The sequence below is a fragment of the Delftia sp. GW456-R20 genome, assembly GCF_001622915.1.
In the GTDB taxonomy this organism is placed as follows: Bacteria; Pseudomonadota; Gammaproteobacteria; order Burkholderiales; family Burkholderiaceae_C; genus Comamonas; species Comamonas acidovorans.
Window position 1 is genome coordinate 57165 of record NZ_LWCN01000005.1, and the last position, 56821, is coordinate 113985.

Annotated in this window: 56 protein-coding genes and 1 tRNA gene (2 of these 57 only partly in view); 24 read left to right on the top strand and 33 right to left on the bottom strand. The window is 63.2% G+C overall.

What is annotated here, in order from left to right; all coding sequences use genetic code 11:
* The 8 genes from A4F85_RS24225 to A4F85_RS24260 all read left to right on the top strand — a co-directional run.
* Positions 1-1635: the 3' portion of an FtsX-like permease family protein gene (locus A4F85_RS24225; protein ID WP_063328093.1), read on the top strand. It extends 933 nt beyond the left edge of the window; only the last 1635 of its 2568 coding nucleotides appear in the window; its start codon lies off the left edge, out of view; it ends in the stop codon at positions 1633-1635.
* Between the two features lie 197 nt (positions 1636-1832).
* Positions 1833-2531 carry an IPTL-CTERM sorting domain-containing protein gene (locus tag A4F85_RS24230; RefSeq protein ID WP_063328094.1) on the top strand — a complete coding sequence of 233 codons (699 nt, stop codon included), beginning with the start codon at positions 1833-1835 and terminating at the stop codon, positions 2529-2531.
* A gap of 9 nt (positions 2532-2540) precedes the next feature.
* Positions 2541-3626 (top strand): collagen-like protein, encoded by a 1086-nt coding sequence (locus A4F85_RS31285; RefSeq protein WP_197485527.1) that lies wholly within the window; start codon positions 2541-2543, stop codon positions 3624-3626.
* Positions 3627-3795: 169 nt separating this feature from the next.
* The gene (locus A4F85_RS24240; protein WP_063328095.1) at positions 3796-4905 is read left to right on the top strand and encodes a glycosyltransferase; all 1110 of its coding nucleotides are present in this window, start codon (positions 3796-3798) and stop codon (positions 4903-4905) included.
* 26 nt (positions 4906-4931) lie between these two features.
* Positions 4932-5999: a PLP-dependent cysteine synthase family protein gene (locus A4F85_RS24245; protein WP_063328096.1), complete on the top strand. Its 1068-nt coding sequence runs from the start codon at positions 4932-4934 to the stop codon at positions 5997-5999.
* 3 nt (positions 6000-6002) lie between these two features.
* Positions 6003-7115: a lipocalin-like domain-containing protein gene (locus A4F85_RS24250; protein WP_063328097.1), complete on the top strand. Its 1113-nt coding sequence runs from the start codon at positions 6003-6005 to the stop codon at positions 7113-7115.
* A gap of 70 nt (positions 7116-7185) precedes the next feature.
* Positions 7186-7419 (top strand): type II toxin-antitoxin system ParD family antitoxin, encoded by a 234-nt coding sequence (locus tag A4F85_RS24255; protein ID WP_063328098.1) that lies wholly within the window; start codon positions 7186-7188, stop codon positions 7417-7419.
* Positions 7416-7745: a type II toxin-antitoxin system RelE/ParE family toxin gene (locus A4F85_RS24260; protein ID WP_063328099.1), complete on the top strand. Its 330-nt coding sequence runs from the start codon at positions 7416-7418 to the stop codon at positions 7743-7745. Before A4F85_RS24255 ends, A4F85_RS24260 begins: the two co-directional genes overlap by 4 nt.
* A gap of 72 nt (positions 7746-7817) precedes the next feature.
* Here the strand turns inward: A4F85_RS24260 and A4F85_RS24265 are convergent, their stop codons facing one another.
* From A4F85_RS24265 to rpsO, 27 genes are all read right to left on the bottom strand, one after another.
* Positions 7818-8816 (bottom strand): branched-chain amino acid ABC transporter permease, encoded by a 999-nt coding sequence (locus tag A4F85_RS24265; RefSeq protein WP_012206959.1) that lies wholly within the window; start codon positions 8814-8816, stop codon positions 7818-7820.
* Positions 8817-8843: 27 nt separating this feature from the next.
* Entirely contained in the window at positions 8844-9728 is an 885-nt protein-coding gene (locus A4F85_RS24270; RefSeq protein ID WP_012206960.1) for a branched-chain amino acid ABC transporter permease, read from the bottom strand.
* 57 nt (positions 9729-9785) lie between these two features.
* The gene (locus tag A4F85_RS24275) at positions 9786-10982 is read right to left on the bottom strand and encodes an ABC transporter substrate-binding protein (RefSeq protein WP_012206961.1); all 1197 of its coding nucleotides are present in this window, start codon (positions 10980-10982) and stop codon (positions 9786-9788) included.
* Between the two features lie 99 nt (positions 10983-11081).
* Positions 11082-11792 carry an ABC transporter ATP-binding protein gene (locus A4F85_RS24280; RefSeq protein WP_012206962.1) on the bottom strand — a complete coding sequence of 237 codons (711 nt, stop codon included), beginning with the start codon at positions 11790-11792 and terminating at the stop codon, positions 11082-11084.
* Position 11793: 1 nt separating this feature from the next.
* Complete coding sequence (locus A4F85_RS24285) at positions 11794-12564, bottom strand: ABC transporter ATP-binding protein (protein ID WP_012206963.1); 771 nt, start codon at positions 12562-12564, stop codon at positions 11794-11796.
* A 613-nt stretch (positions 12565-13177) separates the two neighbouring features.
* Positions 13178-13687: a DUF1178 family protein gene (locus tag A4F85_RS24290; protein WP_063328100.1), complete on the bottom strand. Its 510-nt coding sequence runs from the start codon at positions 13685-13687 to the stop codon at positions 13178-13180.
* 38 nt (positions 13688-13725) lie between these two features.
* Positions 13726-14031 (bottom strand): DUF2818 family protein, encoded by a 306-nt coding sequence (locus A4F85_RS24295; protein ID WP_012206965.1) that lies wholly within the window; start codon positions 14029-14031, stop codon positions 13726-13728.
* A 55-nt stretch (positions 14032-14086) separates the two neighbouring features.
* Entirely contained in the window at positions 14087-15580 is a 1494-nt protein-coding gene (gene nuoN, locus A4F85_RS24300; RefSeq protein WP_063328101.1) for an NADH-quinone oxidoreductase subunit NuoN, read from the bottom strand.
* A 24-nt stretch (positions 15581-15604) separates the two neighbouring features.
* Positions 15605-17080 carry an NADH-quinone oxidoreductase subunit M gene (locus tag A4F85_RS24305; protein WP_012206967.1) on the bottom strand — a complete coding sequence of 492 codons (1476 nt, stop codon included), beginning with the start codon at positions 17078-17080 and terminating at the stop codon, positions 15605-15607.
* A gap of 16 nt (positions 17081-17096) precedes the next feature.
* Positions 17097-19136, bottom strand: coding sequence for an NADH-quinone oxidoreductase subunit L (gene nuoL, locus A4F85_RS24310; protein WP_013801065.1), 2040 nt, complete (start codon positions 19134-19136; stop codon positions 17097-17099).
* A 29-nt stretch (positions 19137-19165) separates the two neighbouring features.
* Entirely contained in the window at positions 19166-19474 is a 309-nt protein-coding gene (nuoK, locus tag A4F85_RS24315) for an NADH-quinone oxidoreductase subunit NuoK (RefSeq protein ID WP_012206969.1), read from the bottom strand.
* On the bottom strand, positions 19471-20139 hold the full coding sequence (locus tag A4F85_RS24320) for an NADH-quinone oxidoreductase subunit J (protein WP_012206970.1): 669 nt from the start codon (positions 20137-20139) through the stop codon (positions 19471-19473). The genes nuoK and A4F85_RS24320 overlap by 4 nt, the downstream gene beginning before the upstream one ends.
* 34 nt (positions 20140-20173) lie before the next feature.
* Complete coding sequence (gene nuoI / locus A4F85_RS24325) at positions 20174-20683, bottom strand: NADH-quinone oxidoreductase subunit NuoI (RefSeq protein WP_012206971.1); 510 nt, start codon at positions 20681-20683, stop codon at positions 20174-20176.
* Between the two features lie 11 nt (positions 20684-20694).
* A complete protein-coding gene (gene nuoH, locus A4F85_RS24330; protein ID WP_013801064.1) occupies positions 20695-21771 on the bottom strand; it encodes an NADH-quinone oxidoreductase subunit NuoH in 1077 nt (358 codons plus the stop codon).
* The gene (nuoG, locus tag A4F85_RS24335; protein WP_013801063.1) at positions 21768-23891 is read right to left on the bottom strand and encodes an NADH-quinone oxidoreductase subunit NuoG; all 2124 of its coding nucleotides are present in this window, start codon (positions 23889-23891) and stop codon (positions 21768-21770) included. Before nuoG ends, nuoH begins: the two co-directional genes overlap by 4 nt.
* A 15-nt stretch (positions 23892-23906) precedes the next feature.
* Positions 23907-25265, bottom strand: coding sequence for an NADH-quinone oxidoreductase subunit NuoF (gene nuoF / locus A4F85_RS24340; protein WP_034396578.1), 1359 nt, complete (start codon positions 25263-25265; stop codon positions 23907-23909).
* Entirely contained in the window at positions 25262-25753 is a 492-nt protein-coding gene (gene nuoE / locus A4F85_RS24345; RefSeq protein WP_012206975.1) for an NADH-quinone oxidoreductase subunit NuoE, read from the bottom strand. Before nuoE ends, nuoF begins: the two co-directional genes overlap by 4 nt.
* Positions 25750-27003 carry an NADH-quinone oxidoreductase subunit D gene (locus tag A4F85_RS24350; RefSeq protein WP_013801061.1) on the bottom strand — a complete coding sequence of 418 codons (1254 nt, stop codon included), beginning with the start codon at positions 27001-27003 and terminating at the stop codon, positions 25750-25752. The genes nuoE and A4F85_RS24350 overlap by 4 nt, the downstream gene beginning before the upstream one ends.
* Positions 27004-27035: 32 nt before the next feature.
* A complete protein-coding gene (locus tag A4F85_RS24355) occupies positions 27036-27644 on the bottom strand; it encodes an NADH-quinone oxidoreductase subunit C (RefSeq protein WP_034398879.1) in 609 nt (202 codons plus the stop codon).
* A 10-nt stretch (positions 27645-27654) separates the two neighbouring features.
* The gene (locus A4F85_RS24360) at positions 27655-28134 is read right to left on the bottom strand and encodes a NuoB/complex I 20 kDa subunit family protein (RefSeq protein ID WP_012206978.1); all 480 of its coding nucleotides are present in this window, start codon (positions 28132-28134) and stop codon (positions 27655-27657) included.
* Positions 28135-28157: 23 nt separating this feature from the next.
* Complete coding sequence (locus tag A4F85_RS24365; RefSeq protein WP_012206979.1) at positions 28158-28517, bottom strand: NADH-quinone oxidoreductase subunit A; 360 nt, start codon at positions 28515-28517, stop codon at positions 28158-28160.
* 73 nt (positions 28518-28590) lie between these two features.
* A tRNA-Leu gene (locus tag A4F85_RS24370) sits at positions 28591-28675 on the bottom strand.
* Positions 28676-28792: 117 nt separating this feature from the next.
* Entirely contained in the window at positions 28793-29185 is a 393-nt protein-coding gene (secG, locus tag A4F85_RS24375) for a preprotein translocase subunit SecG (RefSeq protein ID WP_012206980.1), read from the bottom strand.
* Between the two features lie 58 nt (positions 29186-29243).
* Complete coding sequence (gene tpiA / locus A4F85_RS24380; RefSeq protein WP_013801060.1) at positions 29244-29990, bottom strand: triose-phosphate isomerase; 747 nt, start codon at positions 29988-29990, stop codon at positions 29244-29246.
* A gap of 2 nt (positions 29991-29992) precedes the next feature.
* A complete protein-coding gene (locus tag A4F85_RS24385; protein ID WP_063328102.1) occupies positions 29993-30994 on the bottom strand; it encodes an NAD(P)H-quinone oxidoreductase in 1002 nt (333 codons plus the stop codon).
* Positions 30995-31113: 119 nt separating this feature from the next.
* The gene (gene pnp, locus A4F85_RS24390; protein WP_063328103.1) at positions 31114-33381 is read right to left on the bottom strand and encodes a polyribonucleotide nucleotidyltransferase; all 2268 of its coding nucleotides are present in this window, start codon (positions 33379-33381) and stop codon (positions 31114-31116) included.
* A 207-nt stretch (positions 33382-33588) separates the two neighbouring features.
* On the bottom strand, positions 33589-33855 hold the full coding sequence (gene rpsO, locus A4F85_RS24395) for a 30S ribosomal protein S15 (RefSeq protein WP_012206984.1): 267 nt from the start codon (positions 33853-33855) through the stop codon (positions 33589-33591).
* A gap of 239 nt (positions 33856-34094) precedes the next feature.
* On the opposite strand from rpsO, the gene A4F85_RS31315 reads away from it, so the two are divergent.
* The 15 genes from A4F85_RS31315 to A4F85_RS24460 all read left to right on the top strand — a co-directional run bounded on the left by A4F85_RS31315 (position 34095) and on the right by A4F85_RS24460 (position 50661).
* Positions 34095-34409, top strand: coding sequence for a hypothetical protein (locus A4F85_RS31315; protein ID WP_082848287.1), 315 nt, complete (start codon positions 34095-34097; stop codon positions 34407-34409).
* A 247-nt stretch (positions 34410-34656) separates the two neighbouring features.
* The gene (locus tag A4F85_RS24400; RefSeq protein ID WP_082848288.1) at positions 34657-35220 is read left to right on the top strand and encodes a GspH/FimT family pseudopilin; all 564 of its coding nucleotides are present in this window, start codon (positions 34657-34659) and stop codon (positions 35218-35220) included.
* Positions 35211-35831 carry a type IV pilus modification protein PilV gene (gene pilV, locus A4F85_RS24405; RefSeq protein ID WP_063328104.1) on the top strand — a complete coding sequence of 207 codons (621 nt, stop codon included), beginning with the start codon at positions 35211-35213 and terminating at the stop codon, positions 35829-35831. Before A4F85_RS24400 ends, pilV (A4F85_RS24405) begins: the two co-directional genes overlap by 10 nt.
* Positions 35828-36703 (top strand): PilW family protein, encoded by an 876-nt coding sequence (locus A4F85_RS24410; protein ID WP_063328105.1) that lies wholly within the window; start codon positions 35828-35830, stop codon positions 36701-36703. The genes pilV (A4F85_RS24405) and A4F85_RS24410 overlap by 4 nt, the downstream gene beginning before the upstream one ends.
* Complete coding sequence (locus A4F85_RS24415; protein WP_063328106.1) at positions 36700-37464, top strand: pilus assembly PilX family protein; 765 nt, start codon at positions 36700-36702, stop codon at positions 37462-37464. The genes A4F85_RS24410 and A4F85_RS24415 overlap by 4 nt, the downstream gene beginning before the upstream one ends.
* 15 nt (positions 37465-37479) lie before the next feature.
* Positions 37480-39876 carry a pilus assembly protein gene (locus A4F85_RS24420; RefSeq protein WP_063328107.1) on the top strand — a complete coding sequence of 799 codons (2397 nt, stop codon included), beginning with the start codon at positions 37480-37482 and terminating at the stop codon, positions 39874-39876.
* A gap of 8 nt (positions 39877-39884) precedes the next feature.
* Positions 39885-40310, top strand: a complete 426-nt coding sequence (locus A4F85_RS24425; protein WP_063328584.1) for a type IV pilin protein — start codon at positions 39885-39887, stop codon at positions 40308-40310.
* A gap of 247 nt (positions 40311-40557) precedes the next feature.
* A complete protein-coding gene (locus A4F85_RS24430; RefSeq protein WP_013801051.1) occupies positions 40558-41145 on the top strand; it encodes a GspH/FimT family pseudopilin in 588 nt (195 codons plus the stop codon).
* Positions 41139-41900, top strand: a complete 762-nt coding sequence (gene pilV, locus A4F85_RS24435; RefSeq protein ID WP_082848289.1) for a type IV pilus modification protein PilV — start codon at positions 41139-41141, stop codon at positions 41898-41900. Before A4F85_RS24430 ends, pilV (A4F85_RS24435) begins: the two co-directional genes overlap by 7 nt.
* Before the next feature lie 24 nt (positions 41901-41924).
* Positions 41925-42827: a PilW family protein gene (locus tag A4F85_RS24440; RefSeq protein WP_063328109.1), complete on the top strand. Its 903-nt coding sequence runs from the start codon at positions 41925-41927 to the stop codon at positions 42825-42827.
* A complete protein-coding gene (locus tag A4F85_RS24445) occupies positions 42824-43594 on the top strand; it encodes a pilus assembly PilX family protein (protein WP_063328110.1) in 771 nt (256 codons plus the stop codon). Before A4F85_RS24440 ends, A4F85_RS24445 begins: the two co-directional genes overlap by 4 nt.
* Before the next feature lie 16 nt (positions 43595-43610).
* Entirely contained in the window at positions 43611-47150 is a 3540-nt protein-coding gene (locus tag A4F85_RS29890) for a pilus assembly protein (RefSeq protein ID WP_082848290.1), read from the top strand.
* A 24-nt stretch (positions 47151-47174) separates the two neighbouring features.
* The gene (locus A4F85_RS24450; RefSeq protein WP_082848322.1) at positions 47175-47588 is read left to right on the top strand and encodes a type IV pilin protein; all 414 of its coding nucleotides are present in this window, start codon (positions 47175-47177) and stop codon (positions 47586-47588) included.
* Between the two features lie 86 nt (positions 47589-47674).
* Positions 47675-48763: a bifunctional diaminohydroxyphosphoribosylaminopyrimidine deaminase/5-amino-6-(5-phosphoribosylamino)uracil reductase RibD gene (gene ribD / locus A4F85_RS24455; protein ID WP_442856621.1), complete on the top strand. Its 1089-nt coding sequence runs from the start codon at positions 47675-47677 to the stop codon at positions 48761-48763.
* Positions 48764-48846: 83 nt separating this feature from the next.
* Positions 48847-50661 carry a phospholipase D family protein gene (locus tag A4F85_RS24460; protein WP_063328113.1) on the top strand — a complete coding sequence of 605 codons (1815 nt, stop codon included), beginning with the start codon at positions 48847-48849 and terminating at the stop codon, positions 50659-50661.
* 13 nt (positions 50662-50674) lie between these two features.
* On the opposite strand, the gene A4F85_RS24465 is transcribed toward A4F85_RS24460, so the two are convergent.
* Entirely contained in the window at positions 50675-51664 is a 990-nt protein-coding gene (locus A4F85_RS24465; protein ID WP_063328114.1) for a tRNA dihydrouridine synthase, read from the bottom strand.
* A 225-nt stretch (positions 51665-51889) separates the two neighbouring features.
* Here A4F85_RS24465 and A4F85_RS24470 point away from each other — a divergent pair, with 225 nt between their 5' ends.
* Positions 51890-52432, top strand: coding sequence for a hypothetical protein (locus tag A4F85_RS24470; RefSeq protein ID WP_063328115.1), 543 nt, complete (start codon positions 51890-51892; stop codon positions 52430-52432).
* Between the two features lie 28 nt (positions 52433-52460).
* On the opposite strand, the gene A4F85_RS24475 is transcribed toward A4F85_RS24470, so the two are convergent.
* From A4F85_RS24475 to clpB, 5 genes are all read right to left on the bottom strand, one after another.
* Positions 52461-53672, bottom strand: a complete 1212-nt coding sequence (locus tag A4F85_RS24475) for a N5-glutamine methyltransferase family protein (protein WP_063328116.1) — start codon at positions 53670-53672, stop codon at positions 52461-52463.
* Between the two features lie 45 nt (positions 53673-53717).
* On the bottom strand, positions 53718-54239 hold the full coding sequence (locus A4F85_RS24480; RefSeq protein ID WP_012207003.1) for a GNAT family N-acetyltransferase: 522 nt from the start codon (positions 54237-54239) through the stop codon (positions 53718-53720).
* A gap of 257 nt (positions 54240-54496) precedes the next feature.
* Positions 54497-55993 carry a coniferyl aldehyde dehydrogenase gene (locus A4F85_RS24485; protein ID WP_080736955.1) on the bottom strand — a complete coding sequence of 499 codons (1497 nt, stop codon included), beginning with the start codon at positions 55991-55993 and terminating at the stop codon, positions 54497-54499.
* A 130-nt stretch (positions 55994-56123) separates the two neighbouring features.
* A complete protein-coding gene (locus tag A4F85_RS24490; RefSeq protein WP_063328117.1) occupies positions 56124-56477 on the bottom strand; it encodes a hypothetical protein in 354 nt (117 codons plus the stop codon).
* A 30-nt stretch (positions 56478-56507) separates the two neighbouring features.
* A protein-coding gene (clpB, locus tag A4F85_RS24495; protein WP_012207006.1) for an ATP-dependent chaperone ClpB crosses the window boundary here: on the bottom strand, positions 56508-56821 show its 3' portion. 2299 nt of this gene lie beyond the right edge of the window; only the last 314 of its 2613 coding nucleotides appear in the window; its start codon lies beyond the right edge, outside the window; its stop codon occupies positions 56508-56510.

Here is a 56821-nt window from a genome sequence, read left to right on the forward strand (position 1 = left end):
CTGGGCATGGTGGGCAGCGCGGCCGGCATTGCGCTGGGCGCGGGCCTGGCCTGGCTGGCCCTGCACCTGCTGGGCGGTGACCTGGGCGGCGGCTACTTTGCCGGCGTGCAGCCCGCGCTGCAGTGGAGCGCCGGCGCCGCGCTGACCTTTGGCCTGCTGGGCGTGGCCGCCACCGTGGCTGGCGGCTGGTGGCCGGCGCGCCAGGCCATGGAGTTGCCGCCCGCCGCCACGCTCAAGGGCCAGGGCGCCGGCTCTGAGCGCGCAGCGCGTGGCCTGCCGGCCCTGCTGCTGATGGCAGCCAGCGTGGCGCTGGCCTTTGTGCCGCCCGTGGCCGGCATTCCCCTCGCAGCCTATGCCGCCGTGGCCCTGCTGCTGCTGGGCGGCATGGCCGCTCTGCCCTGGTTGCTGGGCCAGCTGTTGCGCCTGGTGCCGCAATCGATGCTGCGCCAGCCGCTGGCCCTGCTGCCCGTGGAGCGCGCACGGCGCATGCGCCGCAGCACCACCGTGGCCGTGGGCGGCGTGGTGGCCAGCCTGAGCCTGGCCGTGGCGCTGACCGTGATGGTGGCCAGCTTCAGGGACAGCATGATCGCCTGGCTGGACGCCGTGCTGCCCGCCCCGCTGTACCTGCGCACCGCCGGCAGCGCAGGCCGTGCCGATGCCGCACCCCTGCCCGCCGATCTGGCCGCGCGCATTGCCGCCCTGCCTGGCGTGCAGCGCGCCCAGCCCATGCGCAGCACCAGCCTGTGGCTCAGCCCGGATCGCCCTGCCGTCAGCCTGCTGCTGCGTCCGCTGCATGGCCCCCAGGGCCAGCAGTTGCCGTGGATACAAGGCCCCGTGCAAGCGCCCGCTGGCAGCACGCCCGTCTATGTCAGTGAAGCCGTGGCCCAACTCTATGGCGTGCGGCCGGGCCAGGAGTGGCCGCTGCTGGCCCAGGCCCTGCCGTCGGAAGATTCCCGCGTGTTTGTGGCCGGCATCTGGCGCGACTATGTGCGCCAGTTCGGCGCCATCGCCATGGACTGGGACGACTACCAACGGCTTGCCGACGGCAGCGCCACCACGGCAGGCCCCACTGAAATCGCCATCTGGCCGGACGGCGACGACACAGCCACGGCGCAGCAGCTTCAGGCGCGCATCCAGTCCCTGCTGACCGGGCCGGGCGCCGCGCAGGCACTGGAGTTCGCCAGCAGCGGCGCGCTGCGCGAGCGCTCCATGCGCATCTTCGACCGCAGCTTTGCCGTGACCTACTGGCTACAGGCCGTGGCCATCGGCATCGGCCTGTTCGGCATCGCGGCCAGCTTCAGCGCCCAGGTGCTGGCACGGCGCAAGGAATTCGGCCTGCTCGCCCACCTGGGGCTGACGCGGCGCGACATCCTGGCCGTGGTGGCTGGCGAGGGCATGGCCTGGACCACGGCGGGCGCCATCGCCGGCAGCCTGCTGGGCCTGGGCGTGGCCGTGATCCTGGTGCACGTGGTGAATCCGCAAAGCTTTCACTGGACCATGGAGCTGTCCCTGCCGTGGTCCCGCCTTTTGGCGCTGGCTGCCAGCGTGATCGCAGCAGGCACGCTGACGGCCTGGCTGGCCGGGCGTGCGGCTGCAGGGCGCGAGGCAGTGCTGGCGGTCAAGGAGGATTGGTAAACCCCATCCCTCCGCACAAACCGATAGCTTGCTAAAAATGAAAACGCATAATCAATTGTTAATTTTTCTTACAAGAGAATCATTTTCTATCTGATCATTTGCCCGACTTCGGCAGTGCTGCGCCCTATCCACGGGGGTGCCTGCCTCTACAAAAATCAGACAGGCGCATTGCCGTCTGTACGCGGGAGATCGGACTCATGGCAGGTTTCGGAAAACGTTGGGCTGCGTCGCTGGCCCTGGGCGCGGCAATGTGCGGCTCGGCCTGGGGGCAGATTGTTTTTCCTCCAGGCTCCGGCATCGATCTGGCTGGCGGTTCGTTCAATTCGTTTTGCGTCCCCGTTTCGATGGGCGGGGAACTGGCCCTGGGCACGGGCACCTTCGATTCGGGGTCCTTTGCCTTTGACGCGGGCTCCACGGTGACCGGCACGGGCGGCCAGCTCAACATCGGCGGCGACCTGACGAGCGCGGCGGCACTGAATCTCGGCACCAGCAGCGTTGTGCTTTCAGACACCTGTGCACCCGGAACGACCCTGACACTCAGCGGCAATATCGTCGTGAAGGATCTGACACTGATCAGCACCGGCCCGACACCCCCGACCATCGTTCTTCCCGCAGGTACCAACCTCACCGTGCTGGGCACGCTCACGCTGGGCTCTCCCGGCAAGCCGGTGGTGCTGGCCTCGTCCGGTCCCGGCACTGCCGTGGTCACGCTGGGCCCCTTGGCCACAGTGTCCAACCCCAGCGGAAGCGGGATCCCTGGCAACGTGCAGATTGGCGCACCGGTGGTGGTGGCTCCAGCTAGCATCCCCACGCTCAGCACCTACGGGCTGATGCTGATGAGCCTGCTGCTCGGCGGCATGGCCCTGCACCGCCAGCGCCGCAACACACGGATCTGAGGAGCGGACATGCACCAGAACCGTCGCCCTGTCCCGGCCCTGCTGCTTGCGATGTTTGCGGGCGCAGGCCTGCACACCTCCGCAGCACTCGCGGCCGATGTCTCCATCACCCTGCCAGCCAATGGCGATTTCGTGATCAAGAACTCCGTGGGTGCCGAGCGCCTGCGCGTGCAGCGTACCGGCGAGGTACTGGTGCCGGCCTTGCCGGCCGATACGGCCACCAGCAACCAGTTGCTGTGTTTTGATGGCGTCTCGGGCCAGCTCACGCATTGCGCGGCGGGCGTGGGTGGAGGTGCCACGGGAGCGACAGGCGCCACGGGGGCCACAGGTTCGACAGGTGCCATCGGCCCTGCAGGCGCCACGGGCGCAGCCGGCCCGACCGGACCCACAGGTGCCACCGGTGTCACCGGAGCAACAGGACCCACGGGCGCGGGCATCACGGGAGCGGCCGGCCCCACGGGTCCGCAGGGCATTCAGGGCACGATGGGACCGACCGGCGCCACGGGGACCGGGGAGATCGGGCCCATGGGCCCACAAGGCATCCAGGGCATACAGGGTGTCACGGGCGCCACGGGCGATGCAGGGCCCACTGGACCCACCGGCCCCGCAGGCGGGGGGGGCGTCACCCTCAGGGACAACAGCGGCGCCATATTGGGAACGTTGATCGACATGAACACGGCCAACTACAGCACCGTCGGCGTGCTTACCTCGACCCGTCATTTCTTAAGAATGCGCTTCGACGGCCGTATCCAGAACGACAACAACCTGTTCTTTCTCACGCCCGACTGCACGGGCACGCCCTACATGGCGTCAGGAGGGTCGGTGGAGGGCATCCCTCGCTTTGCCAAGACGCTGGTCTATGCCAAGGTCAACAACAAGACCTATAGCTTGAGCGGTGCCAATGCCAACGGCGTGGTGCTGTCGCAAAGCCAGACCAGCCTGGGCATTGACGTGACATCCACCGAGGACATTCTTTCGGGCGACTGCACAGTAAGTACTTCCAACCAGGCAGTATTCCCTCTCGTCGAGACGCTTCTCAGCAACGCGGGTCTGCCGGCAAGCATCACTGCGCCGCTGCAGTTTTCGGCGCCCTGAATCGGTATGCATCCAAGCATCACAGGAACCCTGGATCGTCGCACCTGCTGCATCCACTCCCGTCGCATCCGGACCCTGTGCCCCAGTGCAGGCATGTTCAGCACAGCAGCGCAGGCCGCCGACGTGGGCACTGCCGTGACGTGCCAATAGGCTCGCGCAAAGCCACACCATGCCTGGTTCCACGCCGCGCAAACGCCCAGGCTCTGCTGCCCGCATCTGCCTGAACATGATCGTCAAGAACGAGGCCCCGGTGATCGCGCGTTGCCTGGCCTCGGTCAAGCCGTGGGTGGACCATTGGGTGATCGTGGACACGGGCTCCAGCGATGGCACGCAGGCCCTGGTGCGTGATTGCATGGCCGGCGTGCCCGGCATCCTGCATGAGCGGCCCTGGGTGGACTTCGCCCACAACCGCAACGAGGCGCTGGAGCTGGCGCGGCCGCACGGCGACTACCTGCTGTTCATCGATGCCGACGAGCAGCTGCGCGTGCCCGAAGGCTTTGCATGGCCGGCGCTGGAGGCGGACGGCTGCATGCTGTCCTGCCACATGGCGGGCACCGAATACCAGCGCAATGCGCTGATCGCCACGCGCGTGGACTGGCGCTGGGAGGGCGTGCTGCACGAGTACCTGACCGCGCCTGCGCACCAGCCCTGGCAGATGCTGGCCGGGCCGTTCATCGATGTCTCGCACGATGGTGCGCGGGCCCGGGACCCGCAGACCTACCTGCGCGACATCGCCGTGCTCGAGAAGGCCGTGCGCGAGCAGCCCGACAACACGCGCAACGTGTTCTATCTGGCGCAAAGCCACCGCGATGCGGGCCAGATCGAGTCCAGCCTGCATTGGTACCGGCAGCGCGCCGCCATGGGCGGCTGGGCCGAGGAGCAGTGGTTTGCGCTGTTGCAGATCGGCGTGCTGCTGGAGCGCTCGGGGGCCGAGCCGGCCGCCGTGCGCGAGGCCTATCTCACCGCCTATGCCGCGCGACCGCAGCGGGCCGAGCCCCTGTGCGAGCTGGCGCGCTACCACCGCGAGCGGTCCGAGTTCGCCCTGGCCTGCCTCTATGCGCGCCAGGCCGCCGCGCTGCCGCGCCCGGCCGAGGACATCCTGTTCATCGATGCCCAGGTCTATGCCTGGCGCGCACTGGACGAGCTGGCCGTCAGCGCCTTCTACACCCCGCTGCGCGACCTGGGCCGCGCCGCGCTGCAGCAGTTGCTGGCCGAACGCCGCTACCCCGCCAGCGAGCAGACACGCATCGAGGCCAACCGCCCGTTCTACGGCCTGTAGCCGCGTGGGCGGGGCAGCCTGCGACAATGGCCGCCATGCCGCACACCACCTCTTCCTGGCTGCATGAGGCCATCAACCGCATCGAGGCCGATTACCAGCGCAGTGCCGACACGCACCTGATCCCGCTGCCCCTGCCCGGCTTTGCCGGCCTGGGGATCGATCTCTACCTCAAGGACGAATCCACCCACCCCACGGGCAGCCTCAAGCACCGGCTGGCGCGCTCGCTGTTTCTCTATGCGCTGTGCAATGGCTGGGTGCATGAGGGCTCGACCATCGTCGAGGCATCGAGCGGCTCCACGGCCGTGAGCGAGGCGTATTTCGCGCGCCTGCTGGGCCTGCCCTTCGTGGCCGTGATGCCGCGCAGCACCTCGGCCGAGAAGATTGCGCTGATCGAGTTCTACGGCGGCCGCTGCCATCTGGTGGACAGCGCAGGCCAGGTCTACGACGAGGCACGCGCCGTGGCCGCGCAGACCGGCGGCCACTACATGGACCAGTTCACCTATGCCGAGCGCGCCACCGACTGGCGTGGCAACAACAATATTGCGGAGAGCATGTTCACCCAGATGCGGCGCGAGCGCCATGCCGTGCCGCGCTGGATCGTGGTGGGCGCGGGCACGGGCGGCACCAGTGCCACCATTGGCCGCTACGTGCGTTTCCAGCGCCATGCCACGGGCATCTGCGTGGCCGACCCAGAGGGCTCGGTGTTCGCCGCCTACCACCGCACGGGCGATGCCACCCTCACCGCGCCGGGCTCGCGCATCGAGGGCATAGGCCGCCCGCGCGTGGAGCCCAGCTTTGTGCGCACCCTGGTGGACCGCATGGAGGAGGTGGCGGACTCCGATTCCCTGGCCGCCATGCGCAGCCTGTCCGCACTGCTGGGCCGGCGCGTGGGGCCGTCCACGGGCACCAACTACGTGGCCATGCTCAGGCTGGCCAGCGAGATGCGCCAGCGCGGCGAGCAGGGCTCCATCCTCTCGCTGCTGTGCGATGCGGGCGAGCGCTACCTGCCCACCTACCATGATGCGGACTGGGTGATGCAGCGCATCGGCGACTGCGGGCCGGCCCAGGCGCGCATCGCGCAGTTGCAAAGCTGACCGATGATGCCCCTGCCCCGCCGCCATCTGCTGGGCCTGGCTGCAGGCCTGGGCCTGGGGGCGGCAGGACTGCCCGCCCAGGCACTGCCGCCACGCACGCTGGTCTTCCCGCGCGACCACGGCAGCCACCCCGGGCTGCGCACCGAGTGGTGGTACATCACCGGCCAGGCACGCGCGGCGGGCCGGCCCTGGGGTTTCCAGATCACCTTCTTCCGGTCACGCGTGCAGGCCACGCAGGAGCTGCGCTCCGCATTTGCGGCGCGCCAGCTGCTGTTTGCCCATGCGGCGCTGTGCGATGTGCAGGGCGCCCGCCTGCACCACGACCAGCGCATCGCGCGCGCAGGCTTTGGCATTGCCCAGGCCAGCGAGACCGATGCCGACGTGCGGCTGCAGGACTGGTCGCTGCAGCGCACCGATGAAGGCCCTGCCGAACGCTACACCACCCGCATACGCAGCACCGCATTCGCACTGGACCTGCGCTTCGAGACCCGCGAGCACCCGCTGCTGCAGGGCCGCGCCGGCCTGTCGCGCAAGGGTCCCGAACCCGATCAGGCCAGCTACTACTACAGCCGCCCGCAGCTGCAGGTGAGCGGCACGCTGGAGCTGGCAGGCCAGCGCATGGCGATAGAAGCCGCACGCGAACCCGGTGACAACCGCGCCTGGCTGGACCATGAATGGAGCCAGGCCCTGATGCACCCCGAGGCCGTGGGCTGGGACTGGATAGGCATGAACCTGTTCGACGGCGGTGCGCTCACGGCCTTCCGAGTGCGCCGCAGCGATGGCAGCGCGCTGTGGGCCGGAGGCTCGCTGCGCGGCGCCGATGGCAAGGTACAGATCTTCGCCCACGATGCCGTGCAGTTCACACCGCTGCGCCACTGGAGCAGCCCCGCCAGCGGCGCGCGCTACCCCGTGCAATGGCAGGTGGACACGCCCGCTGGCCGCTTCACCGTGAACGCCCTGGTCGATGACCAGGAGCTGGACAGCAGCGCCTCCACCGGCGCCATCTACTGGGAGGGCCTGTGCAGCCTCCAAAAGCCCACCGGCCCGGGCCAGGAGGCGCGAGCCGGTCAGGGATACCTGGAGATGACGGGCTACGCGCGGCCGCTGCAGCTATGAAAACCTCTTCAAGCTCCAGTGGCTGAATGGGAATCTTGCCAATTTTTGCCAAGCGACCCACACTGACGCCATGAGCACCATGAACATTTCCCTGCCTGACGCCCTCAAGTCCTTTGTGGATGAGCAGGTCAGCCAGCGCGGCTACGGCACAAGCAGCGAGTATGTCCGCGAGCTGATCCGCAAGGATCAGGAGCGCCTGCAACTGCGCAACCTGCTGTTGGCTGGAGCGGGTTCGGCGCCGGCTGCTGCGGTGGATGCGGGCTATTTCGATGGACTGCGTGAGCGGGCGAAGGCCAGGAGGTGAAGGCCAAGGCCATCGTCCCCCGCGAGCAGGCCAACCGGGACGTCGAAGAGATACTTGCCTGGTACCTGGACGAGGAGGCAGCAAACGCAGCCCTGGGCTTCATCGACGCGCTGGAGAAGGCCTACGCACACATAGGCCGCCACCCCGCCACAGGCTCGCTGCGCTATGCCCATGAACTCCATCTGCCCGGTCTGCGCGCCTGGCCGCTGACGCGCTACCCGTACATGGTGTTCTATGTGGAGCACGCCCATCACGTCGATGTATGGCGTGTGCTGCACGCCCAGCGGGACCTGCCGGCATGGATGCAGGAACCCGACAACGGATAAGGGCAGGCCGCCAGGATCAGATGCGGTCCTGGTGGCCTGCCCTTCCCGCCGCTCGGTGCGGTCTTCAGGATCTCAAGGAGTACGCTTTTTCTGCAGCCAGGCGATCAGCTCGCCCATGATGCCCTTGCGGAACAGCAGCACGCAGACCACGAAGATCAGGCCGGTGACGATGGTCACCGACTCGCCCAGCGTGGAGAACCACTCCACGCCCGTGAGGCGCTGCAGGAAGCTGCCGAACTCGCCGATCTTGTTCTCCAGCATGACCACCACGGCCGAGCCCAGGATGGGGCCGGACAGCGTGCCCAGGCCGCCCATCAGCGTCATCAGGATCACGTGGCCGGAGGTGGTCCAGTGCACATCCGACAGCGTGGCAAAGCCCAGCACCACGGTCTTGAGCGAACCGGCCAGGCCCGTGAGCGCGGCCGAGATCACGAAGGCCAGCAGCTTGAAGCGCGCCACGTCATAGCCCAGCGAGGTCGCGCGCGGCTCGTTCTCCTTGATGGCCTTGAGCACCTGGCCGAAGGGTGAGTGGATGGTGCGCACGATCAGCAGGAAGGCCAGGACCACGATGACCAGCGTGACGTAGTACATGGTCAGGTCGCTGGTCAGGTCGATGAGGCCGAACAGCTTGCCGCGCGGTACGCCCTGCAGTCCGTCCTCGCCGCCCGTGAAGGGCGCCTGCAGGCACACGAAGAACAGCATCTGGGCCAGCGCCAGCGTGATCATCGAGAAATAAATGCCCTGGCGGCGGATGGCCAGCCAGCCGAAGATCAGCCCCAGCAGCGCGCCCCCGGCCGTGCCGGCCAGCATGGCCAGCTCGGGCGTGAAGCCCCAGCCCTTGATGGCGTAGCCCGTCACATAGGCCGCACCACCCAGGAAGGCCGCGTGGCCGAAGGACAGCAGGCCCGTGTAGCCCAGCAGCAGGTTGAAGGCCGAGGCGAACAGTGCGAAGCACATGAGCTTCATCACGAACACCGGGTAGGCACCCAGCATGGGCGCCGCCAGCAGGCCCAGCAGCAGCAGGCCATAGCCCCAGGGGGCGATGCGTTGAACGAGAGTCTTGGATTTCATGTGGTCGGCCCCTTGTCCTCGTTCTTGTTATTTCTCTTTGCCGAACAGGCCGGCGGGGCGGATGAGCAAAACGATGACCATGATGAAGAACACCACGGTGGACGAAGCCTCGGGCCAGAAGACCTTGGTCAGGCCCTCGATCACGCCCAGGCCCAGGCCGGTGAGGATGGAGCCCATGATGGAGCCCATGCCGCCGATCACCACCACGGCGAAGACCACGATGATGAGGTTCTGCCCCATCAGCGGCGTGACCTGGTAGACGGGCGCCGCCAGCACGCCGGCAAACGCCGCCAGCGCCGCGCCGAAGGCATAGGTCAGCGTGATCATCACGGGCACGTTGACGCCGAAGGCCTCGACCAGGCGCGGGTTCTCGGTGCCGGCCCGCAGGTAGGCACCGATGCGCGTCTTCTCGATCATGAACCAGGTGGCCACGCAGACCACGATGGAGGCCAGCACCACCCAGGCGCGGTAGTTGGGCAGGATCATGAAGCCCAGGTTGGTCGCGCCTTCCAGCAGCTCGGGCGTGTCGTAGCCCAGGCCCGAGACGCCGTAGACCGAGCGGAACAGGCCCTCGATCAGCAGCGACAGGCCCAGGGTCAGCAACAGGCCGTAGAGATGGTCGAGCTTGTAGATCCAGCGCAATAAAAAGCGCTCGATCAGCACGCCCAGCAGGCCCACCAGCAACGGCGACAGCACCAGCATCACCCAGTAGTTGATGTTGAAGTAGCTCATGGCCATCCAGGTGACCATGGCGCCCAGCATGAACAACGCGCCGTGTGCGAAGTTGATCACGTTGAGCAGGCCGAAGATCACCGCCAGCCCCAGGCTGAGGATGGCGTAGAACGAGCCGTTGACCAGCCCCAGAAGGAGCTGGCTCATCAGGCCTGGCAGGGAAACACCAAAGATTTCCATGGGATGCAGCTGTCGTGGTTGGCCGGGTGGCGGTTGGGGGTCAGTGGCGGCGCAGCGTTACTTCCACAGCGCGCACTTGGTCTCGGCCTTGGTGGTCCAGACCTGGTCGGCGGGCAGCGTGGCCACGACCTTCAGGTAGTCCCAGGGCTTCTTGGACTCGGCGGGCTTCTTGACCTCGACCAGGTACATGTCGTGGGCGAAGGTGCCATCGGGACGGATCGAGCCCTTGCCGTAGAAGTCGTCGATGGGCGTGCTCTTGAGGTAGGCCATGACCTTGTCGGCATCCGTGGACTTCACGGCCTGCACGGCCTTGAGGTAGCTGGTCACGGCCGAGTAGTCGGCAGCCTGGATGGAGGTGGGCATGCGCTTGGTCTTGGCGAAGAAGCGCTCGCCGAACTTGCGCGTGGCATCGTTCTGGTCCCAGTACCAGCTGGTGGTGAACTGCATGCCTTCGGTGTTCTTCAGGCCCAGGCTGTGGATGTCGGTCAGGAACACCAGCAGGCCCACGGTCTTCATGCTCTTGTTGATGCCGAATTCCTTGGCGGCCTTGATGGCGTTGATGGTGTCGCCACCGGCGTTGGCCAGGCCCAGGATCTGGGCCTTGGAGGCCTGCGCCTGCAGCAGGAAGGACGAGAAGTCCGAGGCATTGAGCGGGTGCTTGACGCCGCCCACCACCTTGCCGCCCTTGGCCTTGATCACGGCCGTGGTGTCGTTCTCCAGCGCGTGGCCGAAGGCGTAGTCGGCCGTCAGGAAGAACCAGTCCTTGCCGCCGCGCTCGACCACGGCCGTGCCCGTGCCCTTGGCCAGGGCCACGGTGTCATAGGCGTAGTGAACGGTGTAGGCGTTGCACTGCTCGTTGGTCAGTGCCGAGGAACCCGCACCGCTGTTGAAGTGCACGCGCTTTTTCTCATTGGCCACCTGCGACACCGCCAGGGCCGTGCCGGAGTTGGTGCCGCTGAACACCAGCGAGATACCTTGCGTGTCCACCCACTCGCGCACCTTGGAGGCGGCGATGTCGGCCTTGTTCTGGTGGTCGGCGCTCAGCAGCTCGATGGGCTGGCCCAGCACCTTGCCGCCGAAGTCATCGATGGCCATCTGCATGGCGGTGACGGCGTTCTTGCCTTCCACGTCCGCATACAGGCTGGACATGTCGGTCACGAAGCCGATCTTCACCTTCTCCTGTGCCATGGCAAGCGGGCTGGCCAGGCCGGCCGCAGCCAGCATGCACGACAGTGCGGTCAGTTTTGCTTTCATTGGTGTCTCCTTCGCGTTGATGTCTTGGGTTTTTGTCACAGGGCCATGGCAGGAATGCAGCCGGCGAGCCCCAGGCGCCGGCCACGATGGATATCCAGGTCAAACGCCCAGCAGCTCGTTGAGCACGGGCATCTTGGCCTGCAGCTCGGACGCGCCGAAACGCTCGACCACATGGCCGTGCTCGACCACGTAGAAGCGGTCGGCCAGCGGCGCCGCGAAGTGGAAGTTCTGCTCCACCATGACCACGGTGTAGCCCTTGGTGCGCAGCATGGTGATCATCCGGGCCAGCGCCTGCACGATGACGGGTGCCAGGCCTTCCGAGATTTCGTCGAGCAGCAGCAGCCGCGCGCCCGTGCGCAGGATGCGCGCCACCGCCAGCATCTGCTGCTCGCCGCCCGACAGGCGCGTGCCCTGGCTGTGGCGGCGCTCGGCCAGGTTGGGGAACATGGCGTAGATCTCATCCACGCTCATGCCCGGCTGGCCGGTCTTGAGCGGCGGCGGCAGCATCAGGTTCTCTTCGCACGAGAGGCTGGAGAAGATGCCGCGCTCTTCAGGGCAGTAGCCCACGCCCAGATGGGCAATGCGGTGCGTGGGCAGGTGGATGGCTTCCACGCCGTTGATCCGGATGGAGCCCTTGCGCGCGCCCGTCAGACCCATGATGGCGCGCAGCGTGGACGTGCGGCCCGCGCCGTTGCGCCCCAGCAGCGTGACCACCTCGCCGGGCTGGACCACCAGGTCCATGCCGTGCAGCACATGGGATTCGCCGTACCAGGCCTGCAGGCCCTTGATTTCCAATGCCGGTGCAGTCATCTCAATGCGCTCCCTGCAACTGGCCGTCGGTGGTGCCCATATACGCTTCCATCACTTGCGGGTTGCGCGAAACTTCCTCGTACGGCCCCTCGGCCAGCACGGCGCCGCGCTGCAGCACCGTGATGCGGTCGGCAATGGTGGAGATCACCTTCATGTTGTGCTCCACCATGAGAATCGTGCGGCCGGCCGAGACCTTCTTGATCAGCTGGGTCACGCGGTCCACGTCTTCGTGGCCCATGCCCTGCGTGGGTTCGTCCAGCAGCATCAGCTCGGGCTCCATGGCCAGCGTGGTGGCAATCTCCAGCGCGCGCTTGCGGCCATAGGGCAGGTTGACCGTGACCTCGTCGGCCAGATCCTGCAGGCCCACTTCGGCCAGCAACTGCATGGCGCGGTCATCGAGCTGCGACAGGCTCTTCTCGCTGCGCCAGAAATGGAATTCCGTGCCCAGCTTGCGCTGCAGGCCGATGCGCACGTTCTCCAGCAGCGTGCAATGCGGGAACACGGCCGAGATCTGGAAGGACCGGATCACGCCACGGCGCGCAATCTGCGCCGGTGCTTCCCGCGTGATGTCCTCGCCATTGAAACGGATGGTGCCGGAGGTGGGCTCCAGGAACTTGGTCAGCAGATTGAAGCAGGTGGTCTTGCCTGCGCCATTGGGGCCGATCAAGGCATGGATGGAGCCACGGCGCACCGAAAGGTCCACCTTGCTCACCGCCGTAAATCCCTTGAACTCTTTGGTCAGGTTCCGGGTTTCGAGAATAACGTCGCTCATGTGCGCTTCGCCTGCTCCGTTGATGCTGCCAGCCCCCAACGCGTCGCCAGAGGCTCTGGCGGGCGTTGTGCAGGGTCGGACGCATCGTAGGCTTGCCGACGTTGTGCACCGCAGCGGGAAAACGCCTACGTAGGTGCTCCTAAGCACAGGCCCTGCCCCGCACTGCAGCATGGCGCATCAAGCCTGGCCTTCACAAAGGATAGAAGCAACTACTCACACTTGAAATAATCAAGCACACACGGGGCTGTAAGGTGCCGCGGTGGCAGGCAGGGCCTAGGGTTCTCCACCATCTAGGCCCGGCGCGGCCCACACGGAAGGCCAGAGCGCTTCCAAAGCGATAGCAAACTACCCTTTTTGCGACTTACAGGGCATCGGCCAATGTCCGCTGCCTTACGGGAAACACCCAGGTCGGCAATCTCCCTGTGGCCTGCTCAGTCACTATGCGAAAAGCCGCGGATATGCTTGAGTTTGTCGCCTCTTCAATTAAATGGCGACAAAGTCAGCTGGGACGCTACTCAATCAATAGCAACAAGCAAAGGCCTGGCCTGGAAATTGCCGATCCATTGCAATGGGCGCAATTGTCGTCGCCAAGACAGCATGTGCCAGTCGCCACTTACTGCAGCGTTTCCTTGCTGCCTTCGGGCAAGGCCAATGGAAGGACGGCAATGCCTTCATCCAGCAATTGCATGGCCTGCTCGGGACTGGCCTTGCCGCGGATGGCGCGCTCGTCCGTCTCGCCGTAGTGCATGCGGCGGGCTTCATCGACAAAGCGCTCGCCCACATCCTCGGTCTGCTGCGCCACCTGGCGCGACCATTTCAGCCACGCGGCCTGCATGGCCTGCAGCTGCTCGCGCGCCTGGGGCGGCATGGACGGTGAGGGAACGGCTGCCGCACTGGCAGCCGAGGCGGCTGTAGCAGGCTCAGCCGCCGCAGCCGGGGGCGTGGCTGCGGGCTTGGCGCCAAGATTGATGCGGGGGGCGCTCAGTCGCTTGGTGATGTCGCTGTGGCCGCAGACGGGGCACAGCACCAGCTGGCGCTGCAACTGGCCCTGGAAATCATCTTCCGAGGCGAACCAGCCCTCGAACAGATGGCCGTGCGGGCAATGCAGGTCGAGCACTTTCATCACGCACCCCCACCCATGAGACAACCGGCACCGCAGCTTCAGCCGCGGCGGTGAATCAGGAAACGATAGACGAAACCGGGGAAGGCCAGCGTCAGGAACAACGCTCCCGTGACGGCATAGAACTCCCAGCCCTGGGGCGCGATCTGCCCCACACGGCGCTCCAGCAGCAGCGCCACGCCGCCGACGATGAAGTACAGCAGCACCATCTCCAGCAGGCACATGGCCAGCGGCTTGCGCTGGGCGCGCAGCGGCCCCAGCTGAAGCCAGCGGGCGTTGAAGAAAGGCAAATTGGCTGCCACAAGGGCAGCCAATATCACGAGCCAGATCGAAGCGGTTTGCGACAAGCCGATGTCCTCACCGCGGAGCCCTGCGTGCAGGGCCCCGCATCGGGAAAGTGGATCAGGAAGCCAGGGCGCGCACGACGGCGTCGGCGCACAGGGCCATCAGGCCACCCGGCAGAAGGCCCAGCCCCAGCACCAGGGCGCCGTTGAGGGTCAGCACCACGCGCACGTCCAGCGAAGCGGAAACGCTGGTGGCGGTGATGGGTTCGTCAAAGTACATGACCTTGACGACGCGCAGGTAGTAGAAGGCGCCGATCAGCGACATGACCACGGCAAACACGGCCAGCGCGATGTACAGGCTGTGGCCCGATGCCACGAGTGCCTGCAGCACCGACAGCTTGGCGTAGAAGCCCACCAGGGGAGGGATACCGGCCATGGAGAACAGGCAGATAGCCATCACTCCGGCATACAGCGGGCTGCGCTGGTTGAGGCCGGCAAAGTCGGCGACCTCTTCGCTCTCGAAGCCTTCGCGGGCCAGCAGCTGGATCACGCCGAAGGCGGCCAGCGTGGTCAGCACGTAGGTCACCACGTAGAACATGGCCGAGCTGTAGGCGTTCTCGATGGTGGCCGGATCGACCTTGCCATCCAACACACCCGACATCAGGCCCAGCAGCACGAAGCCCATCTGCGAGATGGTCGAGTAGGCCAGCATGCGCTTGAGGTTGGTCTGCTGCAGGCCGGCCAGGTTGCCGACCAGCAGCGAGGCAATGGCAAGCACCGCCAGCATCTGCTGCCAGTCGATGGCCAGCGGCAGCAGGCCGTCCACCAGCAGGCGGATGACGATGGCGAAGGCGGCCAGCTTGGGCGCGCCACCGATCATGGTGGTGATGGCCGTGGGAGCGCCCTGGTAGACGTCGGGAACCCACATGTGGAAGGGAACCACGCCCAGCTTGAAGGCCAGGCCGGAGACCACGAAGACCAGACCGAACACCAGCACCTGGTGCTTGATCTCGCCCGAGTTGATGGCCTTGAAGACCTGGCCGATGTCCAGCGAGCCGGTCGCACCGTAGAGCATGGACATGCCGTACAGCAGGAAGCCGCTGGCCATGGCGCCGAGCACGAAGTACTTCATCGCGGCCTCGACCGACGCCGTGTGGTCGCGGCGCAGGGCCACCAGGGCGTAGCTGGACAGCGTCAGCAGCTCCAGGCCCAGGTAGATGACCAGGAAGTTGTTGCCCGAGATCATGATGAACATGCCCAGCAGCGCGAGCATGGCCAGCGTGAACAGCTCGCCGCCGCGCAGCATGTCGCGGTCGGCGGCGTAGGGGCGGCCGTAGACCAGGGTGACCATCATGGCCACGGTGGCGAAGCACTTGAGCCAGTTGCCCATGGCGTCGGAGACCACCATGTTGCCCCAGCCATAGAAGGTGTTGCCACTGGAGGCGTACATGCCTTGCAGCACGGCCACCACGCCCAGGGTCAGCAGCGTCAGAACATAGGTGCCCGTGCGGCGCGGGCTTTTGACGCCCAGGTCCACCAGGGCGATCACGCAGGCCATGACCAGGAGAAGGATCTCCGGATAGATGGCCAGCCAGCTGATGTTGTCAATCATCTCGATTCTCTCGTTTCAGTCTGGTCACTGCAGCTTGCTCATGGCCACATGCTTGAGCAGCTCGGCCACGGACACATCCATCACGTCAGTGAAGGGCTTGGGATACAGGCCCATGTACAGCACGGCGATGGCCAGCAGACCCAGCACCAGGAACTCGCGGTTGCCGATGTCGGTCAGGCCGCGCACATTGTCGTTGGTGACCGGACCCAGGTAGACGCGCTTGTACATCCACAGGGTGTAGGCGGCGCCGAAGATCAGCGCCGTGGCAGCGCCCAGGCCGATCCAGAAGTTGTACTGGACGGCACCCAGGATCACCATCCACTCGCCCACGAAGCCGGCCGTTGCGGGCAGGCCGCAGTTGGCCATGGCGAACAGCAGTGCGAAGGCCGCGAACTTGGGCATGGTGTTGACCACGCCGCCGTAGGAGGCGATTTCACGCGAGTGCACGCGGTCGTAGAGCACGCCGATGCACAGGAACATGGCGCCCGACACGAAGCCGTGGGCAATCATCTGGACGATGCCGCCGGCAACGCCCAGCGGGTTGAAGATGAAGAAGCCCAGGGTCACGAAGCCCATGTGGGCCACGGACGAGTAGGCCACCAGCTTCTTCATGTCCTTTTGCACCAGGGCGACCACGCCCACGTAGATCACGGCGACCAGCGACAGCGCGATGACCAGCCAGGCCCACTTGTGCGATGCATCAGGGGCGATGGGCATGGAAAAGCGCAGGAAACCGTAGGCACCGAGCTTCAGCATGATGGCCGCCAGCACGGCGGAGCCGCCGGTGGGCGCTTCCACGTGCACGTCGGGCAGCCAGGTGTGCACCGGCCACATCGGCACCTTCACGGCGAAGGCCGCGAAGAAGGCGAAGAAGATCAGCGTCTGGGCCGTCATGGACAGCGGCAGCTTGTGCCAGTCGAGGATCTCGAAGCTGCCACCGGACTGGGTGTACAGATAGATGATCGCGATCAGGGTCAGCAGCGAACCCATCAGCGTGTACAGGAAGAACTTGAAGGCCGCGTAGATGCGGTTGGGTCCGCCCCAGATACCGATGATCAGGTACATCGGGATCAGCGTGGCTTCGAAGAACACGTAGAACAGCAGGCCGTCCAGTGCGCTGAACACGCCGACCATCAGGCCGGACAGGATCAGGAACGCGCCCATGTACTGGTTCACGCGCTCGGTGATGTTTTCCCACGACGCGATCACGACGATCACGGTGATGAAGGCCGTCAGCGGCACGAACCAGAACGAGATGCCATCCACGCCCAGGTGGTAGTAGATGTTGAAGCGCTCGATCCACAGCGCCTTCTCCACGAACTGCATCGCAGCCGTGCTGTTGTCGAACTGCTGGATCAGCGGCAGCGTGACCGCCAGGCCGGCCAGGGCGCCGACCAGGGCCAGCCAGCGCACTGCCTTGACCTGGTCCTCGCGGCCCAGGGCCAGCAGGAGGGCGCCGAATGCGATCGGCACCCAGATTGAAAGACTCAACCAATGCATTTTTGTTCTTCCTCTACTACTTGTTGAGCCACACGAAATACGTCATGAGAGCGAACACGCCCAGCAGCATGACCAACGCGTAGTGATAGAGATAGCCCGACTGCAGCTTGCGCACCCACTGGCCGATGCGGCCGATGAGCTTCCACGAACCGTTGACGATGGCGCCATCGATGATGGCCTGGTCGCCGACCTTCCAGAAGAAGCTGCCGAAGGCGCGAGCACCACGGGCGAAGATGTTTTCGTAGACCCAGTCCACGCCGTACTTGCCTTCCAGTGCCTGGTAGACACCGATCTTCTGCATGGCCGACTTGATGGCCGCAGGGACTTCGGGCTTGACCATGTAGAACAGGTAGGAGACGACGACGCCTGCCAGTGCCAGCCAGAACGGCGCGGCCGTGAAGCCGTGCAGTGCCATGGGCACCCAGCCGTGGATCTTCTCGGCCAGTTCGGCCATGGCGCCGTGCTTTGCGCCATCGACGTGGATCACGCCCTTGAAGAAGTCACCGAACAGCATGGGCATCAGCGCGATGGCACCGATCACCACCGAGGGGATGGCCAGCAGCATCAGCGGACCGGTCACGACCAGGGGCGACTCGTGCGGCTTGGCATCGTGGCCATGGCCGTGGTGGTCGTCATGGGCATGATGGTCATCGTGGTGCGCGTCCGGGTTCTGGTCGTAGCGCTCCTTGCCGTGGAAGACGATGAAGTACAGGCGGAAGGAGTAGAAGGCCGTGATGAACACGCCGGCCAGCACCGCGAAGTTCGCGAAGCCTGCGCCCGGCAGGTTCGTGGCGTGCACGGCTTCGATGATGGCGTCCTTCGAGTAGAAGCCCGAGAAGAACGGCGTACCGATCAGAGCCAGGTTGCCCAGCAGGAAGGTGATCCAGGTGATGGGCATGTACTTGCGCACACCGCCCATCCAGCGGATGTCCTGGTTGTGGTGCATGCCCATGATCACCGAGCCGGCGCCAAGGAACAGCAGGGCCTTGAAGAAGGCGTGGGTCATCAGGTGGAACACGGCCACCGAGTAGGCCGAGGCGCCCAGGGCCACGGTCATGTAGCCCAGCTGCGACAGCGTGGAGTACGCGATCACGCGCTTGATGTCGTTCTGGATGATGCCCAGCACGCCCATGAACAGCGCCGTGATGGAGCCGATCACCAGGATGAAGCTCAGTGCGGTGTCGGACAGCTCGTACAGCGGCGACATGCGCGAGACCATGAAGATGCCGGCCGTCACCATGGTGGCGGCGTGGATCAGTGCCGAGATGGGGGTCGGGCCTTCCATCGAATCGGGCAGCCAGGCGTGCAGCGGGAACTGTGCCGACTTGCCCATGGCGCCGATGAACAGGCAGATGGCCGTCACCGTCACCAGCAGCCAGCCGGTGCCCGGCAGCAGGGTGTTCTGGATCTCGGGCAGCTTGGCGAAGATTTCGCCGTAGTTCATGGTGCCGGTGTAGGCAGCGATCAGGCCGATGCCCAGGATGAAGCCGAAGTCACCCACACGGTTGACCAGGAAGGCCTTCATGTTGGCGAAGATGGCCGTGGGCTTGTTGTAGTAGAAGCCGATCAGCAGGTAGGACACCAGGCCCACGGCTTCCCAGCCGAAGAACAGCTGCAGCAGGTTGTTGCTCATGACGAGCATCAACATGGAGAAGGTGAACAGCGAGATGTAGGAGAAGAAACGGTTGTAGCCGTCATCTTCCTGCATGTAGCCGATGGTGTAGATGTGCACCATCAGCGACACGAAGGTCACCACGCACATCATCATGGCCGTGATGCTGTCGATCAGGAAACCGACCTCCATCTTCAGGCCGCCGATTTCCATCCAGGTGTAGATGGACTGGTCGAAACGCGCGCCGTCGAAGATCACGCTGTTGAACGTGATGGCCGACAGGATGAAGGCGATCAGCACGCCCGCGATGGTGAGGGTATGGCTGCCGCCGCGACCGATCTTGTTGCCGCCGAAGGCCGTGCCCCAGATGCCCGCGAGCACGGAGCCCGCCAGCGGTGCCAGCGGCACCGCCAGGAGCATGGATGCAGAGAGTGTTTGACTCATTCTTAAGAACCTTGCAAGTTACGGCGGACTCAACCCTTGAGGGAGTTGAGATCTTCCGCATTGATGCTGGTCTTGTTGCGGAACAGAAGCACCAGGATCGCCAGACCGATGGCCGACTCGGCGGCTGCCACTGTCAGGATGAAGAACACGAACACCTGGCCGTGCATGTCACCCAGATAGCTGGAGAACGCCACGAAGTTGGTGTTGACGGCCAGGAGCATCAGCTCGATGGCCATCAGCAGCACGATCAGGTTCTTGCGGTTCAGAAAAATGCCAACGACGGAGAGCGCGAACAGCATGGCGCCCAGCGTCAAATAATGGCCCAAAGTCAACGTCATGCTTTTGTCTCCACGGCGGGGGTTGCCTCGGCGGCCGGTGCCTGCGGCGCCTGGGTGACCGGCACCTTGACCAGCTCGAGGCGATCCTTTGCGCGCACGCGGATCTGCTGGGCCGGGTTCACTGCCTTGCTGTCCTTGCGCTTGCGCAGGGTCAGGGCGATGGCGGCAATCATGGCCACCAGCAGGATCACGGCAGCGATCTCGACGGGGTACAGGTATTCGGTGTACAGCAGCTTGCCCAGGGCCTGGGTGTTGGAGTACTGCACGGTCTGGCCGGCAGCGTTGACCGTGGCCGCAATGGCCTTGGGCTCCTCGACGCCGCTGAAGCCGCCCATCAGCACCATGCCCATTTCAAAGGCAATCAGTGCACCGATCAGGGCAGCGAAGGGGAAATGCTTCCAGAACCCCTGGCGCACGGCGTCGATGCGGATGTCCAGCATCATCACCACGAACAGGAACAGCACCATCACGGCGCCCAGGTAGACCAGCACCAGGGTCACGCCCAGGAACTCGGCCTTGAGCAGAAGCCAGATGCCGGCAGCCTGCGAGAAGGCCAGGATCAGGTTGAGCACGGCATGCACGGGGTTGCGTGCCGTGACGACCCGGAAGGCTGCAAACAGCAGCACGACCGAGAACAGATAGAAGAAACCAGTTTTGGCGTCCATGGATCGAATCTTTTCAAGTGATCAAGGAGCCGCTTCAGCGGTACTTGGCGTCCGCAGCCTTGGCGGCGGCAATCTCGGGTTCGTAGCGATCGCCAACGGCCAGCAGCATGTCCTTGGTGAAGTACAGGTCGCCGCGCTTTTCTCCGTGATATTCGAAGATATGCGTCTCGACGATCGAGTCCACCGGGCAGCTTTCCTCGCAGAAGCCGCAGAAGATGCACTTGGTCAGGTCGATGTCGTAGCGCGTGGTGCGGCGCGAGCCGTCGTCACGCACATCGGACTCGATGGTGATGGCCATGGCCGGGCACACCGCCTCGCACAGCTTGCAGGCAATGCAGCGCTCTTCGCCGTTGTCATAACGGCGCAGGGCGTGCAGACCGCGAAAACGCGGCGACAGGGGTGTCTTTTCCTCGGGGAACTGCACCGTGACCTTGCGGCGGAAGGTGTAGCGGCCAGTCAGGGCCATGCCCTTGGCCAGTTCCCAGAGCATGAAGCTCTTGAGGAAATCTTTGATCGAAAATGGGGTAGCAGCAACCGCAGACATTCTTGCTCCGCTCAGTTCCAGATGTTCCAAGGCGAGTGCATCCAGCCACCCACGACGACCAGCCACACCAGGGTGACGGGAATGAAGATCTTCCAGCCCAGACGCATGATCTGGTCATAGCGAAAGCGCGGGAAGGTGGCACGGATCCAGATGAACATGGACACGACCAGGAAAGTCTTCGCCGCCAGCCAGATCCATCCGGGGATGAACGACAGGAAGTCGAACGGAGGCAGCCAGCCGCCCAGGAACATCACCACGGCCAGGATGGACACCAGCCACATGCTGGCGTATTCGGCCAGGAAGAAGATGGCAAAGCCCATGCCCGAGTACTCGACCATGTGGCCGGCCACGATTTCGGCTTCGCCTTCGACCACGTCGAAGGGGTGGCGGTTGGTCTCGGCCACGGCCGAGATCAGGTAGACCACGAAGATCGGCAGCAGCGGCAGCCAGTTCCACGACAGGACGCTGACACCCATGCTGGCGAATTGGCCCTGGCCCTGGCTCAGCACGATCTGCGTCAGGTTCATGCTGCCCGTGACCATGATCACCACCAGGAAGCAGAAGCCCAGCGCGATTTCATAGCTGACCATCTGTGCCGAGGCACGCAGCGCGCCCAGGAAGGCGTACTTGGAGTTGGAGGCCCAGCCCGCAATGATCACGCCATAGACTTCGATGGACGTGATGGCCATGATCAGCAGCAGGCCGGCATTGACGTTGGCCAGGGCCACGTCGGGACCGAAGGGGATAGCCACCCATGCCGCCAGGGCGGGCATGATGGCCATCACCGGGCCCACGTAGAACAGGCCCTTGGCAGCAGCCGTGGGCTGGATCAGTTCCTTGGTCAACAGCTTCAGGCCGTCGGCCAGGGGCTGCAGCAGACCGAAAGGACCCACGCGGTTGGGACCCATGCGAACCTGCATGAAGCCCAGCAGCTTGCGCTCCCACAGCGTCAGGTAGGCCACGGCGCCCATCAGCGGGGCGACGATGGCAACGATGCCCAGCAGGATCCAGAGCACGGGCCAGGCCACGTCGGTCCACCAGGGTGCGGCGATCAGGCCGGCACCGGCCGTCTTGAGTGCGTCAATCATGCGGCGCCTCCCTCACGAGCCTGACGTGCATCTGCCGTCAGTTGCAGCGATGTCGCGCGGCGCACGATGCTGTCGAGCTGATAAATGCTGGCCACCACGGGCGCGGCATGGCCGGCACCGTTGGCGATGGAATTCACGGCAGGAGCACCGTTGCCCAGCAGGTTGGCAGGCACGCTGGTGGCAGCGGCCGTGGCGGCTGCGAGCACGTCCTGTGACGTCTCGTAGTCCACGCCCTGCACGCCCAGCAGGTTGGCCAGCACGCGCAGCACCTTCCAGCCCGGACGGGCTTCGGCCAGCGGCTTGACCACGGCGTGGAAGCTCTGCAGGCGGCCTTCGGCGTTGACGAAGCTGCCCGAGGTTTCCGTGAACGGGGCGATGGGCAGCAGCACGTCGCTGAATTCCATGTTGGCCTTGAAGGGGCTCAGGGTCACGACCATCTCGGCCTTGCCCAGTGCCTCTGCGGCGCGGGCGCCGGCAGCGGAGTCGAACACGGGTTCGTTGTTCAGCAGCAGCACGGCCTTGAGGCCGCCGGCCAGCATCTGGCCTGCGTTCAGGCCCGAGGCGGCAGGCTGTGCGCCCACCCACTGTGCGCCCACCGTGTTGGCGGCTTCGGTCAGGTAGCCGACCGAGGCGCCGGTCTGCTCGGCAATCCAGTTGGCCAGCGACAGCAGGGTCGATGCCTGTGCGTGGTGCGCAGCGGCATTGCCCAGCAAGATGGCCTTGCGCTCGCCGCGCAGCAGCGCGGCAGCGATGGCCTGGGCCTCGGCATGCACGTCGGCGGCGGCCACGGGAGCGGCAACGCCCTTTTCCTGCGCCACGGCGGCGGCCACATCGGCCAGCGCCTGGGCCCAGTCCGGGGCAGCCACGATGGACGCCGTCACCGGCATGGCCCAGTCGTAGACACGCTCATTGATGGCGAGCACGGCGCAGCCCTGCTTGGCCGCCTGGCGGATGCGCTGCGCGAACAGCGGATGGTCCTTGCGCAGGTTGGAGCCCAGCACCAGGACGCCTTGCAGCTTGGACAGCGACGCGATGGGCGTGCCCAGCCACTGCACGCCCTGGGCGGCGGTGAACTCGGCATTGCGCAGGCGGTAGTCGATGTTCTCGCTGCCCAGGCCACGCACCAGCTTGCCTGCCAGGTACAGCTCTTCCAGCGTGCTGTGCGGGCTGACCAGCGAACCGATGGCGGAGGCGCCATGGTCGTTCTTGATCTGGCGCAGGCCGTTGGCCACGTATTCGAGGGCGGTCTGCCAATCGACTTCCTTCCACTCGCCGCCTTGCTTGAGCATGGGGCGGGTCAGGCGTTCGTCGCTGTTCAGGGCTTCGTAGGAGAAGCGATCGCGGTCGGCGATCCAGCACTCGTTGACCTCTTCGTTCTCGAAGGGCACGACGCGCAGAACCTTGTGGTTCTTGACCTGGACGATGAGGTTGGCACCCGTGGAATCATGGGGCGAGACCGACTTGCGGCGCGACAGCTCCCAGGTGCGGGCGCTGTAGCGGAAGGGCTTGCTCGTCAGCGCGCCCACGGGGCAGATGTCGATCATGTTGCCCGACAGCTCGGAGTCCACCGTATCGCCCACCACCGTGGTGATCTCGGAGTGCTCGCCGCGGTTGATCATGCCCAGCTCCATCACGCCGGACACTTCCTGTCCGAAGCGCACGCAGCGGGTGCAGTGGATGCAACGGCTCATCTCCTGCATGGAGATCAGCGGGCCCACGTCCTTGTGGAAGACCACGCGCTTTTCTTCCTCGTAGCGCGAGGCGGAGCTTCCGTAGCCCACGGCCAGATCCTGCAGCTGGCATTCGCCGCCCTGGTCGCAGATCGGGCAGTCCAGCGGGTGATTGATGAGCAGGAACTCCATCACCGATTGCTGTGCCTTGATCGCCTTCTCGCTCTTGGTGCGCACGATCATGCCCTGCGTCACGGGCGTGGCGCAGGCGGGCATGGGCTTGGGGGCTTTTTCCACATCCACCAGGCACATGCGGCAGTTGGCGGCGATGGAAAGTTTCTTGTGATAGCAGAAATGCGGGATGTAGGTGCCTGCCTTCTCGGCTGCATGCATGACCATGCAGCCTTCGGCGACCTCCACCTTTTTTCCGTCCAGTTCAATTTCAACCATATGCTTTTCTCGCGATCAGGCGGCGTGGACCGTCTGCTTGGAAGCGTTCTGGATCTTCGCTTCAAACTCGTGGCGGAAGTGCTTGATCATGGCGCGCACCGGCATCGCTGCCGCATCGCCCAGCGCACAGATCGTGCGCCCCATGATGTTCACGGACACCGAGTCCAACAGCTCGATGTCTTCAGGACGGCCTTCGCCGTGCTCGATTCGGTTGACCACGCGCCACAGCCAGCCCGTGCCTTCGCGGCAGGGGGTGCACTGGCCGCAGGACTCGTGCTGGTAGAAGTAGGACAGGCGCAGCAGGCTCTCGACCATGTCGCGCGAGTCGTCCATCACGATCACGGCGCCCGAGCCCAGCATGGAGCCGGCCTTGGCGATGGAATCGTAGTCCATCGTGCATTCCATGATGATGTCAGCCGGCAGCACGGGCGAGGACGATCCACCGGGGATCACCGCCTTGAGCTTGCGGCCCGTGCGCACGCCGCCGGCCAGCTCCAGCAGCTTGCTGAAGGGCGTGCCCAGCGGCACTTCGTAGTTGCCGGGCAGGTTCACGTCGCCGCTGACCGAGAAGATCTTGGTGCCGCCGTTGTTGGGCTTGCCGCACTCCAGGTACGCAGCGCCGCCGTTGCGGATGATCCAGGGAACGGCCGCAAAGGTTTCGGTGTTGTTGATGGTGGTCGGCTTGCCGTACAGGCCGAAGCTGGCCGGGAACGGCGGCTTGAAGCGCGGCTGGCCCTTCTTGCCTTCCAGCGACTCCAGCAGCGCCGTCTCTTCGCCGCAGATGTAGGCGCCGAAGCCATGGTGCGCGTGCAGCTGGAAGCTGAAGCTGCTGCCCATGATGTTGTCACCCAGGTAGCCGGCGGCGCGGGCTTCCTCCAGCGCGGCCTCGAAGCGCTCATAGGCTTCGAAGATTTCGCCGTGGATGTAGTTGTAGCCCAGGGAGATGCCCATCGCGTAGGCGGCGATGATCATGCCCTCGATCACGATGTGCGGGTTGTGCACCAGGATGTCGCGGTCCTTGCAGGTGCCAGGCTCGCCTTCGTCCGAGTTGCAGACCAGGTGCTTCTGGCCCGGGAACTGGCGGGGCATGAAGCTCCACTTCAGGCCCGTGGGGAAACCTGCGCCGCCGCGGCCACGCAGGCCCGATTCCTTGACGGTGGCGATCACCTGGTCCTGGGTCAGGCCTTCGCTGCCATCCTTGCCCAGGATCTTGCGCAGCGCCTGGTAGCCGCCGCGTGCCTCGTAGTCCTTGATGGACCAGTTGGCGCCGGTCAGGTCGGCATAGATCTGCGGATTGATGTGGCGGTCGTGAAAGCAGGTCTCGCTGCCCGAAGAGGCAAACTTGGCCAGGACCGATTGTGCGGCGGCGTTCATGCCTTGCCCTCCGCGGCGCGCAGGCCGTCGATCAATTCGTCGAGCTTTTCGTTGCTCATGAAGCTGCACATGCAGCGGTCGTTCACCAGCATCACCGGCGAATCCGCGCAGGCGCCCAGGCACTCGGACTGCTGCAGCGTGAACATGCCGTCAGGCGTGGTCTCGCCCATCTTGATGCCCAGGCGGGATTCCAGATGGTGCAGCGCCTTGTAGCCGTCGCGCAGCTGGCAAGGCAGGTTGGTGCAGACGTTCAGCTTGTACGTGCCCGTGGGGCGCTGGTTGTACATGTTGTAGAACGTGGTGACTTCGTGCACCGCGATCTCGGCCATGCCCAGGAACTCGGCAATCACGGCCTCGCTCTCGGCGCTGACCCAGCCCTGCTCCTGCTGCACGATGGACAGGCAGGCCATCACGGCAGACTGCTTCTGGTCGGCCGGGTACTTGGCCACCTCGCGCGCAAAGCGCTCCTTGGTCGCTTCGGTAATCATCGGTCAACGTCTCCAAACACGATGTCCAGGGTACTCAGCACCATCACGGCGTCGGCCAGCATGTGGCCTCGGCACATTTCGTCCATGGCGGACAGATTGGCGAATCCCGGCGGACGGATCTTCAGGCGGTAGGGCTTGTTGGCCCCATCGCTCACGATGTAGATGCCGAACTCCCCCTTGGGGTGTTCGATGGCCGCGTAAGCCTCGCCTTCGGGCACGCGGAAACCTTCGGTGAAGAGCTTGAAGTGGTGGATCAGCTCTTCCATGTTGGACTTCATGCCTTCGCGCGGCGGCGGGGCAATCTTGTGGTTGTCCACGATCACCGGGCCCGGGTTGGCACGCAGCCAGTCCACGCACTGCTTGATGATGCGGTTGGACTGGCGCATTTCGGCCACGCGCACCAAGTAGCGGTCGTAGCAGTCGCCGGTCTTGCCCACGGGCACGTCGAAGTCCATGCGGTCATAGACCTCGTAGGGCTGCGACTTGCGCATGTCCCAGGCCACGCCGGAGGCACGCAGCATGGGGCCGGTCAGGCCCAGGTTCATGGCACGCTCGGCCGTCACCACGCCGATGTCCACGTTGCGCTGCTTCCAGATGCGGTTGTCGGTCAGCAGGGTCTCGTACTCGTCCGCGCACTTGGGGAAGCGCTGCGTGAAGTCGTCGATGAAGTCCAGCAACGAGCCGTGGCGGTTGCGGTTCATGATCTCGACCGAGCGCGCATTGCGCACCTTGCTGGCCTTGTACTGCGGCATGGTGTCGGGCAGGTCGCGGTAGACGCCGCCCGGACGGAAGTAGGCCGCGTGCATGCGGGCGCCCGAAACCGCCTCGTACATGTCCATGAGGTCTTCGCGCTCACGGAAGGTGTAGATCAGCGTCGTGGAGCTGCCCGCATCGTTGCCGCTGGAGCCCAGCCACATCAGGTGATTCATGATGCGGGTGATCTCCGAATACATCACGCGGATGTACTGGGCGCGGATGGGCACCTCGATGCCCAGCAGCTTCTCGATGGCCAGGCAGTAGGCGTGCTCGTTGCACATCATGGACACGTAGTCCAGCCGGTCCATATAGGGCAGCGACTGGATGTAGGTCTTGCTCTCTGCCAGTTTTTCTGTCGCACGGTGCAGCAGACCGATGTGCGGGTCTGCGCGCTGCACCACTTCACCGTCGAGTTCCAGCACCAGGCGCAGCACGCCGTGCGCTGCCGGGTGCTGCGGACCAAAGTTCAGGGAATAGTTCTTGATTTCAGCCATGGTCGTCCATCAAAAAGGCGCCTGGAGCGCCTTCAGTGCAGGCCCCCGTAGTTGTCTTCGCGGATGATCCGCGGCGTGATCTCGCGGGGCTCGATGGTGACCGGCTGGTACACCACGCGCTGTTGCTCGGGGTCATAGCGCATTTCCACATGGCCCGACAGCGGGAAGTCCTTGCGGAAGGGATGGCCGATGAAGCCGTAGTCGGTCAGGATGCGGCGCAGGTCGTCATGGCCGTCGAAGACGATGCCGAACAGGTCGAACGCCTCGCGCTCGAACCAGTTCGCACCCGCCCAGACGGAAGTGACGGAAGCCACCACCGGGAAATCGTCGTCGGTGCAAAAGACACGAACGCGCAGGCGCTGGTTCAGGCTGATCGACAGCAGGTGGGATACCACGGCAAAGCGCGGGCCTTCACGCCCGACTTCTGCATAGGTGGAGTAGTCCACGCCGCACAGGTCCACCAGGACCTCGAACCGGCAATCCGGAGCAGTGTGCAGAACCTGCATGGCCTCAAGATACTGGGTGGCGGACACTTCGACCGTCACCTCGCCCAGGGCCACGGTCACGCTGCGCGCCTTGTCGCCCAAGGCAGCAGCCACCACATCCCGAAGCACTTCGGGGTGAATCGCAATAGCAGTCATCATCTAGCCCTTAGACGCGAGCGATGGTATGGGTGCGGCGGATCTTCTGCTGCAGCTGGATGATGCCGTAGATCAGGGCTTCCGCCGTGGGGGGGCAGCCAGGCACATAGACATCGACCGGCACGATGCGGTCGCAGCCGCGCACCACGGAATAGCTGTAGTGGTAGTAGCCGCCGCCGTTGGCGCACGAGCCCATGGAGATGACCCAGCGGGGCTCGGACATCTGGTCATAGACCTTGCGCATGGCGGGCGCCATCTTGTTGCACAGGGTGCCGGCCACAATCATCAAGTCCGACTGCCGCGGGCTGGCACGGAAGACTTCCGAGCCAAAGCGACCGATGTCGTAACGCGCCGCCGCAGCGTGCATCATCTCCACCGCGCAGCAGGCCAGACCAAATGTCATGGGCCACAGCGAGCCCGTCTTGGCCCAATTCACCACAGAGTCGTAACTCGTGGTGATGAAGCCTTCTTTCATCACGCCTTCGATCATCGTGTTTCCTTAGTGAACCCGCTTCAGTCCCAGTCCAACGCACCCTTCTTCCATTCGTAGACAAAGCCCACGACGAGAACGGTCAGGAAAATAAGGACAGCGGCGAAACCAGCCCCACCCACGTCCCGAAGCGCAACGGCCCAGGGCAGCAGAAAGGCGATTTCCAAATCAAACAGGATGAACAGGATGGCGACGAGGTAGTAGCGCACATCGAACTTCATGCGCGCGTCTTCGAAGGCCTCGAAGCCACATTCATAGGGGGAGTTCTTGGCGGCGTCGGGCCGGTTCGGACCCAGCACATACCCCAACACCAGGGGGACTACGCCGACACCCATGCCGACGAGAATGAACAAGAGAACGGGAAGATACTGGTCGATGTTCATCGTGTGCGGCTACCTTGAAAGGCATGCCCGCACCGATCAGCCTGATCAGCAGGGCAGGCTCTTAGTTATATCTTGGTGCCGTCGGCGAGACTCGAACTCGCACAGCTTTCGCCACTACCCCCTCAAGATAGCGTGTCTACCAATTTCACCACGACGGCAAGTCTTGATTTCGGCTGGCTCTTTATCTCCGTTGCAAAGATTCCGCCTACCGAACAATCTCTAGATTCTACTCTGAAAAACCCTCGGACCCGGAGGACCGAGGACTTTGTTCGAAATTATTTCGTGGGGATCTGGGCAGCGCCTTCAGCACCGGCAGCAGGCGCCTGGCCTGCAGCAGGAGCAGGCACTTCGCCAGCAGCGCCAGAGGCCGCAGGAGCCGGAGCCGTGATGGGTGCGGCACCTTCCAGCACGCTGCCCGAGCTGACGGGACGCGCATTGCTCAGATAGGCCAGCGCCAGCGTGGCCACGAAGAACACCGTGGCCAGGCCTGCCGTGGAGCGCGACAGGAAGTTGGCGCTGCCCGAGGCACCGAACAGGCTGCCGGAGCTGCCGCTGCCGAACGAGGCGCCCATGTCGGCACCCTTGCCGTGTTGAATCAGGATCAGGCCGATCATGCCGAGAGCCGACAGCATCTGAACGGCGAGGATCACGCTTGCGAATGCATTCATTGGTTGTACCTGCTAGTAACGCGAGAGCTAAAAAAGCGAATGGAAAAACCGCCCCGGCTTACTGGGCCGCAGCGATGATGGTCAGGAAATCGGCTGCCTTGAGCGAGGCTCCGCCCACCAGGCCACCGTCAATGTCGGCCTGGGCCAGCAGCTGGGCTGCATTGGAGGCATTCATGCTGCCGCCGTACAGCAAGGCGATGCGATCGGCCTGCTGGCTGGCAGCCGCCAGCTGGGCGCGCAGCACGGCATGCACCTGCTGGGCCTGCTCCGGCGTGGCGGTCCTGCCGGTGCCAATGGCCCAGACGGGCTCATAGGCCACGACCAGCTCATTGATGCACTGGCCCACCTGGTGGATCACAGCCGCCAGTTGGCGCTTGACCACTTCTTCGGTCTGCCCCGCCTCGCGCTCCGCCAGCGTTTCACCCACACAGACGATGGGCGTGACGCCCTTGGCCAGCGCAGCCTGCGCCTTCAGCGCCACCACGGCATCGGTTTCGCCATGGTATTGGCGACGCTCCGAGTGCCCGACCAGCGTATAGCGCACGCCAAAATCCCGAAGCATTGCGGCCGACAGCTCGCCCGTATAGGCACCCGATTCATGCTGCGACACGTCCTGCGCGGCCACGCCGATGGCCGAGCCTTCAAGCTCGGCCTGGGCCTGGGCCAGATAGACGGCAGGCACGGCCACAGCCACGCCCGCATTGCCCCCCTCGGGCAGCCCTTCCTTGAGGGCCTTGAGCAAAACGGCATTGGCAGCCAGGCTGCCATTCATCTTCCAGTTGCCGACGATGAGTTTCTTCTTCATGGTTACCACGTCAAAACGATTTTGCCGGTGTGCTGACTCGACTCCATCAGCGCGTGCGCCTTGTCGGCATCAGCGGCAGCAAAGGTGCTATGGATCACAGGACGAATGCCGCCTTCCTCGATGAGCGGCCAGACCTCGCGGCGCAGGGCCTGGGCGATGGCTGCCTTGAAAGCCACAGGCCGCGGACGCAGTGTGGAGCCCGTCACCAGCAGACGGCGACGCAGGACCAGGCCCGCGTCGAACTCTGCCTTGATGCCACCCTGCACCGCAATGATGACCAGGCGGCCATCCTCTGCCAGGCTTTGCACTTCGCGTGCCACATAGCCACCCGCCACCATGTCCAGGATCACGTCCACGCCCCTGCCTTCGGTGATGCGCTGCACCTCCGCGGCAAAGTCCTGGGTACGGTAGTTGATGGCATGGTCGGCACCCAGCTTGAGGCAGTCGGCGCACTTGGCATCAGAGCCAGCGGTCACGATGACCGTGGCGCCGCGCGCCTTGGCCAGCTGGATGGCCGTCACGCCGATGCCGCTGCTGCCGCCCTGCACCAGCAGGGTTTCACCTGCCTGCAAGGCACCGCGGTCGAACACATTGCTCCAGACGGTGAAGAAGGTCTCGGGCAATGCCGAAGCCTCCACCTCGCTGAGCCCTGCCGGGATGGGCAGGCACTGGGCCACGGGCGCAACGCAGTACTCCGCATAGCCACCGCCGGCCAGCAGCGCGCACACGCGGTCTCCCACGCGCAGGCCTGCCAGCCGCATGGCTTCGTCGTCGCCCGACACGATCACCCCGGCCACTTCCAGCCCGGGCAGATCGGAGGCGCCCGGCGGCGGAGCATAGTGACCCTTGCGCTGCAACACATCAGGGCGATTGACACCGCTGGCCGACACCTGGATCAGCAACTCCTGCGCACCCGCAACGGGCAGCGGACGCTCGCCCAGGCGCAATACCTCGGGAGCACCAAAGTCCGTGAGTTCCACGGCACGCATGATTTGCTTTTCCATCTTTCGACCTCGCAATCCCTGTCAAAAATGCCACAAGCGCTGAACAGGTCAGCGCTTTTTGCCAGTCACCACACGCACCTGCAAGGCCACCCCCTTTTGGGGAATGGCCTCGCCGGGCATTACTGCTGCTGTTGCTGTTGCTGTTGCTGCTCGCCCTCGGCAGCCGGACGGCCGCCGTCACGGGGCTCGCGGGGTTCACGCGGCTCGCGGAACTCGCGCTGCTGGCGGGGCTCACGCGGCTGGCGGAACTCACGCTCGGCAGGCGCGGGGCGCTCGCTGCGCTCCATGCCGGCAGGGCGCTCGGTCAGCGCCTTCAGCGACAGCTTGACACGACCCTTTTCGTCGGTCTCCATGACCTTGACCTTGATGATCTGGCCTTCCTGCAGGTAGTCGGCCACGCGCTCCACGCGCTCGTGGGCAATCTGGCTGATGTGCAGCAGACCGTCCTTGCCGGGCAGCAGGTTCACGAGAGCACCGAAGTCCAGGATCTTGGTGACCGGGCCTTCGTAGATCTTGCCGATTTCGACTTCGGCCGTGATCTCTTCGATGCGGCGCTTGGCTTCGTCGGCCTTAGCGGCATCGCTGGACGCGATGGTGATGGTGCCGTCTTCGCCGATGTCGATCTGCGTGCCGGTCTCTTCGGTCAGCGCACGGATGGTGGAGCCGCCCTTGCCGATCACGTCACGGATCTTCTCGGGGTTGATCTTCATCGTGTACAGCTTGGGAGCGAAGGACGAGATCTCGGCCTTGGCTTCGCCCATGGCTTCCTGCATCTTGCCCAGGATGTGCATGCGCGCTTCCTTGGCCTGGGCCAGGGCGACCTGCATGATTTCCTTGGTGATGCCCTGGATCTTGATGTCCATCTGCAGCGCAGTGATGCCGCTGGTGGTGCCGGCCACCTTGAAGTCCATGTCGCCCAGATGATCTTCATCACCCAGGATGTCGGTCAGCACGGCGAAGCGGTTGTCTTCCTTGATCAGGCCCATGGCGATGCCGGCCACGTGGGCCTTCATCGGAACGCCTGCATCCATCATCGACAGGCAGCCGCCGCAGACCGAAGCCATGGACGAGGAGCCGTTGGACTCGGTGATTTCCGACACCACGCGGATGGTGTAGGGGAATTCTTCCTTGCTGGGCAGGCAGGCCGCCAGGGCGCGCTTGGCCAGACGGCCGTGGCCGATTTCGCGGCGCTTGGTCGAGCCCATGCGGCCCACTTCGCCGGTGGCAAAGGGAGGCATGTTGTAGTGGAACAGGAAGCGGTCCTCGAACTCGCCAGCCAGCGCGTCGATGCGTTGTGCATCGCGCTCGGTACCCAGCGTGGACACGACCAGGGCCTGCGTCTCGCCGCGCGTGAACAGGGCCGAGCCGTGCGTGCGGGGCAGCACGGAGTTGCGGATTTCGATGGGGCGCACGGTGCGCGTGTCACGGCCGTCGATGCGCGGCTCGCCGGCCAGTATCTGGCTGCGAACGATGCGTGCCTCGATGTCGAACAGCATGCCTTCGACCTTGACGCCGTCGAACTCCACGCCCTGGGCCGTCAGGCCGGCCTTCACGGCGGCGTAGGCTTCGCGGCAGGCTTGCGTGCGGCTTTGCTTGTTGCGGATCTGGTAGGCCGTGCGCAGGGCTTCGTCACCCAGTGCAGCCACCTTGGCGATCAGCTCTTCATCCTTGGCGGGAGCAACCCAGTCCCAGACGGGCTTGCCGGCTTCGCGCACCAGCTCGTGGATGGCGTCGATGGCGATGCGGCCTTGCTCGTGGCCAAAGACCACGGCGCCCAGCATCACGTCTTCAGGCAGTTGCTGCGCTTCGGACTCCACCATCAGCACGGCGGCTTCGGTGCCGGCCACGACCAGATCCATCTGCGAATCCTTGCGCTGGGTCTGACCGGGGTTGAGCACGTACTCGCCATTGATGTAACCCACGCGGGCAGCACCGATGGGGCCATTGAAGGGAATGCCCGACACGGACAGGGCAGCCGAGGTGGCGATCAGGGCGGCGATGTCGGCATCGACTTCGGGGTTCAGCGACACGGTGTGGATGACCACGTGCACGTCGTTGTAGAAACCTTCGGGGAACAGCGGGCGGATCGGGCGGTCGATCAGGCGGCTGGTCAGGGTTTCGAGTTCGCTGGGCTTGGCTTCGCGCTTGAAGAAGCTGCCGGGGATCTTGCCTGCAGCGTAGGTCTTCTCGATGTAATCGACGGTCAGCGGGAAGAAGTCCTGGCCGGACTTGGCCTGCTTGGACGCCACCACGGTGGCCAGCACCACGGTGTCATCGATGTTGACCAGCACGGCGCCGGAAGCCTGGCGGGCGATCTCGCCGGTTTCCATGGTGACCGTGTGCTGGCCCCACTGGAAGGTCTTGGTGACTTTGTTGAAGATGGACATTGTTGCTCCTTTGGAATGGGTGGACCGATGCACTCATCGGGCCATGATGGAGAGCAATTCAGAACACGATGCCATTCCAGTGCTGGATTCACTGCTATCAAATCAGCAGCATTGGAATGACACAGCTTCGCTCTGTCTTGCATTCTCCGAAGTAAAAAACGCCTGAGCTAGACAGGCTAACTCAGGCGTTTTGATCTCCCACCGTGCTTACTTGCGCAGGCCCAGCTTGGCGATCAGTGCGGTGTAGCGATCAGCGTCCTTGGACTTGAGGTAGTCCAGCAGCTTGCGACGACGGCTCACCATGCGCAGCAGGCCGCGACGACCGTGGTGGTCCTTGGCGTGTTGCTTGAAGTGAGGGGTCAGCTCGTTGATGCGTGCGGTCAGCAGGGCCACTTGCACTTCTGGGCTGCCAGTATCGTTGGCAGAGCGTGCGTTGGACTTGACGACTTCAGCCTTCACGGAAGATGCGATCATTTTTTTTCCTTTGAAATTGGCCCCTCACAGACAAAAGCAGGGAGGCAGCCTTGGTTACTTGCGCCGGGACTGGAAAGGCCCCGACGTGCGTCCTGCACCATGCAAAACCCTGGGATTATAACAAGCGCGCCCTGTCCAGCATCCACACATGCTTTGTGGCCCCACACCGCGCCGGCCGACAGCCCGCCCAGAATGCCGCGAAACCTGCAGACATTCATAGATCACGGGAGGGCAACACCATGGCAACGCGTTTTTCATTCACTGCTGCAACCTGGCGCGCACATCGGCAGCAATGCACCCTGCTCTGCCTAGTCGCGGCCCTATGCCTGGCCCTGCCGGCCCAGGCGAGCCCTCACCGCTCCGACACATCGGCCGCGCAAGGCGCCAAGCGCAAAAAAGGCGGACAGCGGGTCCGTGTTCCAACCCAGCGCAGCAGTTCCGAGGAATCGCCCGAACAACGCGACAGGCGGCTGTACCGCGAATGCCAGGGCCGGCACAACGCCGGGGCATGCGCCGGATATACCCGGCCGCCACCCGGCAGACAGCAGCGCTGAGGGTTCTCCAAACAAAAACAGTCCTACCCCGGAGTCCGATAGCGGCAAAGCCGGCAACACCTTTTCACCATTGGATTTTTTTACGCATCGTCATGCCGAATGACCCTGCACCAACGGTACGACTCCTAATTGTTGAGGTCAGAAACAGATTTGTCTGAAAGACATGTACGAAGAACCCCAATAGATTGAGCGGCGCGCAAAGACAACCAGCGCTCCGCAAGCAGATCGACGGGGAGGGATTCAAGACATGTCATCGACCTGGCCTCAGGCCCACCCGGGCACACAAGGCTTCACGGCCATCGAGCTGATGGTGGTCGTCGCCATCCTCGCCGTGCTCACCACGCTGGCAGCACCCAGCTTCCACCTCATCATCGAGCGATGGCGCGTTCGCCAGACCGTCGAGGGCCTGCAGTCGACGCTGCAATACGCGCGCTCCGAAGGCGTGCGGCGCGGGGGCGGCGTCTTCATCCAGAAACTACCCCAAGGCACCAACGGCTGCACTCTGGCTGCACGTCACGCGGACTGGGGCTGTGGCTGGGTAGTGTTCGTTGACCGCAATGGCAACAAGCGCTGGGGTCCCCGGGAAGAACTACAGCGCTTCGACACTCCCGCACGCACCCTTGTCATCCGCTCCAGATCCGCCGCCATCATCAGTGTGGACCGATGGGGACAAATGGGTGGATTCACGGCCATGGGCTTCGCCGTCGCCCCGTCTTCCGCCGGCCTCGTCTCCGCTGCAGCGAAAGGCATCTGCGTTTCGTCCGGCGGACGTATCCGTGTGGTCGGCCGGGAAGGCATTCCATGCGCCTGACAAGTACCCCCGCCCGGCACGCCAAAGGCTTCACCCTGATCGAAACCCTGGTTGCCACCGTCGTCACGGCCTTGGGTGTTCTGGGAATCCTGAGCCTGCAGATGCGCACCCTGGCCGACACCCAAAGCGGCGTGCGCCGCGCTCAGGCCATCCGGCTGATAGAAGACTTCAGCGAGCGCACCCACGCCAATCCCAACTCCCTCGGGCAGATGGGCAACTACGAATCCGATTGGGATCACACCCCTGAATCCACCGCCGACTGCAGCGCCACACCATGCGACCCGGAAACGCTGGCCAGCTACAACCTCGCGCTGTGGAAGGCTTCCGTGCACCAACTGCTGCCAGGCGGAGCCGCCAAGGTCTTCCCTGCAGCAGACGACGTCAGCAACGGACGCCACCTGGGCATCGTGATCAGCTGGCGTGAAAACGAGAAATCCAGCAAAGCCGGCTACAAAAAACCCATCGGACTCCATAGCGATGGCACACACGGCGACGAAGCCATGGCCTGCCCCACCGGCAGAACCTGCCACCTGCAATACATAGCGCTCAGCGCTCGTTGCGCGCCATATCTTGCCAACAACGCAGTCCAGTTCTTCTGCGCAAGCCCATGAAGCACACCCGCATCGCCGCCGCAACGCTTATGCAGCCTGATCAACGCGGCCTGAGCCTGGTCGAACTGCTGGTGGGCCTTCTCCTGGGACTGTTGATCATCGGCGTGGCCCTGGGCGCACTCATGGCATCACGCGCCGTCTCCGGCACCGTCAGCGATGCCAGCCAGCTGCAGCAGCAGGCATCCCACATCTTCCGCGTCATGGGCCGGCAGATCCGGCAGGCGGGGTCTCTTCGGCTGCTTCTCTCGTCTGCAAAAAAGGGAACAGACACCGTTGACGTGGCGGACCCCGTTGCATTCGAGGCGAGCGCACAAGATTTCGACCCTGTGCACGACACCATCCTGGGCCTTGATGCGCCAGGCCGCGCTCAATACAAGCTCACCGTGGGCTACAGCAACTACACGCAACCGCTGCACGGCTCGGCCATCGAAACTTCACTGCAGCGCAATTGCCTGGGCCAGGCCAACAGCCACAACCTGATCCTGAGCCGCTTTGCGCTGGACGCCCGCAAAAACACCCTGCGCTGCACCGGAGCACCCTCTGCGGGAGCCCAGCCACTGGCCCAGAACGTCGCAAACTTCCAGGTGCGCTATCTGATCCAGTCGCCGAAAGGTGATGCACGCCTGCAGTACGTCAACGCAGCCGCCGTGGGCCAGGACTGGTCACGCGTCGTTGCCGCCGAGGTCTGTCTGGTGCTTTTCGGGATCGAAGTCATCAACATGCCCGCCAACAGCCGCTACACCGATTGCGCAAGCAGTGACGGCACAGCCGAATCCATCGACATGACCACGCTGCCGGCGCCCAGGACCCGGCGCCTGCACATGGTCTTTCGCAGCGTGTACCAGTTGCGCAGCCAGGGGATGGCTGGATGACCGCCAAAGCAGCAGGCATGCGGCATGCCCACACCTGTGCCGCGCGGCGCCAGAAAGGCGTCGCACTGTTCATCGTGATCACCCTGGTCATGCTTTCCATGCTGCTGGCACTTTGGGCATCGCGCAGCGCCCTGTTCAACGAAATGTTCGTGGGCAACGATGCCGACTACCAACGCGCCCTCGAAGCTGCACAGGCATTGCTGCAGGATGCCGAACTGGACATTCGAGGCGAACAGGCCAACGGCGCCGCCTGCATCGCCAACAGCATCCGTCCATCCGTCTGCCGCAACGCTGCAACCATCACCCAGTTTCCCCAGGAAACCCAGCAGGTAGGTCTGCTGCTGGCCAACCTGAACCGAGCCACCCCCACAAGCTGCCGAGACGCCCTGTGCACCAAGCGCACAGGGCCTCAGGACTTCTGGAACAACGTGGACGACACCAAAGGGATCACGCTGAGCCAGATGACCGCCCCCGATGTAGCCGCACGCTATGGCCAGTTCACGGGCGCCATTTCTGAAGGCAAGAGCAATCCCATCCTGGCAAACCGTGAGACAGGAAAGGGGGGGTGGTACTGGATAGAGATCCTGCCCTATGACGCCAACGCAGGGAACTCAGGTCTCATCGCCAATGACTCACCCCGTCTGGCCCTCTACATGCAGCCCCAGGTGATCTATCGCATCACAGCCATCGCTCACGGCCGCAAGAACGGCACCCAGGTGGTGCTGCAACAGACCTATGTCCGCCAGAAGCGCCGCGACTGATTCAGAACGCCTGACATGCCTTATCTCTTCCACCCTGGGTTCCGCCCCCTCCTGCTGCCAGCCGTGATCGCCGCACTCCTGGCCGCGCAAAACAGCCAGGCCCAACGCTTCTCTGAGGCAGGTACGCCAGTTTCCCTGGCGCAGAGAGAAGACAAAGAATTTGCCACGCCCATTGAAGACTGCCGGACAGGCCTGACAGCCGATGCCAAGGGCCGCAGCAGCTCCGCCACTTCCAACGGCAGCGTGATTGCACAGGCAGGAGTGGACATATTCACGGCCCGCTACAGCGCCAAAGCCGCCTGGAGCGGCTGGATCAACGCGGAAACGGTCCAAGCCGACGGGAGCATCACCGCAGCAGCCGGCTGGCAAGGCAAAAGCACGGCTGATCACCTGGATGCACTCAGTGATCAACAGGTACTCAATGAACGCCTGATCCTGACCTGGAGTGACAGACTGCAAAGGGGCGTGTCTTTCCAATGGCATGAGCTGGACCGCCCACAGAAGGCCTCTTTCAGCGTCGATGCCGAAGGCAGGGCAGACAAACTGGGCAAGCACAGGTTCAACTTCATACGTGGCGACCGCCGCATGGAAGCTGCGGGACAACCGCCGCGCCCTGACCCAGCCCACCCTTTTCGCCAACGCGGCTCGCGCCAGGGCGATATCGTCAACTCCCAGATCTGGCACACCGGCCACCCCGTGGACAACTCGCCTTTGCCGGGCTACGCGGCCTATGCGCTCGCCCAGCAGAAGCGCCAGCCCATGATTTACGTGGGCGGCAACGACGGCATGCTGCACGGCTTTTCTGCCACTGACGGCAGCGAGAAGATCGCCTACATCCCCCGTGGCGTGATTTCGGGGCTGGCCCGCCTTTCCGACCTCGATTACGACACCCGGCATCGCTACTTCGTGGATGGCTCTGCCATGAGCGGCGACATCAACTCGGGCAGCCATGCATCCCCGCAGTGGCGCACCGTGCTGGCAGGCATGCCGGGCGCCGGTGCCAAAGGCTACTTTGTGCTGGACATCACGCACCCAGAGGCTTTCAACGAACACGGCGCCGGCACGCTGGTCCTGCTGGACCGCACCCAGACCCGCAACAGCGATCCCGGTGACTGCGCCACCTCCGCCGACCTCTGGCAGCGCACCACTTGCCAGGAAGACAAGGACCTGGGCCATATCTTTGCAGCCCCCGTGCGGGACGATGCCAACCCGCAACGCAGCATCCAGATCACGCAGTTGAACAACAACCGCTGGGCTCTGGTGACGGGCAACGGCTACCACAGCATCAACCAGCGACCCGTGCTGCTGATCCAGTACCTCGATGGCAACCAGGAGCTGCTGCGCATCGTGGCCACAGGTGACATCCCCACCGGCACCACACCGGAGACCACCAACAATGGGCTCTCCGCACCACGCCTCGTGGACATCAATGGCGATGGCCGGCCCGATGTGGTCTATGCGGGCGACCTCCAGGGCAATCTGTGGAAATTCATCATCGCCAGCGATGCCTCCTCCGCTTGGGGCATGGCCTTCAACGGCCGGCCGCTGTACACCGCCATGGGTGGCAGTTCGCCAACGGCCTCTCGCGCACTGCGCCAGCCCATTACCGCCCCTGCGTCCGTGCGAGCCAATGACCAGTACAGCGTCACCACAGAACCCAAAGGAAGCGATGAACGCGTGACTGTGGGCGGCATGCTGGTGGCATTCGGCACAGGACGCAACATCACCCAGCAGGACACTGGCAACACGGCGGTGCAGAGCATCTATTCCATCCTCGACAACACCCGCTACAAGCTGCTCGCGGACGGCCGTGTACAGCCTTGCACGGGTGACCCGGACTCTGAGTGCAAGCTGCCTGCAGGGGAGCGTCCAGCCCCTGTATCCGGCATCGGTGAGCTGGCCAAACGCTCGGTGAACCCCCAGACGCAAGGGATCGTAGGCCGTGGCACCTGGCAAGTGGACTCCACCACCGACCTCGACTGGACGCGGCACAAAGGCTGGTACATGGACCTTCCCCTGTCAGGTGAGCGCCTGCTCAAGCCGATGAGCTTCTACGACGGCAGCAACCTCCTCGCGATCTACAGCCAGATACCCGCCAGATCCTCCAGGCGTCCTGGTGAAGCCATAAGCCGCCCCGCTGATGCCTGCAATGTGAGCGAGGAAAGCCAATTTCTGACGCTCATGAACATCATGGACGGCAAGCGGCCCAGTGTTCCATTGATGGACAGCAACGGCGACGGCGTCTACGACACGGCGGATCAGGAAGCCTCGCGCGCAACCGTCTCCGGGGGATCCCAGACATTGCTCAACAAAGGCCATCACGCCATTGGCTACGACACCGATGGCCGCCGCAACGTCCTCGCCCGCATGCCCGAGCAATCCCTGCGCCCCAGCTGGCGCCAAATGAAATGAGCCGCACGATGCGCCGCCCTCCATCCCCGGGCTTCACACTCATAGAACTCATGATCGTCGTGGCCGTCATAGTCATCCTCGGCACCGTCGCCGTCCCCAGCTACAACGAATACATCCGCGGAGTCCACCGCGCCGATGCCCGCGCCGGCCTGCTGCAGGCCCAGCAATGGCTGGAGCGCGCAGCCACGGCCAACGGGGTCTACCCAACCAAGCTGCCTGCAGACCTGACTTGGACCCGTGATTCCAGCAAGCGCTACACCATCGACTTTTTGGCAACCAGCGGCCACGACGACGACACTTACACCCTGATTGCCACGCGCCGTGGCTCCCAGCTCAACGACCGATGCGGCGATTTCACACTGACCCATACGGGCGAGCGCGATGCGCGCGGCCTGGGTGTGAATACCACGGCGGTGGAGTGCTGGGGGCGGTAGTCTTACAAGTTCAGAGTGCCAGCTTCCTGACCTGTTAATGCGCATCCGCGACACAAGGACCCAAGGAGATCCGAGTGAGCGCGTCTACCTGGTAGGTTTACGCACCTTCCCCCTCTCGATCAGCAATCGGCAAGCGACTGCCTGACGAACTAAGCAGAGGTTTACACAGCGCACCACTCATCCCGCTGCCTGAGCCATCCATCCGGAATGAACTCCCAACGCGCATCCAGAAATCTAGGATGCGCCAATGTACGCTGCCCCTCCCACATCCAGCCTGTCCAGCCAACAACAAAGGCTGGTCGCACGTGGCTTCACCACAATCGAACTGATGGTTGTGATCGCCATCATCACCATACTGGCTGCGTTGGCAGCACCCAGCTTTCGGCCACTCATCGAACGATGGCGTGTACGCGCAGCAACCGAAGACCTTCAGTCCATCCTCTATTACGCGCGCTCAGAAGCCATCAAGCGCGGTGGAAAGATCGTCCTCAAAAAGATCGCCAGCGGCAATGGCTGCACTGCGGCCGACGCCAACACCCAGTGGGGTTGCGGCTGGACCGTCTTTATCGATGCCAACAACAACGCCACCCAGGACTCAGGTGAACTGACGCTTCAGACATCTTCTGCCCCTACCAAGCTGGAAATCAATCTCGCAAGCAGCAACGGATATATCACGGTGGACCGTTGGGGCCAGCTTGCAAGCGCCGGAAGCAGCAGTTTCAATTTCCGCCTCTTCCCCCAAGGCTCAAATGCCACCAACTCGGCCGCTGCAACCCTTTGCGTGGCAGCAGGGGGAATGATCCGCCGATTGAATACGGGGGATGGCACATGCTGAATCTCGAAAAATCCTTCTTTCAATCTCGCATTTTCGAAATCGGGCTACCTCCTTTGCTTTCCATGAATATCCATCATGGCTTGCAGATCCGACACGCAGCACCAGCACCAAGAACCACCATGAAAACAATACGTATGGCCAATATTCAATCTGGCATCAGCCTGATCGAATCTCTTGTCGCCATTGTCGTGATGTCATTGGGCATTCTTGGAATACTCGGCTTGCAACTGCGAAATCTCGCAGATACGCAAACCAGCCTCAACCGTGCCCAAGCCATTCGACTGATAGAAGATTTGAGCGAGAAAATTCAAGCCAACCCTAATGGCCTTGGCAGTCTTAGTGCATATGAAAGCACCTGGAATGACACCCCTACAGGCACATGCGCAACAGACGGATGCACCTTGTCGGAGATGGGTGCCTACGACGTCAAACAATGGAAAGAGGCTGTCAAAGCAACTCTTCCCAAGGGAGACGCTGCCATTTTTATCAGCGCGGTAGACAGCGCCGCTGAAAATCGCCGACAACTGGGTGTGATGGTTGCTTGGAAGGCCAATGAAAAGGAACACAAGGCAGCCGATGGAAGCAACGATGAGAAATATACCGAGCCATTTGCGCCAGCCAATACAGGGAGCGCCAGCATAAGCTGCCCAGATGGGTTGATATGCCACCTCCAATATATTCAACCCAATCAGCGCTGCACCCCTTTCCCCATGGGATCGTCAGATGGCAAAGTACCCGTTTATTGCCCAGGCTGAACCTAACAACCAAAGAGATAGCTCATGAGAATAAAGACACACCACTCAACCAAAAAATTAGTTCCTCCATTGCATCAGACGGGAGCTACACTTCTTGAGCTGTTGGTAGGGATCACCATAGGACTATTGACGGTGGCAGTAGGCATCGGTGCCTTGATGATTTCTCGGGGTGTCTCAGGAACAGTCAGCGATGCCAGCAACATGCAACAGCAAGCCGCTTATGCCTTTCGGGTGATTGGCTCACAGGTTCGCCAAGCGGGCACAATTCAACTGAGCCTTGATGCCACTGCATTCACACCTTCAGAGACGTCCTACGCCATGCTGCCCGTAGCATTCGACCCCCCAGATCCTGCTGGACAACGCCCGATGTTCAGCAGGGGAGAGAAAATGCTTAAAGGCATTGACAACCCCAGCAGCAGCGAGTATGCCTTGAGCATTGGATATCAAAATTATCAAGAACAAATAACACCTCCTCCCCCTGCAACGGATCTGGTTTCCGGGAATCAGTTGCGAGACTGCCTTGGTGAAAACAAGGGCGTGTCATCAAACTATGTTATAGAGAGCAAATTTCGAATATCCAGCGATAACGAACTTTTGTGCGAAGGTGTCGGCGGCACTGCAAAACCAATAATCCGAAATGTCAAAGACATGAAGATTCGCTATCTCATACAGGAACCTACCAGTGCAAAGACTGGGTTTCCGAAAACCATATATACCAATGCCTCCACAGCCTCTTCATCGCCTAACGGTTGGCGCGATGTATATGCGATCGAAGTCTGCCTGGAGCTGGAAGGCACAGAAACCATAGATACAGCGGGAGCCAACTACACGAAATGCGATGGCAGCTCCGTTTCTCGAGGAAATCGCCTGCGCATGGTCTTCAAAAACACTTTTCAAATTCGTAGCCAAGGCCAGGTGCAATCATGAATGGCGCGCCCCATTCTCACCATTCCCCCTCCGGTCTTCTCCAAAGATCCAGGCAGCGAGGCATCTCGCTATACGTCATCATCGTGCTGGTTCTTCTATCCATGCTTTTGGCATTGTGGGCATCGCGAACCACACTACTTAACGAAATGATTGTCGGCAACGATGCAGATTACCGTCGGGCCTTTGAGGCAGCACAAGCGATGCTGCAAGATGCAGAAATGGATATACGCGGCGTCAACACTGACGGTTCCTTCTGTGTACCAGACTCTTCCAAAGGAGATATTTGTCGCAGAACAACTTCCGCGTATTTCGACATAGAGACAAAGGATCTTCCCAAGCTCATTAATTTCCTGGATACCCAGGATTCAAAATGCTACAAAGGCATCTGCCAGAAGTTCAAAGATCCACAGGATTTTTGGCATGACCCTGACCGCCTTGCTCAGATGACTGCAGCAGGCGTTGGCGCACGCTATGGACAGTTTACGGGAGCAAAAACTGGCGACGCAGGAAACCCGATACTCAACATCACAGCCACTCCAAGCGATATGAAGCAAAGGCGTGGTGCCTGGTATTGGGTTGAAGTACTTCCCTATGTAGATCCCAACATTTCCCTGCTAGGTGGCGTTCCACCTGGTTCCAACGTGGAAACATTTTCACCCTCCCGCAAGAAAAGGTGGGTTTATCGCATTACGGCACTGGCCAGAGGACTAAAACCCGGAACAGAGGTTGTACTCCAATCTGCCCTTTCCCTCAGCTTGGCCGAATAAATAGACGGAGAAAATCATGAAACGTCCTTCATTTCCACAGCAAGCCCTCGTCTGCGCCTTAATCTCCGCATTCACGAACCCATCAGCATTTTCCGCAGAAATCCCGCTTGCGCAGTATCCTGCAGGCTCGGCACACAAAATGCCCATACCGAACGTGGTGTTGTCGGTTGATGATTCGGGAAGTATGGCCTGGAATGATGCGGGAGGCAGTGCAACGAGCAGTCAGCCGTCACGCATCTCTTCACTGAAGAACGGCCTGAAAAATGTCCTGATCAATACCAGCAAGTACGACAACCAGTTTCGTCTCGCATGGCAGTCAATGTGGCGATGCAATGATATCCCCAGCAGCCAGTCAGGATGCGATGGCAACAATGCCATGGCAGTTTTCTCCGGCACGCACAAAACAAATTTTTCCACGTGGGTGGACTCCATATCCGCCAGTGGCGGCACCCCATCTCATACGATGATGTGGAATGCAGGTCAATATATGAAGACCACTGGCAAGGATAGCCCGTGGAATGCGACTCCTGGCGTGGCCGATAGCAGGCCCATTTCATGCCGCAGGGCATACCACGTCTTCATGACCGATGGTGGCTGGAACAGTTATCTGCCAAGCACCAGCTTTGATGCCTTCGACTTTCAAACCAAGATGATCAGCACCCATGCGGAGGCCATTGGAAATTCAGATGGAACAAGCAAGGCACTTCCACAGCCGGATGCATCGAAATATGGTCCCACACTGACCTATAGCACGACAAGCGACCAGACCAAGATATATCGAGACAGCTATGGAGGGGGCACGAAAAAACAAACCATTAGCAAAAAAGACTATTATTACGCATACCCTACTCTTGCCGACATGGCTTTTCATTATTGGTCGACTGATTTGCAACCCAACATCGGGAATCAAATACCCTTTGAGCCCAAAAAATCGACGGATGAGACATTCAAGGTGGGCAACAAATCTGTGACCATCAAACCAGAATGGAATCCCAAGAATGATCCGGCAACATGGCAGCACCTTGTCACCCATACGATTGGGTATGGTGCACGCGCCAGCAATTGGGACAACAGTGGAAGCAATCCCATCTTCACGAATGGCATGTATGGAGACGGCTTCACAGAAGCCATCTTAGGCACCAAGACGTGGACGGATGCTACCGACACTGATTACGACGGCAGTTACACCAGCGGAAGTCGCCGCGGCCAAGCCATTACCGATTATGTCCGCCCTGAAGAGCTATGGCATATGGCAATTAACAGCCGTGGGAAATTCTTCCCTGTACAGACCGGCGCCGACCTGGAAAAAGCATTTGACGAAATTTTCACATCGATTGTCGCGGACAATACAAGTCCGCTGACAGGCTTCACCAGTGCTTCAAGTTCCATCAGCCGCAACAATACGGAATCCTTCCAATCAGGCTACGTTGCTGCCGAGGATCTCAACTCAAACAAGAACCGCTGGAGCGGCTTTGTCGCATCCGAGAAAATCTCTATCGTCGTAGATCCACAGAATCCTCAGAACATTACCTGGTCCACGGCCCCCAACCCATCATGGGGCACCAATCCAAACAAAACAGCTCCTAACAATCACATGACCACTGCTGACAAGCTTGATGCCTTGTCCCCGGCAGACATCACCTCTCGACTGATCCTGTCCCACGATGGAAGCGCCGGAATATCTTTTGAGTGGGGAACGACAACACCACTGAGCACCGCACAACAAGCACTCCTGAATCTCACGCCCAGCGATGGTCGCGGCAAAGACAGAGTCAACTATATTCGCGGAGATCGCAGCAAGGAAGAGAATCAGACTAATGGCGTTTTTCGCCAGAGAAAGTCCCGCCAAGCAGACATTGTTAATTCCAACATATGGTACGCAGGCCCTCCATCGCTAAGCTACAGTGCGAATAGCTATATCAGCTATGTCGGCGCGCAGAGCAAGCGCATCCCCATGCTTTATGTAGGCGGCAATGATGGCATGTTGCATGGTTTCTCCGCAATTGATGGCTCTGAAAAAATAGCCTACGTCCCGCGCGGGGTCATCAAGAACCTTCCAGAGTTTTCCAATACTGGATACACTCACCGATATTATGTGGATGGGTCTCCTTTCACAGGTGATGTCAATCTTGGGACGCAGAATTCCGCCAATTGGGCCACCTACCTAACCGGCACACTGGGTGCCGGAGGAAAGGGTTATTTTGTTCTTGATGTCACAAAACCAGGAACCACCGACGGTCTGATTTCCTCGAACTTTACAAAAACCAATGCCAGCACCCTGGTTATCATGGACAAAACTGATGCCGTTGACGACGATATTGGTCATATTTTCGGAACCCCGGTCGTTGATGAGGCGAACCCTCAAAGAGCATTGCAAATCACGCAAACCAACAATGGGCGCTGGGCAGTCATCATGGGTAACGGCTACAACAGCATCAATGAAAGGCCTGTTCTACTGATTCAATATCTGGACGGCAACAAAGAACTCCAGAAAATCTCCGCCGTCCCCGTCACCACCCCCAAGAATGCGGAAGCAGATCAGAATGGTCTATCCACTCCACAGTTCCTTGACGTCAATGGCGACAGCATTCCGGATATCGTCTATGCAGGAGATCTGCGTGGAAATATCTGGAAATTCGACATCTCCAGCAATAATGCATCCAATTGGGGCGTCGCCTTCGATGGTCAGCCATTATTCACTGCCACCTATTCCACGGGGGTGACCGGCAGTGCCACAAGCCGGCAACCGATCACCACGCCACCAGTACTACGCCCGAACAGACAGGTCGGCGGACTGATGGTTGCCTTTGGCACGGGCCGCAGCCTGACTGAAGGTGATCGCACGGACACCGACTCCAAGCAGACCGTCTATTCTGTTCTTGACAACACGCGCTATAAAATAAGCTTGACGGGAGAAAATAAAGGCAAGGTAGTCGCACAAACCTCAGACCCCACCCCTGCAACCGTATCCCGTTCCCAGCTGATGAGTCAAATGATCGAAGGCGCCAAGAAAGGCGGAGAAGCATCAAGCGCCAGTCGTGATTTCTGGGCGGTCACTGAAAATCGTGCTATTTTTGACTGCCAAGGAAAAACCAATTGCACTGCGGTCAAAGGATGGTATTTCAATTTACCCGAAGCTGGAGAGCGTGTCCTCAGGGCCATTGAGTTCTTTGACGGAAGCAGTGTTCTCGAAATCATGAGTGAAGTACCGGCATCTGGAGGCGCTACAGCTGGTTCCGAAGAAAGCTGTGAACCGACACCAAAGGCCGCAAAGCCTTTCCGCACCCTGCTCACAATTGATCAAGGCGCACGCCCGCGGACACAGATTCTCGACCAAAATGGAGATGGTCTTTACAACGCCGGTGACAAATACGCCAACCGCATGACGGCAGATACCAAAGAACTTCGCTTCAGTACAAAGACACTGCAGATCCGCAAGGGCAGCAGTGGAGGCGCTGGTGGTGGTGGTGGTGGTGGCGGCTGCGGCCCCAGTTGCGATCCTTTGGCGAAAATCCCAGAGTTGCTGCTGCGTCCCAACTGGCGACAACTCAATTAATGAAGATTGATCGAGAATGAAATCATGATGAAAAGATCTTCTGGATTCACGCTGATTGAGTTGATGATCGTAGTCGCTGTGGTCGGCATACTTTCAGCCATCGCCATGCCAAGCTACAACGAATATATTCGGCGTGGGCATCGGGCGGAAGCCCGGGCCGGCCTTTTGCAAGCGGCGCAATGGCTTGAGCGGGCGGCAACTTCCAACGGAACCTATCCGCTCACCGCCAGTTTCCCTGCCTCCTTGAAGACAGTTCCCTCCAATCGCTACGATATTTCACTGAACTCCACGGATGGAAGCACGTTCACCGTGACGGCAACGCCCAAGGGAGCCCAAGCCAACGACAAGTGCGGCAACTACACCTTGACGCAAAGCGGATTGCGCGGCGCCAACGGAGCCACGACAGGCACCATCGTCTCCGACTGCTGGGGCAAGTGAACACCGGGTAGATACCGACCTGCCAGGCGCTGACCGAGCCCAGGCTTGTTACCATCCCAGGCACCATGACAAACACCGTGCCACACATGCACCAAGCGCTTGGGCTCGCCGCCCAGGCGCTTTTTCTTTCCTCTCCCAATCCTCGCGTGGGCTGCGTGCTGGTGGCACCTGATGGCCGGGTCGTTGGCCAGGGGTTCACTCAGCAGGCTGGCGGCCCACATGCCGAAGTGATGGCACTGCGCGATGCCGTGGCCCGAGGCGAGGATGTGCGCGGAGCCACCGCCTATGTGACGCTGGAGCCTTGCTCGCACCAGGGCCGTACGGGTCCCTGCTGCGATGCCCTGATCGCCGCTGGCGTTGCCAAGGTGGTAGGCGCACTGACGGACCCCAATCCCCAGGTCGCCGGCCAAGGCTTCGCGCGCCTGCGCGCGGCAGGCGTGGATGTGGTGGTGGGGCCGGGTGCAGACGAGTCCCGGGAGCTGAACATCGGCTTCTTCAGCCGCATGCTGCGCGGCATACCGTGGGTGCGCATGAAGGCGGCCAGTTCCCTTGACGGGGCGACCGCGTTGCACAACGGCACCAGCCAATGGATCACATCCCCCGAGGCACGCGCCGATGGCCATGCCTGGCGTGCGAGGGCATGCACCATACTGACGGGCATAGGCACGGTGCTGGAAGATGATCCGCGCCTGAACGTGCGGGATGTGGCTACGCCGCGCCAGCCGCGCATCGCTGTTGTGGACAGCCGGCTGGACATGCCGCTCACCGCCCGGGTACTCCAGGGCCCGGCCGAACGTCTGATCTACACCAGCAGCCGGGATGCATCGAAAACCAGTGCACTGCAGGACCTGGGCGCGACCGTCATTCCCATGCCCAACGCGCACGGCAAGGTGGACCTGTGTGCCATGCTGCGTGACCTGGCGGCGCGCGGCACGAACGAGTTGCATGTGGAAGCCGGCTTCAAGCTCAATGGTTCGCTGGTACGCGAGGGGCTGGTCGATGAGCTGCTGCTGTACCTGGCCCCCAAGCTGCTGGGGACGGGTGGCATGGGCATCGCCAGTTTCGGGCCGCTGGACGCGTTGTCCGAGGCCATTGCATTGGCACTGCATGATGTGCAACGCATCGGGCCAGATCTGCGCGTTGTGGCCCGCGTTGGGGACCGCGCCAGCTTCTGACGCGAACAGCGGCTTCCTGGACCACCGGCTGGCGCAGCCGTCCGACACCCGATTGACCGATCCTTGGGCCAAATCTTCGAATCATGTCTGGCGCTCGCAACTTACAGCCCCTTCCATCCACCAGCCTGTTTCGAGGCCTGCGGACCACGCTTGTCCTGCTGGTGTCCGCCGTGGTCTGCGGCTGCGCAAGCAGCTTGCCCTCCCAGGTCGATCGCCCCGTCACTGCAGCGTTGGAAGCCCCGCAAAGCACGCCATTGGGGTCTTTGGTTCAGCAATTGCGGCCTGCCAGCGTCAAGCCTCAAACCTCCGCCTTCACCCTCCTGTCCGGTGCCCAGGCGGCCTATGGCGCCCGGCTGGCACTGGTCGAGGGAGCGCAGCAGACGCTGGACCTGCAGTACTACGCCATCCATGCCGACGAGAGCACGCAGCGCCTGCTGCGCGGCGTGGTCGAGGCAGCACGGCGTGGCGTGCGCGTGCGCGTGCTGCTGGACGATTTCCACAGCACGGGCGCGAATGCGCAGGTCATGCGCCTGGCATTTGTGCCGGGTATCGAGATGCGCATGTTCAACCCCCTTGCGGGCGCGCGCAGCTCGGCGCTGGGCCGGGCCTATACGCTGCTGGCGGATTTCCAGCGGGCCCAGCAGCGCATGCACAACAAGCTGTTCATCGCCGACAACGCCATGGGCGTGATTGGGGGACGCAATCTGGGCGATGCGTATTTCGATGCGGACAGCGCCAGCAATTTCGTGGACCTCGATGTGCTGGCAGCGGGGCCGGTGGTCAATGACCTGTCACGCAGCTTTGACAGCTATTGGAACAACCAGCGCGCCTATCCCGTCCAGTCGCTGATCAGCCTCAAGGAGCTCAAGCAGTTGCGCGAGCGCTTTGCGGACGATGATGACCAAGCGCAGGAGGACGACCCCACACCTGCCGTTCCCCCAAAGGAGGCAAAGGCAGATGACCAGACGGCCGAGCAGCGCCGGATCATCTGGGACCAGCAGCCCATGGATTTGCGAAAGGCTCGCTGGACCTGGGCATCGGCCGCCGTATTGGTGGATGAGCCCGCCAAAATTCCGCTGGACAGGGATGACGGCCCAGGCTCCATCACAAGCGCTGGCACGGATGCGTCCGCACAGGCCAGCCCCGCTCCGCACAGCCCGCAGGCCAGGCCTGCCGGCACGCTGCCCATGGGCCAGCCGGCTGGCGCCCTGCGCCAGGCGGCGCGTCCGGTGCTGGAGGCCGATTCGGTGGTCGATGGTCTGCTGGCCCTGGTGCGCAAGACCCGGCGCGATCTGCTGGTGGTCTCGCCCTACTTCGTGCCGGGCCCGGACATGATGGAGGCGTTTCGTGGCGCACGGCAACGCGGAGTGCGCGTGCGGATTCTGACCAATTCGCTGGCTTCCAACGATGCACCCTTGGCCCATGCCGGCTATGCGCGCCACCGCAAGGCATTGCTGGAGATGGGCGTTGAACTGTACGAGATGCGCAGCACGGCGGCCAGTGTCCGCTCTGCATTCGGCTCGGGCAGCACGGGTGGCGGCGGTCCTTCGGGTTCCACAGGCGCATCGCGTGCAATGCTGCACTCCAAGCTGCTGGTGGTGGACGGGCATCTGGTGGCAGTCGGCTCGATGAACCTGGATCTGCGCTCCCAGTTGCAGAACACCGAGATTGCCCTGCTCATCGCCAGCCGCGAGTTCGGCCGCCTGGCCACGCAAAGCATTGACGAGGGCCTGCAGGATGGCAGCTGGCGCGTCGAGCTCGACAAGGATGGCGAGCTGGTGTGGAGGGCCTCGGAAGACAGCGAGCGCGGTGACGAGCACAGCGAGCCCGATGCCAGCTGGGGCCTGCGCCTGATGCTCAAGCTCATTGGCCCGCTGGCGCCCGACCATCTGCTGTGACCGGCCGATCGCGCTAAAGCCCGGCCCACTCCTGGCGCCGCGCCAGCGCTTGCACCCACAGCGTGATCTCGCGCTGGTCAGTCTGCGTGCGCACTTCCTGATAAGCCTGCTCGGCTTCGGGAAAGCGGCGGCGCAGCAGGTTCAGCCATTGCTTGAGGCGGCCTGCGCGCTGGCGCGGCTCCAGGTCCTCGCAGACCATGTCCCAGAAACGCTGGACCTGCGGCACCAGGTCGCTCCAGACCACCTGTGCCGCAAGCTGTTCCGCCGGTGCCTGCCCGCCTTCCACGGCAGCGCGAATGGCCAGCGCCAGGCCTGGGTCGGCAACGATTCCCCGGCCCAGCATCAGATCGCCGCAGCCCGATTGCTCACGGCAGCGCAGCGCATCCTCCACCGTCCAGATCTCGCCATTGGCCACCACGGGCACGGTCACGGACTCGCGGATGCGCGGGATCATGTCCCAGTAGGCAGGCGGACGGTAGCCGTCGAGCTTGGTGCGGGCGTGGACGACGATTTCGCAGGCGCCACCGGCCTGCATGGCCTGGGCGCATTCGGTCATCAGGGTCGTGTCGTTGAAACCCAGGCGCATCTTGGCCGACACAGGCATGGCCGCCGGCACGGCTGCACGCACGGCCCCCACCACGCGCGCGATCTGCTCCGGGTCCTGCAGCAGCGCAGCACCGCCGCCATGGCGGTTGACCACCTTGGCGGGGCAGCCGAAGTTCAGATCGATGCCTTCCGGACCCAGGCGCGCCAGATTGGCCGCATTGGCCGCCATGCTGTCCGGGTCCGAACCCAGCAGCTGTGCACGCACAGGGACACCTGCCAGCGTCCGGCTGCCGTTGTTGAGCTCCGGCATGGTGCGCAGGAACACCTTGTCGGGCAGCACGGTCCCCGTGACGCGGATGAACTCCGAGACACAGCGGTCTGCGCCGCCCACGCGCGTGAGCACATCGCGCAGCACGAAATCAAGCAAGCCCTCCATGGGCGCCAGCAACAGTCTCATCACCTATGTCGCGAGGCCTGCGCCCCGTCTTCCTGTTACAGATCAAACAATATTTCTGCGATCGGCATCGGCCGCCAGCCCCTGGAAATCAGCGCCCGCCCATGCGATGGCAGGCGATTGTGCCCTTGCCGCAGAGCATCGGTCGGACCAGTTGTCATGGCTTCTTCACGCCACGGTCATTCATGTAACGTGCAATCGGGGCTTGTCGGACTCCCTGCCCCCACCATGCTGCTGCAAAAAACCGCCAAGGCCCTTGAAGAGCTGCAGCCCGGCCGCCGCAGCCTGCCGCTGCGCGAGCGCTCGGTGCTGCTGATGGCCGATGGCCGCACCGAGGAGCAGTTGCAGCAGGTCCTGGGCGCACAGGCCGGCGAACTGATCGAACAACTGATCGCCAGCGGCCACCTGCAGCGCCTGGCTGGCCAAGCCGCCGAATCATCACCCCCGGCTCATGCTCAGCCCCCCTCAATGGCGCCGGCCGCTGCGAAGGAATCCACCCCGCCCGGCCCCGCTGCCACGCTGAATCTTGCCGGCACACGCATGTACCTGTTCGATATGTGCGAGCGCATGTTCGCCAACCGCCATGAGGACAAGGCACAGGTGCTGCGCCATCTGCTGCGCGAGGCGCGCGATCTTGAGGCACTGCAGGCCGCCGCCCTGCAGTTGCTGCAGACCGTGCAGGAACATGCGGGCGACGAGCGCGCAGATGCCCTGCGCGAGCGCCTGCGGCATCTGCTGCCCCGGGAGGCAGCGACGGCACAGGGCGCCTAGACGAAACGAAGGGTGGACGCGCGCGCGATCAGCGCGGCGCCAGGCGCCACAGCGAGGTGAGCTCGGCGGTGCGTGCCGCGTGCAGCGGATCGGTGGAGTCCGCAGCCTTTCCATGGCGCGGGCGGATGTCCTCGCGGCCCAGGACCTGCAGACCTGCGGCATCGATCCAGCCCAGCAGTTCCTCGCGCGAGCGCAACTGCAGGTGCTCGGCCAGATCTGACAGGATCAGCCAACCTTCGCCGCCCGGCAGCAGATGTGCAGCAAGGCCCTCGACAAAACCGCGCAGCATGCGGCTGCCTTCGTCATAGACGGCCTGCTCCAGCAAGGAGCTGGCCTTGCCCGGCAGCCACGGCGGATTGCAGACTACCAAGGCGGCCCGGCCTTCAGGGAACAGGTCCGCCTTGCGCAGGCTCACGCGCTGCGCCAGACCCAGCCGCTGCAGGTTGTCCTGCGCGCAGGCCAGTGCCCGGTCGCTCAGGTCGGTGGCCACCACCTGCCGCACGCCACGGTGCAGCAAGAGAGCGGAAAGCACACCCGTGCCCGTGCCGATATCCCAGACCGCGGCATCGGCCTGCTGGGCTGCGGCGGGCAGGGGCGCCTGCGCCACCAGATCCAGGTACTCGCCGCGCACCGGGGAGAACACGCCGTAGTGCGGATGAATGCTGAACTCCGGCATGCCCGGCACGGCCAGGGCCACGCCCTTCTTGCGCCACTCATGTGCGCCCAGGGCACCCAGCAGTTCACGCAGGGGAACGATCACGCTTTGAGCACCCTGGTCGGCGGGAATCTCGCCCCAGGCTTCGCGACAGGCTTCGCTCCAGTCCGGTGCGCGGCGCAGGGCGCAGTGCCAGCGGGTATCGAGCTCGATCATCACGCTGGACAGGATGCGCGCACGCTGCGCGAGTGCCTGGCGGTGCAGGTGGAAGGCGTGGGGAAAGACCGGCTTGGCGTCTTCCTTGCCGGCGCGGCGATGGCGCGCCTTGGCGGAAGTCTCACGTGCGGGCTTGTCGAGGCGGCGGCCCAGGGCCGACAGCAACTGCCGGGCATTCTGGAAATCGCCGCGCCACAGCATGGCCTGGCCTTCGCAGGCCAGGCGGTAGGCGCTGTCGGCGGCCAGGCTGTCGTCAGCGATGACGATGCGGCGCGGTGCGGTCATGGTGCTGTCCGCGCGCCACAGGGCAACCTGGGTGGCCTCGTGCTCCTGCCACTGCAGCAGGGACCAGTTCTGGGAAGAGGACAAGGCCTGCTGCTCCGTGAGTGATGGGTGGATGGTTTGGCGAATCGATCAGTTCAGTGCGCGCTTGAGCCGCACTTCCTCGATCTTGAGAGCGCCGACCTGAGCCGTCTTGGCGGTGGACATTTCGCGCTTGAAGCCGGCGAGCTCATGGAAGCGCAGCGCGCGTTCATTGCGCAGCGGCACCCACGAGGTGACATTGGTGCAGCCTTCTTCGAGCAGGCCGTCGCGTGCGGCGTCCCACAGGGCCACGCCCACACCCTGATTCCAGTGCGTGGGAGCGGCATAGATGGCCCAAATTTCACCGGTGGTCTGGCGCGACTTTTCATCGCGCGAGCGGTCGAAACCGACGAAGCCGACGATCTTGTCGCCGTCGATGGCGACCTGAACCTGGGGTTCGCAAAATTCGATGGCTTCGCGCCAATAGGCCTGGCGTTTTTCTACCGACGACATGCTCTTGAGCTGGTCATCGGGAACCAGACCGCGATAAGCCTCCATGGCGGAAGCAGTATGGATCTGGGCAATCGCTTTTGCATCGCGGAGAGTGGCTGGACGAACCTGGATACTAGACATGGAAAAACCGAAACGAAAACAGGTGAAAATAGAAGGGCGTGATTTTCACAGGAATCGCGCTTTTTGCGTGCGTTGCGGCTCTTAGCCATGCACGCAAGTACGGCTGTGCTCGTTTTCTTGCCCTCGGCATTGGGATGTGCTATGTGCTCTCCAAAAAAGAGCAGCTGGCGCACGCGACACAAGGCTTGCCAAGGAATCGGTTGACAATTTCTCACGATGCAGGCAAGCCCGGCAACGGCGAGAAATCACCCCCTCGCTCACAGCCAGCGACGCATCAACTCCATGATGCGGTCGAACCTTGCGCCATAGGGCGGATACAGCATCGAAGCCCCTGACCAGCGCGACTGCACGAACACCGCCTTCTGATGGCTCAGCCGTGCAAAGCCCTGCTCCGAATGGTAGGCACCCCAGCCGCTGTCGCCCACGCCGCCGAAGGGCAGGTTCTCGTGGGCGAAGTGCAGCAGGGTGTCGTTGACCGTCACCCCGCCGCTGATGGTGCGTGACAGCACGGCATCACGCACTTTCTCATCGCGGCCGAACCAGTACAGCGCCAGCGGCCTGGGCCCCGCATTGATGGCCGAGACCACGTCATCCAGCCTGTCGTAGCTGATCACGGGCAGGATGGGGCCGAAGATCTCCTCCTGCATGAGCTGCATCTGGCTGGTGGCATTGAAGACCAGGGCTGGCGCCATCTGGCGCTCCACGGCATCGCCCCAGGCCATGTCGGCGCTCTCCTGGCCGGCTCCGCCATCCTCCATCCATTCGACATGCGCCCCCATGCCCTGGGCCTGACGCAGCATCTGCCGCAGGCGCGCCAGGTGGCGCTTGGTGAGGATGGCCGCATAGTCCGGATTGCCGGCAAAGCGCGGGAACAGCCGCCGCGCCGCGGTGCGAAAGGCCTCGGCAAACTCCGCCTCCTGCCCGCGCGGCAGCAGCACGTAGTCGGGGGCGATGCAGGTCTGGCCCGCGTTGACGAGCTTGCCATGCGCGATCTTGAGCGCGGCCTCCTTCAGGTCGCAGTCGGTGGAGATGATGCAGGGCGACTTGCCACCGAGCTCCAGCGTTGTCGGCGTCAGGTGCGCCGCCGCCGCCTGGGCCACGCGCCGGCCCACGGCAGTCGAGCCGGTGAACAGCAGATGGTCGAAGTGCAGGCCCGAGAACTGCGTGGCAATGCTCACATCGCCTTCGATGACGGCGAATTCCTCGGGCGCGAAAAACTGCCCCACCAGCGCTGCCAGCTGGGCAGAGGTGTGCGGCGTGAGTTCGCTGGGCTTGAGCATGACGCGGTTGCCCGCCGCCAGGGCCGTGATGGCCGGCCCCAGCGCCAGCTGCACCGGATAGTTCCACGGGGAAATCACACCCACCACGCCCAGCGGCTGGCGCTCTATCCAGCCCCGGCCGGGCATGAGCATCAGCGGCGTGCGCACCCGCTGGCGCCCCGACCAGCGCGCCAGATGGCGCAGCGTGTGCTTGAGCAGGTTGCGCAGCACGAACAGCTCCACCATCTCGGTCAGCCGTGGCGAGCGCATGCCGAAGTCGGCCTGCACGGCGGCGGCCAGCACGGGGCCGTGCTCGTCCAGCAGCTTTTGCATGCGCAGCAGGCGTTCGCGGCGTACCAGCAGGGGCACGTCCACCTGCGCCCGGCTGGCCTGGTACTGAAGGTCGAAGACGCGGTGGAGATCCAGCTGGGTCATAGGCTCAATGGTAAGAAGACACTTGCATGCGCCGCATTCCAAGGATGCGTCGCGGCACATGTTGGCATGCAGCGGCAGGAAAAAAAAGGGAGCCTTGCACGGGCTCCCGAGGGTTTCAGACTATACGGGCCGCCACGCGCGGCCTGAGCACGAAGATGCGCAGGCCGCGTAAAGGCTGCAGCAAGACGCTTCAGGGCTCGCGCACTTCACGGGGCTGAACGTCGGTCACCTCGCCCGCACCCGGCAGTACGCCGGCACCGGCGCGGCGGCCACCGCCGTCGGCAGCGCCATAGGCGCGCTGCGGACGCTGTGCCATCCACTCGGAGCCGGAGCGGTACACGGTCTGCCAGCCCGCCCGCGGGCTCATGCGCATGGCCCAGGGCATCACCGGCTGGCCGGTGAGCCTGGCCCACAGCGCTCTCACGGCCCAGACCAGGGCCAGCAGCGCCGCGGCGGTCAGCAGGCTGACAAAGAAGACCAGGCCCACAAGCATCAGCAGGATGCGAACGGCCCAGCGGGTCAGGGTGGCGACAAAATCGTTCAAAGCAAAGCCTTTCTTGGCTGGCCCGGTGCGTCAGGCGGGGTCTGCCGCATCGAACCGGAATACGCCCGGCTCCAGCACCGGGTCCACATGTACCGCAATCGTGCTCTTGGGCGGGAAGCGCCCTTCGAGCAGCAGTTTCGACAGCGGATTCTCGATCCGCTGCTGTATCGCGCGCTTGAGCGGCCGGGCCCCGAAAACGGGATCGAAGCCCACCTTGGCCAGTTCGGCCAGTGCCTGGTCGGACACCTGCAGCGCAAGGTCCATTTTCTCCAAACGACGCTCCAGCAGCTTGAGCTGAATCCTTGCGATCGACTCGATATTCTTCGCGTCAAGCGCGTGGAAGA

What these genes read in the sequence shown, in the direction of transcription:
- A4F85_RS24265 (WP_012206959.1), bottom strand. Translation starts at nt 8,816, where the DNA reads ATGAAATCCAAGACTCTCGTTCAACGCATCGCCCCCTGGGGCTATGGC.
- A4F85_RS24250 (WP_063328097.1), top strand. Translation starts at nt 6,003, where the DNA reads ATGATGCCCCTGCCCCGCCGCCATCTGCTGGGCCTGGCTGCAGGCCTG.
- pnp (WP_063328103.1), bottom strand. Translation starts at nt 33,381, where the DNA reads ATGTCCATCTTCAACAAAGTCACCAAGACCTTCCAGTGGGGCCAGCAC.
- ribD (WP_442856621.1), top strand. Translation starts at nt 47,675, where the DNA reads ATGCACCAAGCGCTTGGGCTCGCCGCCCAGGCGCTTTTTCTTTCCTCT.
- A4F85_RS24255 (WP_063328098.1), top strand. Translation starts at nt 7,186, where the DNA reads ATGAGCACCATGAACATTTCCCTGCCTGACGCCCTCAAGTCCTTTGTG.
- nuoI (WP_012206971.1), bottom strand. Translation starts at nt 20,683, where the DNA reads ATGTCTGCGGTTGCTGCTACCCCATTTTCGATCAAAGATTTCCTCAAG.
- A4F85_RS29890 (WP_082848290.1), top strand. Translation starts at nt 43,611, where the DNA reads ATGAAACGTCCTTCATTTCCACAGCAAGCCCTCGTCTGCGCCTTAATC.
- A4F85_RS24480 (WP_012207003.1), bottom strand. Translation starts at nt 54,239, where the DNA reads ATGTCTAGTATCCAGGTTCGTCCAGCCACTCTCCGCGATGCAAAAGCG.
- A4F85_RS24470 (WP_063328115.1), top strand. Translation starts at nt 51,890, where the DNA reads ATGCTGCTGCAAAAAACCGCCAAGGCCCTTGAAGAGCTGCAGCCCGGC.
- A4F85_RS24230 (WP_063328094.1), top strand. Translation starts at nt 1,833, where the DNA reads ATGGCAGGTTTCGGAAAACGTTGGGCTGCGTCGCTGGCCCTGGGCGCG.
- nuoE (WP_012206975.1), bottom strand. Translation starts at nt 25,753, where the DNA reads ATGATTACCGAAGCGACCAAGGAGCGCTTTGCGCGCGAGGTGGCCAAG.
- A4F85_RS24280 (WP_012206962.1), bottom strand. Translation starts at nt 11,792, where the DNA reads ATGACTGCACCGGCATTGGAAATCAAGGGCCTGCAGGCCTGGTACGGC.
- A4F85_RS24400 (WP_082848288.1), top strand. Translation starts at nt 34,657, where the DNA reads ATGTCATCGACCTGGCCTCAGGCCCACCCGGGCACACAAGGCTTCACG.
- nuoF (WP_034396578.1), bottom strand. Translation starts at nt 25,265, where the DNA reads ATGAACGCCGCCGCACAATCGGTCCTGGCCAAGTTTGCCTCTTCGGGC.
- A4F85_RS24485 (WP_080736955.1), bottom strand. Translation starts at nt 55,993, where the DNA reads ATGTGCCGCGACGCATCCTTGGAATGCGGCGCATGCAAGTGTCTTCTT.
- A4F85_RS24385 (WP_063328102.1), bottom strand. Translation starts at nt 30,994, where the DNA reads ATGGAAAAGCAAATCATGCGTGCCGTGGAACTCACGGACTTTGGTGCT.
- nuoL (WP_013801065.1), bottom strand. Translation starts at nt 19,136, where the DNA reads ATGAGTCAAACACTCTCTGCATCCATGCTCCTGGCGGTGCCGCTGGCA.
- A4F85_RS24275 (WP_012206961.1), bottom strand. Translation starts at nt 10,982, where the DNA reads ATGAAAGCAAAACTGACCGCACTGTCGTGCATGCTGGCTGCGGCCGGC.
- A4F85_RS24425 (WP_063328584.1), top strand. Translation starts at nt 39,885, where the DNA reads ATGCGCCGCCCTCCATCCCCGGGCTTCACACTCATAGAACTCATGATC.
- A4F85_RS24365 (WP_012206979.1), bottom strand. Translation starts at nt 28,517, where the DNA reads ATGAACATCGACCAGTATCTTCCCGTTCTCTTGTTCATTCTCGTCGGC.
- A4F85_RS24430 (WP_013801051.1), top strand. Translation starts at nt 40,558, where the DNA reads ATGTACGCTGCCCCTCCCACATCCAGCCTGTCCAGCCAACAACAAAGG.
- A4F85_RS24305 (WP_012206967.1), bottom strand. Translation starts at nt 17,080, where the DNA reads ATGCATTGGTTGAGTCTTTCAATCTGGGTGCCGATCGCATTCGGCGCC.
- pilV (WP_063328104.1), top strand. Translation starts at nt 35,211, where the DNA reads ATGCGCCTGACAAGTACCCCCGCCCGGCACGCCAAAGGCTTCACCCTG.
- A4F85_RS24465 (WP_063328114.1), bottom strand. Translation starts at nt 51,664, where the DNA reads ATGAGACTGTTGCTGGCGCCCATGGAGGGCTTGCTTGATTTCGTGCTG.
- A4F85_RS24440 (WP_063328109.1), top strand. Translation starts at nt 41,925, where the DNA reads ATGAGAATAAAGACACACCACTCAACCAAAAAATTAGTTCCTCCATTG.
- A4F85_RS24240 (WP_063328095.1), top strand. Translation starts at nt 3,796, where the DNA reads ATGCCTGGTTCCACGCCGCGCAAACGCCCAGGCTCTGCTGCCCGCATC.
- secG (WP_012206980.1), bottom strand. Translation starts at nt 29,185, where the DNA reads ATGAATGCATTCGCAAGCGTGATCCTCGCCGTTCAGATGCTGTCGGCT.
- A4F85_RS24410 (WP_063328105.1), top strand. Translation starts at nt 35,828, where the DNA reads ATGAAGCACACCCGCATCGCCGCCGCAACGCTTATGCAGCCTGATCAA.
- A4F85_RS24450 (WP_082848322.1), top strand. Translation starts at nt 47,175, where the DNA reads ATGATGAAAAGATCTTCTGGATTCACGCTGATTGAGTTGATGATCGTA.
- A4F85_RS31315 (WP_082848287.1), top strand. Translation starts at nt 34,095, where the DNA reads ATGGCAACGCGTTTTTCATTCACTGCTGCAACCTGGCGCGCACATCGG.
- tpiA (WP_013801060.1), bottom strand. Translation starts at nt 29,990, where the DNA reads ATGAAGAAGAAACTCATCGTCGGCAACTGGAAGATGAATGGCAGCCTG.
- A4F85_RS24285 (WP_012206963.1), bottom strand. Translation starts at nt 12,564, where the DNA reads ATGAGCGACGTTATTCTCGAAACCCGGAACCTGACCAAAGAGTTCAAG.
- A4F85_RS24245 (WP_063328096.1), top strand. Translation starts at nt 4,932, where the DNA reads ATGGCCGCCATGCCGCACACCACCTCTTCCTGGCTGCATGAGGCCATC.
- A4F85_RS24420 (WP_063328107.1), top strand. Translation starts at nt 37,480, where the DNA reads ATGCCTTATCTCTTCCACCCTGGGTTCCGCCCCCTCCTGCTGCCAGCC.
- nuoH (WP_013801064.1), bottom strand. Translation starts at nt 21,771, where the DNA reads ATGATTGACGCACTCAAGACGGCCGGTGCCGGCCTGATCGCCGCACCC.
- A4F85_RS24270 (WP_012206960.1), bottom strand. Translation starts at nt 9,728, where the DNA reads ATGGAAATCTTTGGTGTTTCCCTGCCAGGCCTGATGAGCCAGCTCCTT.
- A4F85_RS24355 (WP_034398879.1), bottom strand. Translation starts at nt 27,644, where the DNA reads ATGACTGCTATTGCGATTCACCCCGAAGTGCTTCGGGATGTGGTGGCT.
- A4F85_RS24445 (WP_063328110.1), top strand. Translation starts at nt 42,824, where the DNA reads ATGAATGGCGCGCCCCATTCTCACCATTCCCCCTCCGGTCTTCTCCAA.
- A4F85_RS31285 (WP_197485527.1), top strand. Translation starts at nt 2,541, where the DNA reads ATGCACCAGAACCGTCGCCCTGTCCCGGCCCTGCTGCTTGCGATGTTT.
- A4F85_RS24320 (WP_012206970.1), bottom strand. Translation starts at nt 20,139, where the DNA reads ATGGACGCCAAAACTGGTTTCTTCTATCTGTTCTCGGTCGTGCTGCTG.
- A4F85_RS24460 (WP_063328113.1), top strand. Translation starts at nt 48,847, where the DNA reads ATGTCTGGCGCTCGCAACTTACAGCCCCTTCCATCCACCAGCCTGTTT.
- A4F85_RS24415 (WP_063328106.1), top strand. Translation starts at nt 36,700, where the DNA reads ATGACCGCCAAAGCAGCAGGCATGCGGCATGCCCACACCTGTGCCGCG.
- nuoG (WP_013801063.1), bottom strand. Translation starts at nt 23,891, where the DNA reads ATGGTTGAAATTGAACTGGACGGAAAAAAGGTGGAGGTCGCCGAAGGC.
- rpsO (WP_012206984.1), bottom strand. Translation starts at nt 33,855, where the DNA reads ATGATCGCATCTTCCGTGAAGGCTGAAGTCGTCAAGTCCAACGCACGC.
- pilV (WP_082848289.1), top strand. Translation starts at nt 41,139, where the DNA reads ATGCTGAATCTCGAAAAATCCTTCTTTCAATCTCGCATTTTCGAAATC.
- nuoK (WP_012206969.1), bottom strand. Translation starts at nt 19,474, where the DNA reads ATGACGTTGACTTTGGGCCATTATTTGACGCTGGGCGCCATGCTGTTC.
- nuoN (WP_063328101.1), bottom strand. Translation starts at nt 15,580, where the DNA reads ATGATTGACAACATCAGCTGGCTGGCCATCTATCCGGAGATCCTTCTC.
- A4F85_RS24290 (WP_063328100.1), bottom strand. Translation starts at nt 13,687, where the DNA reads ATGAAAGTGCTCGACCTGCATTGCCCGCACGGCCATCTGTTCGAGGGC.
- A4F85_RS24360 (WP_012206978.1), bottom strand. Translation starts at nt 28,134, where the DNA reads ATGATCGAAGGCGTGATGAAAGAAGGCTTCATCACCACGAGTTACGAC.
- A4F85_RS24350 (WP_013801061.1), bottom strand. Translation starts at nt 27,003, where the DNA reads ATGGCTGAAATCAAGAACTATTCCCTGAACTTTGGTCCGCAGCACCCG.